Here is a 57,040-nt window from a genome sequence, read left to right on the forward strand (position 1 = left end):
CTCGTCGACAGCGACGTGCCGGTGTCCGGCGCCAGCGCCGTGCCCGTGCTCCAGCCGCTCATGCTCACGGCGCTCGCGCTGGGACTGGTGCTCACGCTCGTCGGACGCGTGCTGCGCTATGTCCTCGGTGCCCTCGCGATCGTGGTGGCGGCCGTTCTGGTGCTCCTGACGTGGCCGCTGCTCGCGACCCCGCCGGCGTCGGCGGTGGCTCCCACCGTCACCGAGCGGACGGGGCTGGCGGGCGCCGAGGCCGTGCGCGGCGTCGTGGTGGAGATCGCGGCGACGCCGTGGCCGCTCGTGTCGCTCGTCGCCGCCGTGGTGATCGGGCTGGCAGGGGTCGCGGTGCTCGGCACAGCCCATGCCTGGAGCCGCGGCGGACGCCGCTACAGCGCCGCCGCGAGCCATCCCGCGGCCTCGGGAGCTGCGGGCGCGGAGTCCGGCCCCGCGGATGCCGCTCCGCTCGACGCCGTCGACTCGTGGGACGATCTGTCCCGCGGCGACGATCCCACCCGCTGAGCGCCACCGCCGCGCCTCGGGCGAAGACGGCGCGACGCGACCGATAGACTTGCCGACGTTCCACGTACCGAAGGAGAACTGCACAGATGAGCAACCAGAACGGCGACCCCGGCCACGGACACTCGCCCGCTTCCTGGGCCGCCGTGATCATCATGCTGGTCGCGATCTCGCTCGGCACGGTCGCGCTCTTCATCGACTCCTGGCCGCTGTTCTGGGTCGCGGTCGGCATCCTCGTCCTCGGCCCGATCGTGGGCTGGGCGATGGCGAAGGCCGGCTACGGCGTGAACGGATCCAAGACGCAGTCGAAAGCGCACTGATGCTGCTCGCCGACCTCACGGCGGGCTCGGTGGAGGATGCGGAGAACCGCAGGCTCTCGCGTCCGCTCGCCGAGGTCGAGCGCATCGCCCTCGCGCAGCCGCCGGCGCGAGATGCACTGGCCGCGCTGGCGCCCGCCGAGCGCGTGCGCATCATCGCCGAGGTCAAGCGCGCGAGCCCGTCGCGAGGCGACCTCGCGGCCATCCCGGATCCTGCGCATCAGGCGAGCCTGTACGAGCAGGGGGGCGCGTCGGCGATCAGCGTGCTGACCGAGCAGCGCCGCTTCAAAGGCACCCTCGCCGATCTCACGGCGGTGCGCGAGGCCGTCTCGCTGCCGGTGCTTCGCAAGGACTTCATCGCCACGGCGTACCAGGTGCTCGAAGCCCGCGCCGCGGGCGCGGACCTCGTTCTGCTCATCGTCGCGGCGCTGGATCAGCCCGTGCTCGCCGAGCTGTACGGTCTGGTGCGCGAACTCGGGATGACGCCGCTGGTCGAGACGCACTCCGCCGACGAGGTCGCACGCGCGGCCGACATCGGCGCCGAGCTGATCGGGGTCAACGCCCGAGACCTGTCGACGTTCAAGCTCGACCGGGACCTTTTCGGCCGACTCGTGGAGCGCATCCCGACCGGCGCGATCAAGGTCGCGGAGTCCGCCGTGCTGCGGCCGGCCGACGTCGCGCATTACCGCGCGGCCGGCGCCGATGCCGTGCTGATCGGCGAAGCCCTCGTGACGGGCGACCCCGTCGCCACCCTGAACGCGTTTCTGGAGGCAGGATCATGAGCGAGGCTGTGAGCCTGCGCGAACAGCACGGCCCGTTCTTCGGCGACTTCGGCGGGCGGTTCATGCCGGAGTCGCTGGTCGCCGCGATCGACGAGCTCGCGCGCGCCCACTCCGATGCGATGGCCGACCCCGGATTCCGGCGGGAGCTGGCCGAGCTCCTGGCCGACTACGCCGGACGACCCTCGCCCCTCACCGAGGTGCCGCGGTTCGCCGAGCACGCCGGCGGGGCGCGGATCTTCCTCAAACGCGAGGATCTCAACCACACCGGATCGCACAAGATCAACAACGTGCTCGGGCAGGCGCTGCTCACCAAGCGGCTCGGCAAGACGCGGGTGATCGCAGAGACGGGTGCGGGGCAGCACGGCGTTGCGACCGCGACCGCGGCGGCCCTGTTCGGCATGGAGTGCACGATCTACATGGGCGAGGTCGACACCGAGCGCCAGGCCCTCAACGTCGCCCGGATGCGCCTGCTCGGCGCCGAGGTCGTCGCGGTGACCACCGGATCGCGCACGCTCAAGGACGCGATCAACGAGGCATACCGCGACTGGGTCGCGAGCGTCGAGACGACCAACTACATCTTCGGCACGGCGGCAGGTCCGCATCCGTTCCCGGCGATGGTCCGCGACTTCCAGAAGGTGATCAGCGAGGAGGCGCGCGCGCAGCTTCTCGAACGGGTCGGCCGACTCCCGGACGCCGTGCTGGCATGCGTGGGTGGCGGGTCGAACGCGATCGGCATGTTCGACGCGTTCCTCGATGACGAGGGCGTCCGGCTCTACGGCGTCGAGGCGGCGGGCGACGGCGTGGACACCCCGCGTCACGCGGCTTCGATCGAACGCGGCCGCCCCGGCGTGCTGCACGGATCGCGCACGTTCGTGCTGCAGGACGAGGACGGGCAGACCATCGAGTCGCACTCCATCTCGGCGGGTCTCGACTATCCCGGCGTCGGTCCTGAGCACGCGTGGCTCGCGTCGATCGGACGCGCCGAGTACATCCCGGCAACCGACGACGAGGCCATGCAGGCCCTGCGCCTGCTGAGCCGCACGGAAGGCATCATCCCGGCCATCGAGTCGGCACACGCGCTGGCCGGCGCGCTGCGGATCGGGCGCGAGCTCGGCCCCGACGCGATCCTGGCCGTGTGCCTGTCGGGCCGCGGCGACAAGGACATGGACACGGCTGCGCGCTACTTCGACCTGTACGACGACGCGGAGGCCGCCGAGACACACGGCACGCAGGGAGCGCAGGCATGAGCGCCGTCGAGAACGCCATCGCGAAAGCGCATTCCGAGGGTCACGGCGCGTTCGTCGGCTACCTGCCGGTGGGCTACCCCGACCTGCAGACCAGCATCGAGGCGGCCGTCACGCTCGCCGAGAACGGCGTCGACATCATCGAGCTCGGCCCGCCCTACAGCGACCCCGTGATGGACGGGCCGCTGATCCAGGAGGCGACCCAGGCGGCACTGGCGGCCGGCTTCCGCACCCGGGACCTCTTCACGGCGCTGCGCGAGATCACGAGGCGCACCGATGTGCCCGTCCTCGTGATGACGTACTGGAACCCGGTGGTGCAGTACGGCGTGGATCGTTACGCCGACGACCTCCTGGCGGCCGGGGGAGCGGGCCTGATCACGCCCGACATCACGCCGGAGGCGGCGCCCGAGTGGATCGCCGCCAGCGAGCGCACCGGGCTCGACCGGGTCTTCCTCGCGGCCCCGACCTCGAGCGACGAGCGTCTGGATCTGGTGATCCGCAACACGACCGGCTTCGTCTACACGGTCTCGACCATGGGCATCACGGGCGAGCGCGCGCAGCTCGACGCGGCCGCCCGCACCCTGGTCGAGCGCCTGCGCGAGCACGGTGCCACGCGCGCCTGCGTGGGCATCGGCATCTCGACCGCCGAGCAGATCGCCGGCGTCGTCGAGTACGCGGACGGCGCGATCGTCGGCACAGCGCTCGTCCGCGCCCTGCGCGACGGCGGCCTGGACCAGCTCGCCGCCACGGCCAGGGAGCTGGCATCGGGCACGCAGCGCTGATCGCGACGGGAAGCGTCCGGCGGGCGAACTAGACTCGGCATCATGCTGTCTTCCCTCCCCGCGGGTGTGCTGGCGAATGTCGTCACGAGCATCCCGAGCCCGCCCGTGAGCTACTTCGACCTCGGACCGCTGCGCATCCACGTGTATGCGCTGTGCATCATCGCGGGCATCGTGATCGCGACGCTCATGACGAACCACCGCCTGACCAAGCGCGGCGGTGAGCCGTGGGTCGTGATCGACATCGCGCTGCTGGCCGTGCCGCTCGCGATCATCGGCGCCCGCATCTTCCACGTCGCCACGCATCCCGGGTTCTACTTCGGCGAGGGCAGCAATCCCTGGAACATCACCCAGCCCGGCTCCGTGTGGGCGATCTGGGAGGGCGGCATCGCCATCTTCGGCGCGCTGCTCGGCGGCGCCGTGGGCGCTTGGCTGGGCTGCCGCTGGACCGGCATCCGCTTCTGGTCCTTCGCCGACGCGCTGGCGCCCGGCCTGCTGCTCGCGCAGGCCATCGGCCGCTTCGGCAACTGGTTCAACCAGGAGCTGTACGGCTGGCCGACCGACCTCCCGTGGGGTCTCGAGATCGACGCGGACAACGCCGCCTTCCCGGCGGGCCTCCCGGAGGGGACGCTGTTCCACCCCACCTTCCTCTACGAGGTCGTCTGGAACATCCTGGGCGTCGTCTTCCTGCTCTGGATCGGACGCCGTCTGCGGCTGCAGTGGGGCCGCCTGTTCGCGCTCTACCTGATCTGGTACGGGGCGGGCCGCGTCGTGTGGGAGTCGATCCGCATCGACCCCAGCGAGATCTACCTGGGCCTGCGCACGAACGTGTGGGCCGCGATCGCCGGCATCGTGCTCGGCATCGTCATCCTGATCGTGCAGCGGCGCCACTTCGGCTCCGAGCCGTCGCCGTACGTGCCCGGTCGGCAGCGGGCCCACGGCGAGGCGCTACAATCGGATGACCCCACCGACTTCGTCGACGTCAGCGAACCGCCTGCGTCGGAGGTCATCCACCCGGCCGCCGCCACAAGCACCGCAGCCGCGAAGTAGCCCCACCGCCCCACGGGCGGCCGCGCTTCGCTGGCAGCTTGCGGCGAGGCATTCTGCAGCAGTACAGGGCCGACGTCGTCCCGGCTGAGCACCAACCCCTAGGACGGTAGGCATGGCATCTGGCCCCCGTTATGACACCCCGGCGGCGCAGTCCGCCCGCAGCGGCTTCCCTGCGAAGCAGGGGATGTACAACCCCGCGTTCGAGAAGGACGCCTGTGGGCTTGCGATGGTCGCGACCCTGCGAGGCGAGGCCGGCCACGACATCGTGGACCTCGCGCTCACGGCGCTGCGCAACCTCGAGCACCGCGGGGCGATCGGCTCGGACGCCGGAACGGGCGATGGCGCGGGCATCCTCACGCAGATGCCCGACGGCTTCCTGCGGGCGGTCGTCGGCTTCGACCTGCCTCCGGTGGGCCAGTACGCGGCGGGCATGATCTTCCTGCCGCGCGACGCCGACGCGCGAAGCGCCATGAAGGCGTCGATCGAGAGCGTCGCCGCGAGCGAGGATCTCACGGTGCTCGGCTGGCGCGAGGTGCCGACCGAGGACGAGCACCTCGGCAAGCTCGCGTTCGACGCACGGCCCGCGTTCGAGCAGCTGTTCGTGGCGCGTCCCGCGCGGGGCGACGAGCCGGCGCTCTCGGGCATCGCGCTCGATCGCCGGGTGTACCGGCTGCGCAAGCGCGCCCAGCACGAGCTCGACGCCTACTTCGTGTCGCTGTCGAGCCGCACGCTCGGCTACAAGGGCATGGTCACGACCCTGCAGCTGGAGCCGTTCTACCCCGATCTGCAGGACGAGCGCTTCGCCACGGAGCTCGCGGTCGTGCACAGCCGCTACTCGACGAACACCTTCCCGTCGTGGCCCTTGGCGCAGCCCCTGCGCATGCTCGCGCACAACGGCGAGATCAACACCGTCGGCGGCAACCGCAACTGGATGCGCGCGCGCCAGTCTCAGCTCGCCTCCGACCTGCTGGGCGACATCCGGCCCCTGCTGCCGATCTGCCAGGACGGACAGAGCGACTCCGCGTCGTTCGACGAGGTCCTCGAGCTGCTGACGCTGACCGGTCGCAGCCTGCCGCATGCGATGCTCATGATGGTGCCGGAGGCCTATGAGAAGCAGGCCGACATCGACCCCGACCTGCGCGCGTTCTACGAGTACCACTCGCTGCAGATGGAGCCGTGGGACGGACCGGCCTCGCTCATCTTCACCGACGGCACCGTGGTGGGCGGCATGCTCGACCGCAACGGCCTGCGCCCCGGTCGCTGGACCGTCACGAAGGACGGCCTCGTCGTGATCGGCAGCGAGACCGGCGTGCTCGACTTCGAGCCCGAGCGGATCGAGCGCCGCGGACGCCTGCTCCCCGGCCGCATGTTCGTGGTGGACACGGCGCAGGGACGCATCCTGGGCGATGACGAGGTCAAGCGCGAGTTGGCAGCCCTGCACCCGTGGCAGGAATGGCTCGACCGCGGCACGGTGCGCCTGGCCGACCTTCCCGAGCGCGAGCACATCGTGCATCCGATCGCCTCGATCAACCGGCGCCTGCGCACCTTCGGCTACACCGAGGAAGAGGTGCGCATCCTGCTCGCGCCCATGGGGCGCACGGGAGCGGAGCCCATCGGCGCGATGGGATCGGACACCCCGATCGCCGTGCTGAGCGAGCGTCCGCGTCTGCTGTTCGACTACTTCACCCAGCAGTTCGCGCAGGTGACCAACCCGCCGCTCGACTCCATCCGCGAAGAGGTCGTGACGAGCCTGAAGCTGGGGCTGGGCCCCGAGGCGAACCTGCTCGACTGGGGGCCGGAGCACGCGCGAACCGTGGGGCTCGACTTCCCGGTCATCGACAACGACGAGCTCGCGAAGATCCAGCACATCCACACGGCGCTGCCGGGTCGGTCGTCTGTGACGATCCGCGGCCTGTACCGCGTCGCCGCCGGGCGGAAGGGCCTCGAGAAGCGCCTCGCCCAGATGTGCCGCGAGGTCGACAACGCGATCGAGGACGGCGTCGAGTTCGTCGTGCTGAGCGACCGCGACTCCAACCAGGATCTCGCCCCCATCCCGTCGCTGCTGATGCTGTCGGCGATCCACCACCACCTCATCCGCAACGAGACCCGGATGAAGGTCGGCCTGGTGGTCGAGGCCGGCGACGTGCGCGAGGTGCACCACGTCGCGACCCTCATCGGCTACGGCGCCTCGGCCGTGAACCCCTACCTCGCGATGGAGACGGTCGAGAACCTCGTGCGGACCGGCTCCATCCAGGGCGTCACGCCCGAAAAGGCGGTCAAGAACCTGATCTACGCGCTCGGGAAGGGCGTGCTGAAGATCATGTCGAAGATGGGCATCTCGACCGTGTCGTCGTACGCGGGCGCCCAGGTGTTCGAGGCCGTGGGCCTGTCGCAGGAGCTCGTGGACGCCTACTTCACCGGCACCGAGACGAAGCTGGGCGGCATCGGACTCGAGCAGATCGCCTCGGAGAACGCGGCGCGTCACGCGTTCGCCTACCCCGAGGACCGGGCGCCGCGCGCGCACGAGCGCCTCTGGACCGGCGGCGAGTACCAGTGGCGTCGCGACGGCGCACCCCACCTGTTCAACCCCGAGACGGTGTTCCGCCTGCAGCATTCGACGCGCACGCGGCGATACGACATCTTCCGCGAGTACACGAAGCTCGTCGACGACCAGGCCGCCGAGCTCAAGACCCTGCGCGGCATGTTCCAGCTGCGCACCGGCGTGCGGCCTCCCGTGCCGCTCGACGAGGTCGAGCCCGTCTCGGCCATCGTGAAGCGCTTCTCGACGGGCGCCATGAGCTACGGCTCGATCTCGCGCGAGGCGCACGAGACCCTCGCCATCGCGATGAACCGGCTGGGCGGCAAGTCGAACACCGGCGAGGGCGGAGAGGACGTCGACCGCCTGCTGGATCCCGAGCGTCGCAGCGCCATCAAGCAGGTCGCATCGGGCCGTTTCGGCGTCACGAGCCTCTACCTGACGGAGGCGGAGGACATTCAGATCAAGCTCGCGCAGGGCGCAAAGCCCGGCGAGGGCGGTCAGCTGCCCCCGGGCAAGGTGTATCCGTGGGTGGCGCGCACGCGTCACGCGACGGCGGGCGTCGGCCTCATCTCGCCCCCGCCGCACCACGACATCTACTCGATCGAAGACCTCAAGCAGCTGATCTTCGATCTCAAGCGCGCGAACCCTGAGGCGCGCATCCACACCAAGCTCGTGAGCCAGTCGGGCATCGGCGCGGTCGCCGCGGGTGTGGCCAAGGCACTGAGCGACGTGATCCTGGTGTCGGGCCACGACGGCGGCACCGGGGCGAGCCCCCTGAACTCGCTCAAGCACGCGGGAACGCCGTGGGAGCTCGGCCTGGCCGAGACCCAGCAGACGCTGATGCTCAACGGCATGCGCGACCGTGTCGTCGTGCAGGTGGACGGTCAGCTCAAGAGCGGCCGTGACGTCATCATCGGCGCGCTGCTCGGCGCCGAGGAGTTCGGCTTCGCAACCGCACCCCTCGTCGTGAGCGGCTGCATCATGATGCGCGTATGCCACCTCGACACCTGCCCGGTCGGCGTCGCGACCCAGAACCCGGTGCTGCGCTCGCGCTTCACGGGCAAAGCCGAGCACGTCGTGAACTTCATGGAGTTCATCGCCCAGGAGGTGCGCGAGTACCTCGCCGCTCTCGGCTTCCGCTCGCTGGACGAGGCGATCGGCCACGCGGAGCTGCTCGACGTCGACGGCGCGATCGAGCACTGGAAGGCGCAGGGCCTCGACCTCGCGCCGATCCTGGAGGGCCCGCGCTTCGCCGACGACGAGCCGCGTCGCCACCAGCGCGACCAGGCTCACGAGCTCCACGAGCACTTCGACGTGCCGCTCATCGAGCAGGCCCGCGACGTCATCGAGAACGGCGGCCGAATCGAGATCCAGCTGCCCGTGCGCAACACGGCGCGCGCGGTCGGGACGCTGCTGGGCCACCACGTCACCAAGGCGCGCGGCGAGCACGGCCTCCCGGCTGGATCGATCGACATCTCGCTGACCGGATCGGCCGGACAGTCGTTCGGCGCCTTCCTGCCCAACGGCATCACGCTGCGCCTCGAGGGCGACTCCAACGACTACGTCGGCAAGGGGCTCTCGGGCGGGCAGATCGTGATCCGGCCGCCGCGCGCAGCGACGTTCGACGCGAGCGAGAACGTCATCGCCGGCAACGTCATCGGGTACGGGGCGACGCAGGGCACGATGTTCCTGCGAGGCGTCGTGGGGGAGCGCTTCTTCGTGCGCAACTCCGGCGCGACCGCCGTCGTCGAGGGGGTGGGCGATCACGCGCTCGAGTACATGACCGGTGGTCTGGCCGTCATCCTGGGCCGCACCGGGCGCAACCTGGGTGCGGGCATGTCGGGCGGCACGGCGTACATCTACCGCCTGAACACCGACCTGGTGAACCGCGAGTCGCTGGCGTCGGGAGAGCTGACGCTCACCGACCTCGGCTCGGGGGACGCCGAGATCCTGCGCGACCTGCTGCAGCAGCACGTCGCCGAGACGGGATCCGAGCTGGCCCAGCGCCTGCTCGACGACTTCGACAACGAGGTGGCGAACTTCGTGCGCGTCCTGCCGCGCGACTACGCCGCCGTGCTGCAGACCCGCCAGGAGGCGGTCGCCGAGGGGCTGGACCCCGATGGCGACGTCGTCTGGAACCGCATCCTGGAGGTGACCGGTGGCTGATCCCAAGGGCTTTCTGAAGGTGACCGAGCGGGAGCTGCCCGCTCGGCGCCCCGTGCCCGTGCGCATCCTGGACTGGAAGGAGGTGTACGAGCCGGGCGACTCGGCCGTGCTCCGCCGCCAGGCGGGACGCTGCATGGACTGCGGCATCCCGTTCTGCCACCAGGGGTGCCCGCTGGGCAACCTGATCCCGGAGTGGAACGACCTGATGTGGCGCGGCGAGGGTCGCACCGCCATCGAGCGCCTGCACGCCACGAACAACTTCCCGGAGTTCACCGGCCGTCTGTGCCCGGCGCCGTGCGAGAGCGCGTGCGTGCTCGGCATCAACCAGCCGCCGGTCACCATCAAGCAGATCGAGGTCTCCACGATCGACGAGGCGTTCGCGAACGGCTGGGTCGACCCCAAGCCGCCGGCGCGCCTGACCGGCAAGACGGTCGCGGTGGTGGGCTCGGGCCCCGCGGGCCTCGCGGCCGCACAGCAGCTGACGCGTGCGGGCCACACGGTGGCCGTCTACGAGCGCGACGACCGCATCGGCGGCCTGCTGCGCTACGGCATTCCCGATTTCAAGATGGAGAAGCGCCACCTCGAGGCCCGCCTGCGTCAGATGCAGGACGAGGGCACACGCTTCCGCGCGGGGGTCGAGATCGGCAAGGACATCACCTGGAGCGACCTGCGGGCGCGGTATGACGCGGTCGTGGTCGCCACGGGGTCGACCGTGCCCCGCGATCTCCCGATCCCCGGTCGCGACCTCGCGGGCGTGCACTTCGCCATGGAGTACCTCGTCGAGTCGAACAAGGCCGTCGCGGGCGACGCGGTGCCGCACCAGATCACGGCCGAGGGCAAGCACGTCGTGGTCATCGGCGGCGGCGACACCGGCGCCGACTGCATCGGCACGGCGCACCGGCAGGGCGCGCTGAGCGTCACGAACCTCGCCATCGGCCGCCAGCCGAGCGAGGACCGCCCCGAGCACCAGCCGTGGCCCATGATGCCGACCGTGTTCGAGGTCTCCTCCGCCCACGAGGAGGGCGGCGAGCGGCAGTACCTGGCATCGACCGTCGAGTTCCTCGGCAACGACGCGGGCGAGGTGCGCTCGCTGGTCGTGGCAGAGACCGAGTTCGTGGACGGCCGCCGCGTCCCCAAGGCGGGCACCGAGCGGGAGATCCCGGCGGATCTCGTGCTGATCGCGATGGGTTTCACCGGTCCGGAGCGCGAGGCCCTCGAGGCGCAGCTGCAGACGCAGTTCACCGCGCGGGGGAACCTCGAGCGCGACTCGGCCTTCCAGGCCACGGCTCCCGGCGTCTTCGTGGCGGGGGACGCGGGTCGCGGCCAGTCGCTCATCGTGTGGGCGATCGCGGAGGGACGTTCGGTCGCGGCGGAGGTCGATTCGTACCTGATGGGCGGGACATCCCTGCCCTCGCCGGTGCGCCCGACCGATGTCGCGATCGGTCTGCAGCCCGCGTAGGCTGACGAGCGAAACCCGAAGGCGCCCCGCGAGGATCGGAAGTTCTGCGGCGACGCCGACTCATCGGACCATCCCGATGTCCGGTTGGTCATCTCCTGTCGATCAATTCCTGTTGATCCTTGTGCGGAAGGTATGCAATTGAGACGTGCCAAGATCGTCGCCACCCTGGGGCCCGCGACGTCGACACGCGAGAAGGTCCGTGAGCTGATCGAGGCGGGCGTCGATGTCGCCCGCCTCAACCTCAGCCACGGCGACTACTCGGTGCACGACGCCAACTACGAGAACGTGCGCGGCGCGGCCGAGGAGGTCGGAAAGCCCGTCGCCGTGCTCGTCGACCTCCAGGGTCCGAAGATCCGTCTCGGCAAGTTCGCCGACGGGCCGCACTACCTGGCCGAGGGCGACATCTTCACCATCACGATCGACGAGGTCGAGGGCACGAAGGAGCTCTGCGGCACGACCTACAAGGGGCTGCCGCAGGATGTGAAGCCCGGGGACTACCTGCTCATCGACGACGGCAAGGTGCGCCTGCAGGTCGTCGAGGCGGATGAGCGCACCGTCACGACGAAGACGATCGTCGCGGGCACCGTGTCGAACAACAAGGGCATCAACATCCCGAGCGCGGCCGTCAACGTGCCGGCGCTCAGCGAGAAGGACGAGCAGGATCTGCGGTGGGCGCTGCGCAAGGGCGCCGACATCATCGCGCTCTCGTTCGTGCGCAACGCCAAGGACGTCCAGCGCGCCCACGTCATCATGGCGGAGGAGGGGCGCCGCGTCCCGATCATCGCCAAGATCGAGAAGCCGCAGGCCGTCGAGGCCCTGGCCGACATCGTCGACGCGTTCGACGGCATCATGGTCGCGCGCGGCGACCTCGGCGTCGAGCTGCCCCTCGAGGCCGTGCCGATCGTGCAGAAGAAGGCCGTCGAGCTGGCGCGCCGCATGGCGAAGCCGGTCATCGTCGCCACCCAGATGCTCGAGTCGATGATCTCGAACCCCGTTCCGACCCGCGCCGAGACGAGCGATGTCGCCAACGCCGTGCTCGACGGCGCCGACGCCGTGATGCTGTCGGGCGAGACCAGCGTGGGCGAGTACCCGGTGGTCACGGTCGCGACCATGGCGCGCATCATCGAGTCGACCGAGGACCACGGTCTCGAGCGCATCCCGCCGCTGACCACGAAGCCGCGTACGCAGGGCGGCGCGATCACGCTCGCCGCGGTCGAGGTCGCCGACTTCGTGGAGGCGAAGTTCCTCTGCGTGTTCACGCAGTCGGGCGACTCGGCGCGACGCATGTCCCGCCTGCGCTCGCATCGACCGATGCTCGCGTTCACCCCCGAGCCTGCGATCCAGCGCCGCATGGCGCTCACGTGGGGTGTGCACTCCACGCTCGTCGAGATGGTCGAGCACACCGATGCCATGTTCCACCAGGTCGACGAATACCTGCTCGAGAACGGTCTGGCGCAGATCGGCGACAAGGTGGTCGTGATCTCCGGCTCGCCCCCCGGGATCGTCGGGTCGACCAACGACCTGCGCGTCCACAAGGTCGGCGACGCCGTGCAGGGCGCCGCGCCGATCTACCAGGAGAAGTAGCAGCGGTCCTTCGGTGCCGCCTCGCACGGGTCCGCCCGTGCGAGGCGGTATCGTCGTTCCGGGCCGGTGTGGCGGAATGGCAGACGCGGCGCACTCAAAATGCGCTGTCCGCAAGGGCGTGTGGGTTCGAGTCCCACCACCGGCACGATCGAGAGCAGCAGCGGAGCGCGCCGCCGTGGCGCGGAGCATCCGCAGGATGACGAACTAGGATGGACTGGTGAGCGAAGAGCAGACCGGGCAGGCGCCCGCGGCCCCCCGTCGAGTGGTGGTGGCCGAGGACGAGTCCCTCATCCGCCTCGACATCGTCGAGATCCTCCGTGACAACGGCTTCGATGTGGTCGGAGAGGCCGGCGACGGCGAGACCGCCGTTCAGCTGGCCACCGAGCTGCGTCCGGATCTGGTGATCATGGACGTCAAGATGCCGCAGCTCGACGGCATCAGCGCCGCCGAGCGGCTCAGCAAGAACCACATCGCCCCCGTGGTGCTCCTCACGGCGTTCAGCCAGAAGGAGCTCGTGGAGCGCGCGAGCGAGGCCGGCGCACTGGCGTACGTGGTCAAGCCGTTCACGCCGAACGACCTGCTTCCGGCGATCGAGATCGCCCTGGCCCGCTACGAGCAGATCATCACGCTCGAGGCCGAGGTGGCCGACATGGTCGAGCGCTTCGAGACACGCAAGCTCGTCGACCGCGCCAAGGGGCTGCTGAACGAGAAGATGGGCCTGTCGGAGCCCGAGGCGTTCCGCTGGATCCAGAAGGCGTCGATGGACCGCCGCCTGACGATGCAGGACGTCGCCAAGGCGATCATCGAGCAGCTCTCGCCCAAGAAGGCGTAAGCACCGCAGACGCCGACAGGGGGCGGGCCGGATCATCCGGCCCGCCCCCTGTCGCTCGTCAGGACCAGGTCGCGCCCGGGGCGTCCTTGATGAGGTTGGTGATGCGGACGGTCGAGCACCGACGCCCGCTCTCGTCGACGATCGCGATCTCGTGGACGGTGGTCGAGCGCCCCAGGTGGATCGCGGTGCACGTGGCCGTGACGTGGCCCGCACGTGCCGACGACGTGTGAGTCGCGTTGATGTCCAGGCCCACCGCGAGCCGGCCAGGACCGGCGTGGTAGTTCGCGGCCATCGACCCCATGGACTCGCCGAGCACGACGTACGCACCGCCATGCATGAGCCCGACGGGCTGAGTGTTGCCCTCCACGGGCATGGTGGCGACGGAGTGCGCGGCGCTGAACTCGGTGAACTGCACGCCCATGCGCTCGGCGAGCACGCCGATGCCGCGTCGCTGCAGCCACTCGAGCCCGGGGGAGAGGTCGGACATCGGGCTCCTGAACGGGAAGCCTGCCCGCCGTTCGGCGTCGGTGGCGCTCGTTAGGCTGGCAGGGTGACGGACTCCCAAAAGCCTACCCTCCTGGTCGTCGACGGCCATTCGCTCGCGTACCGCGCGTTCTACGCGCTCCCGGTCGAGAACTTCACGACCAAGGACGGGCAGCACACGAATGGCATCTACGGATTCCTGTCGATGTTCGTCAACCTGCTGAAGGCCGAGAAGCCCACGCACCTGGCGGTGGCCTTCGACACGTCCCGCGAGTCCTTCCGCACGCGGGAGTACACCGAGTACAAGGCGAACCGCTCCGAGACGCCGAGCGAGTTCAAGGGCCAGATCCCGCTGCTGCAGGAGTGTCTGGCCGCGATGGGCGTGACCGTGCTCTCCAAGCCCGACTTCGAGGCAGACGACATCCTGGCCACGCTCGCCACGCGCGGCGCGGCGGAGGGCTACCAGGTGCTGGTGTGCTCGGGCGACCGCGACACCATCCAGCTCGTGAACGACGACATCACGCTGCTGTACCCCTCCGTGCAGGGCGTCTCGCAGCTCAAACGCTACGACCCGGCCGCGGTGGTCGAGAAGTACGGGCTCGCCCCAGAGATGTACCCCGACATCGCGGCGCTGGTCGGTGAGACCAGCGACAACCTGCCCGGCGTGCCGAAGGTCGGCGAGAAGACCGCGGTCAAGTGGCTGAACCAGTTCGGCTCGCTCGACGCCCTGCTCGAGGGAGCCGACACGATCAAGGGCGTCGTGGGCGGCAACCTCCGCGAGCACATCGAGGACGTGCGCCGCAACCGGCGCCTCAACCGGCTTCTGCGCGACGTCGAGCTGCCCGTGACCCCGGCCGATCTCGCGGTGAAGCCGCTCGACGCGCAGGCGGTTCGCGACGTCTTCGCGCGACTCGAGTTCCGCACGCTGCTGCCGCGCGTCTTCGAGGCCGCGGGGGCCGTCGATGACGAGCCGCAGGCGGCCTCCGAGCCCGCGCCGGTGCCGCGCGATCTGCCCGCGGATGAGCTCGCCGCCTGGGTCGCCGCCGCCGAGGGCGAGGTCGGCCTGACGGTGACCGTGCAGGGCGGCCTGCCCGACCGCATCGGCCTGTCGGCCGGCGGTCAGGCCGTGGAAGCCACCTGGTCCGAGGAACTCGCCGCCGCTCTCGCTCCGTGGCTCGGCTCCGAGGCGCCCAAGGTGCTGGCGGACGCCAAACCCCAGGTGAAGGCGCTCGGCCGGGCGGGTCTCGTCGTGCGCGGAGTCGTGTTCGACGCTCTGCTGGCCGGATGGCTGCTGCGCCCCAGCCTCCCGGACCGCACACTCGCCCACCTCGTCGAGCGCTACCTGGGCGAGAAGCTGCCGGAGGCCGATCCATCGCAGCTGGTCCCGGAGACCGAGGGCGCGACCCCCGGGCAGCTCTCCTGGTTCACGCAGCGCGTCGCTGCCGGCCTGCGCGACGAGATGCCGCACGCCGTGCAGTCCGTGTTGACCGACATCGAGCTGCCCACCCTCGTGGCCCTCGCCGACATGGAGCTCGCGGGTGTCGCGGTGTCCCACGAGAAGCTGTCGGGATTCTCCGGCGAGCTCGGCGCCCGCGCCGAGACGCTGGCGCAGGAGGCCTATGCGGCGATCGGGCACGAGGTGAACCTCGGCTCGCCCAAGCAGCTGCAGGAAGTGCTGTTCGAGGAGCTGCAGCTCCCCAAGACCCGCAAGACGAAGACGGGCTACACGACCGACGCGGCCGCCCTCGCCGATCTGCAGGAGAAGGCGCACCACCCGTTCCTCGACGTGCTGCTGCAGCATCGCGAGGCGACCAAGCTGAAGCAGATCATCGACGGGCTCGACGCGGCCATCGGGTCCGATGGCCGCGTGCACACCACCTACGTGCAGACGGGCAGCCAGACCGGCCGCCTCTCCAGTACCGACCCGAACCTGCAGAACATCCCTGTTCGCACCGCGGAGTCTCGCCGCATCCGAGCGGCGTTCGAGGTCGGAGACGGGTACGAGGCTCTGCTCACCGCCGACTACTCCCAGATCGAGATGCGCATCATGGCCCATCTGTCGGGAGACCCCGGCCTCATCGAGGCGTTCAACACAGGCGAGGATCTGCACCGGTTCGTCGGCGCACGGGTCTTCGGGGTGGCACCCGAGGACGTCACGCCCGCGATGCGCACCAAGGTCAAGGCGATGTCGTACGGCCTGGTCTACGGCCTCTCAGCCTTCGGCCTGTCGAAGCAGCTGCGTATCGAGCAGTCGGAGGCCAAGACGCTCATGCTCGAGTACTTCGCGCGATTCGGCGCGGTTCGCGATTATCTGCGGTCGTCCGTCGAGCAGGCCCGGGTCGATGGCTACACCGAGACCATCTTCGGTCGACGTCGTCCGTTCCCCGACCTCACGAGCCCCAACCGGGTCCTGCGCGAGAACGCGGAGCGCGCGGCGCTCAACGCGCCCATCCAGGGCAGCGCGGCAGACATCATGAAGATCGCCCTGTTCCGCATCCATGAGGATCTGCGTGGCATGGGCTCGCGGGTGCTCCTGCAGATCCACGACGAGCTCGTGGTCGAGGTGGCGCCGGGCGAGTGGGATGACGTGGAGCGCATCGTGCGCGACCGCATGGGCGGTGCCGCCGAGCTCACCGTGCCGCTCGACGTGCAGGTCGGCCGAGGCGCGGACTGGAACGAGGCCGCGCACTGAGCGCGGCGCCACACGAGAGGGAACCCACCCGATGACCGAGCAGCACAGCACCGAGCAGCAGAGCACCGAGCAGCAGAGCACCGAGCAGCAGAGCACGGGGCGCACGCCCACCGCTGTCGACGAGATCGCGGAGGCGTGGGTCGACGAGCTCGTCGAGCTGTCGCCGATCGCCGCGACGTACATCGGCCGCAGCGAGGCGAACGACCGCTATGACGATTTCAGCCTCGAGGGGCACGACCGCGCCGTCGAAGCGGCACGCCGCACGCTCGCCGCGCTGCGACAGGCGACCCCCGAGGACGATGTCGACCGTGTGACGCAGGCCGACCTGAGCGCCGAGCTGGAGCTCGCCGGCGAGCTGCACGACGCGGAGTGGCACCTGCGCGATCTCAACGTCATCGCGAGCGCAGCGCAGGACGTGCGCCAGGTGTTCGACCTCATGCCGACCGACTCAGCCGACGACTGGGCGATGATCGCCCGTCGTCTCGCGGCCGTTCCCGCCGCGCTCGACGGCTATGTCGAGACTCTGGGGGAGGGTATCCGACGGGGCGTCGTGCCGAGCCTGCGCCAGGTGCGCGAGGTGGCGGCCCAAATTCCGCGCTACACCGCCGAGGGCGGCTTCTTCACGGCGCTGATCGCGGGCGCTGTGGAAGAGGGGCGGCCGGTGCCCGAGTCGCTGCACTCGGACCTGGAGCACTCCGCCACCGCGGCGCGCGAGGCCTACGACGCCCTCGCGCGCTTCCTCACCGAGACCCTCGCTCCCGCGGCTCGGGCCGAGGACGGCGTGGGCCGCGAGCTGTACGCGCTGCACTCCCGCCGATTCCTGGGCGCGGCGATCGACCTCGACGAGACATACGAGTGGGGCATCGAAGAGCTCGCGAGAATGACGGCGGAGCAGGAGGCGATCGCGCGCGAGATCCTTCCCGGCGCCACGGTCGAAGAGGCGGTGGCGTATCTGGAGTCCGATCCGGCCCGCAAGCTGGTGGGCACCGACGCTCTGCGCGAATGGATGCAGGCGACGAGCGACCGGGCCGTCGCCGAGCTGGGACGCACCCACTTCGACATCCCGGAGCCGGTGCGACGGCTGGAGTGCATGATCGCCCCGACACAGGAAGGCGGCATCTATTACACCGGGCCGACGGACGACTTCTCACGCCCCGGTCGGATGTGGTGGTCGGTTCCGGAGGGCGTCACGGAGTTCGACACCTGGCGTGAGCTGACCACGGTGTACCACGAGGGCGTGCCGGGCCATCACCTGCAGATCGGCCAGGCCGTCTACAACCGCGCGCAGCTGAACTCCTGGCGTCGCCTTCTCGCCGGCACTTCGGGCCACGCCGAGGGCTGGGCCCTGTACGCCGAGCGGCTGATGGAGCAGCTCGGCTATCTGGACGACCCCGCCGATCGCCTGGGCATGCTCGACGGCCAGCGGATGCGCGCGGCCCGCGTGGTGCTCGACATCGGTGTGCACCTGGGCAAGCCACGCCCCGACGGCACGGGCGTGTGGGACGCCGACTACGCGCTCGACTTCATGCGGGCCAACGTCAACATGTCGGACGAGTTCGTGCGCTTCGAGGTCAACCGGTACCTCGGGTGGCCGGGGCAGGCACCGTCGTACAAGGTCGGCCAGCGTCTGTGGGAGCAGGTGCGGGACGCGTACCGCGCGGCGCAGGGCGGAGCCTTCTCGATGAAGGAGTTCCACAAGCGGGCGCTCGACCTCGGCGGCATCGGTCTCGAAACGCTGCGGACGGCGCTCGTCGGCTGAGCCCCGGGAATAGCCGGATCCGGACGCGAGTTCCATGCGAGTGAATACGAAAGGACCACCCCATGGAGATCGAGCTCGGCCTGGACACGTTCGGTGACGTCACCCGCGGTCCCGACGGACACAAGCTCAGCGACGCACAGAGCATCCGCAACATCATCGAACAGGCCAGGCTGGCCGACGAGGTCGGCCTGCAGTTCTTCGGGGTGGGAGAACATCACCGGCACGAGTTCGCCGTGTCGAGCCCCGAGATCGTGCTCGCGGCGATCGCCTCGGTGACGCGCGACATCCGGCTGGGCACCGCGGTCACGGTGCTGTCCAGCGACGATCCCGTGCGGGTCTACGAACGGTTCGCGACGCTCGACGCGGTCTCGCACGGCCGCGCCGAGGTCATCCTGGGACGCGGCTCGTTCATCGAGTCGTTCCCCCTGTTCGGCTACGACCTTCGCGACTACGAGGCGCTGTTCGAGGAGAAGCTCGACCTCTTCGTGAAGCTGATGGCCGAGCGGCCGGTCAGCTGGCAGGGCACGATGCGACCCGCGCTGGAGAATGCCGACGTGTTCCCGAAGACCGAGAACGGCTTGCGCGCCTGGGTCGGCGTGGGCGGGTCGCCCGAGTCGGTCGTGCGCACGGCGCGCCACGGTCTGGGGCTGATGCTCGCGATCATCGGGGGCTCGCCGGCGCGGTTCCGGCCGTACGTCGACCTGTTCCACCGCTCGCTCGCGTCGTTCGAGAGGCCGGAGGCTCCGGTCGGCGTGCACTCGCCGGGCCACATCGCCGAGAGCGATGAGCAGGCATGGGATGAGCTCTACCCTGAGATGGCCGCGATGCACGAGAAGATCGGCCGCGAGCGTGGATGGCACGGCGGCTACAACCGCCTCCAGTTCCAGAACGAGGTGGGCCCCGAGGGCGCCGTGTTCGCCGGATCGCCGGAGCGGGTGGCGAGGAAGATCGCGGACACTGTCCGCACCCTCGGCCTCAGCCGATTCGACCTGAAGTTCGCCAACGGCGGTCTCGAGCACGACAAGCTCCTGAAGAGCATCGAGCTCTACGGCACGAAGGTCGCACCCCGCGTGCGGGAGCTGCTCGCAGACGACGACATGCGGCATTAAAAGGTCGCTTCGACCATTAGGCTGGCGGGATGACCGCGCCGTCCGCTCGCCTCGACTCCCTGCCGTTCACGCGCAAGCACCTGCGCCTGCTCACGGGCTCCGGGGTGGGGTGGGCTCTCGACGCCATGGACGTCGGTCTGATCTCCTTCATCATCGCGGCGCTGGGCGCCCAGTGGGGACTCTCCGCCGGCGAGAAGGGCTGGATCACGTCGGTCGGCTTCATCGGGATGGCGGTCGGCGCGAGCGTGGGCGGCCTGCTGGCCGACCGACTCGGCCGGCGCCAGGTGTTCGCACTGACGCTGCTCGTCTACGGCGTCGCGACCGGTGCCAGTGCACTCGTCGGGGGAGTGGCGGCTCTGCTGATCCTGCGCTTCTTCGTCGGCCTGGGCCTCGGGTCCGAGCTTCCGGTCGCCTCGACGTACGTCAGCGAGTTCGCGCCGGCGCGCATCCGCGGCCGCCTGGTCGTCGTGCTCGAGGCGTTCTGGGCGGTCGGCTGGACCGCGTCGGCCGTGATCGGGTATCTCGTCGTTCCGCTCGAGGACGGCTGGCGCTGGGCGTTCGCACTCGGGGCGATTCCGGCGGTCTACGCGCTGGTGGTGCGGTGGGGCCTGCCCGAGTCGCCGCGCTTCCTCGAGAGCCGCGGCCGCATCGCGGAGTCGGATGCGATCGTGCGTCAGTTCGAGGCGTCCGCAGGCCGAGTCGCGCCCCGTCCCGCGGAGACCGCGGCGGCGCCACAGCCCTCCGAGGCGGAGATCGCGCCGCGCGGCATCGACGCCGTGGCGGCGCTGTGGCGCCGCCCGTTGCGCGCGCGCACCGGTGCCCTGTGGCTCGTGTGGTTCTGCGTGAACTTCTCCTACTACGGCGCGTTCATCTGGATCCCGTCGATCCTCGTCGAGCAGGGCTTCGATCTCGTGCGGTCGTTCGGTTTCACGCTCATCATCACGCTGGCGCAGCTGCCGGGCTATGCCGTCGCCGCGTGGCTGATCGAGGTGTGGGGTCGTCGTGCGACGCTTGCGACGTTCCTCGTGGGTTCGGCCGCGGCCGCGCTGCTCTTCGGCGGGTCGACCGAGGTGTGGCAGATCATCGCCTCCGGGATGGCACTGTCGTTCTTCAACCTCGGCGCCTGGGGCGCGCTCTACGCCGTCAGCCCCGAGCTGTATCCCACGTCGATGCGTGCGACGGGCGCCGGCTGGGCCGCCGCGGTGGGCCGGCTCGCGTCCATCGTCGCGCCGCTGTTCGTGCCGTGGGCGATGGGCGTCGGTGGCGCGCCTGTGCTGTTCGTGGTCTTCTCGGTCTTCTTCGCCATCGCGGCGGTCGGTGTCATTCCACTGGCCGATCGCAGGGGCGCCTCGCTCGAGGAACGCCTGCCCCTGGCGTGATCGGGCGCGAGCCCCGGTGGCGGCGCGAGACATAGACTGACGCGGTGTCTGACGTGCGATACGTGGCCATCGGCGACTCCTTCAGCGAGGGCGTCGGTGACGAGCTGCCGGATGCGTCGGGCGCCCCGACCGCGGTGCGAGGCTGGGCCGACCTCGTCGCGCAGGGGTGGGCTGATGCCCTCGGCCGGCCGATCGAGTACGCCAATCTGGCGATCCGCGGCAAGCTGGCATGGCCGATCGTGCGGGAGCAACTCGAGCCCGCGCTCGCGCTGAAGCCGACCCACCTGTCGTTCAACGGCGGCGGCAACGACCTCCTGCGACCCCGCACGACGATCGAGCACATCGCGGATGCCTTTTCGCACGTGCTGCGCCGTTGCGACGAGGAGGGCGTCCAGCTGCTGCTGCTCTCGGGCGCCGACCCGACACGCGGGCTGCCGCTCGGCGGTCTGGTGCGCCGCCGGGGCGACGCGCTCTCGGCTGCCGTGGAGGCCCGTCTGCGCGATCGCGACGACGTGATCCGCGCTCTCAACTGGCCTGACCGGGAGCTGGCCACGGGCCCGTTCTGGTCGCAGGATCGCCTGCACATGAACACGCGCGGTCACCACCGGGTCGCGGCGCGGGTGCTCACCGCTCTCGGTTTCGAGCCGGATCCGTCGTGGTGGCGGCTCCCGGAGGACGAGCTCGAGGCGCAGCTGCGCGGCATGGCGTACTACCGCACGCACGTCGGCCCGTGGCTGCGCCGCCGGCTCACCCGCCCCTCGTCGGGCGACGGTCGGGCCGCGAAGTTCGCCTCCTGGCAGACGGTGCCGCCTGCCGATGCGGGAATCGCACGAGCCGGCGAGGGGTTGGACACGGCGTGAAGAAGATCGGATTCCTCTCGTTCGGCCACTGGACGCCGCACCCCGAATCGGGCACGCGCAGCGCGGCGGACATGCTGCTGCAGGCCATCGACCTCGCCCAGGCCGTGGAGGACATCGGCGGCGACGGCGCGTACTTCCGGGTGCATCATTTCGCGCGTCAGATGAGCTCGCCATTCCCGCTGCTCGCCGCGATCGGGGCGAGAACCTCGCGCATCGAGCTCGGCACCGGCGTGATCGACATGCGGTACGAGAATCCCATGTACATGGTCGAGGACGCCGCGTCCGCCGACCTGATCTCAGGCGGGCGCCTCCAGCTGGGCATCTCGCGCGGCTCACCCGAACAGGTCATCGACGGGTGGAAGTACTTCGGCTACCAGGCCGCAGAAGACGACGCCGACGGCGCCGCCATGGCGAGAGCCAAGACGGAGCTGTTCCTGCAGCTGCTGGAGGGACGGGGATTCGCCGAGCCCAACCCGCGCCCGATGTTCCCGAACCCACCCGGCCTGCTGCGCCTCGAGCCGCACTCCGACGGCCTCCGGGAGCGCATCTGGTGGGGAGCCGGGTCGAACGCGACCGCCGTGTGGGCCGCACAGCAGGGCATGAACCTGATGAGCTCCACCCTCAAGTGGGACGAGACGGGGGAGCCCTTCCACGTGCAGCAGGCGCAGCAGATCCGACTCTTCCGCGACGAGTGGGCCCGGCACGACTGGGGCTTCGAGCCCCGCGTGTCGATCTCGCGATCGATCGTCGCCATCACCGATCAGCGTGACCGGCGATACTTCCTCGGCGGCGATCGCGAGGATCAGATCGGCTACATCGACGAGAGCACCAGGGCGATCTTCGGCCGCTCCTACACCGCTGAACCGGACGAGCTGATCGAGGAGCTGCGGCGGGATGAGGCGATCGCCGAGTCGGACACTCTACTCATCACGATCCCGAGCCAGCTCGGCGTGGACTACAACACTCACCTGATCGAGTCGATCCTGACCGAGGTGGCGCCCGCCCTCGGCTGGCGCTGAGGACGCATCGCTGAGAGGACCAGCGTGGTCCGACCACGCCCGCGCGCGGTGCCATACTGATCCGCGATGAAGTCGCACGATGTGGTGATGGCCTGGTTCACCGACGAGCTCGCGAGCGGCCGCCTGCAGGTCGGCGACCAGCTCCCGTCCGAGCGTGCGCTCGCCGAGCGCCTGGGACTCTCGCGCAACACGCTGCGCGAAGCCCTCCGCGTGCTCGAAGTCCTCGGCGCGATCGAATCGAGCACCGGCTCCGGGCCACGCGCGGGGACGTTTGTCACCGCCTCGCATGGCCCTGCCATCAGCACGGTCTTCCGCCTGCAGATGGCCACGCGGCAGGTGACACCCGAGGACGTGTTCCGGGTGCGCCTCGCGCTCGAGACACAGGCCGCGGCACAGGCGTCACCGGAGCGCGGTGACTGGGAAGGGGCGGCTGCGCTCCTGACCCGGATGGATGACCCCTCCCTGCCCGTGGCCGAGTTCCTGCGACTCGATGCCGAGTTCCACGTACTCTGCTCCCGCGCGGCGGGCAACACGCTGCTCAGTGTGCTGATGGACGCTCTGCGTCTGGTGATCGCCGACCACACGCTGGAGCGCGCGGCCGCGCTGACCGACTGGAAGGCGGTCGTCGCAGGTCTGCAGCGCGAGCACCGCGCGCTGCTGGACGCGCTGCGGGAGGGGCGGGGGGCGGACGCCGCCGCGCACCTCGAACGGCACATCCGGGGGTACTACGGCATCACGGCGGAGGCGGGGGCAGTCTGACCGTCCGGCGCAAGCCGCGTTGACGCCACCGCGCGATGCAGATATCTTTCTGTGGTTCAACCACATCGATTCGTGGTTCATCACGCCCTCCTGGATCGGAAGCCGAGGGCGGATCTCGAAGAGGAGTCCACACTTGACCACCACGACCACTGCGGCGCCGCCCACCGAGAAGCTGAACTGGAAGGTGCTGATCGGCAGCCTCTCCGGCAGCGTGATCGAGTGGTTCGATTTCCTCGTCTACGGCACGGTCGCCTCGCTCGTGTTCAACCACACGTTCTTCGTGACGGACGACGAGTTCCTCTCGATGATGTTCTCGATGGCGTCGTTCGCGCTGACGTTCTTCTTCCGCCCCGTGGGCGGCATCATCTTCGCCCACATCGGCGACCGCATCGGACGCAAGAAGACGCTCTTCATCACGCTCATGCTCATGGGCGGCGGCACCGTGCTGATCGGACTCACGCCCGACTACGCGACCATCGGCCTGTGGGCTCCCATCCTGCTGATCGTCTTCCGCATCATGCAGGGCATCGGCATCGGCGGCGAGTGGGGTGGCGCGCTGCTGCTGTCGTACGAATACGCGCCGAAGAACCGCCGCGGCTTGTACGGCGCCGTGCCGCAGATGGGCATCTCGATCGGCCTCGCACTGGCGTCGGGCGTGGTCGCGCTCCTGTCGCTCATGCCCGACGACCAGTTCATGGCCTGGGGATGGCGCATCCCCTTCGTCGCGAGCCTCGTGCTGCTGATCATCGGCGTGTGGATCCGTTCGAGTCTCGACGAGACCCCGGACTTCAAGAAGGTGCAGCAGTCGGGTGCGGTCGTCCGCCTGCCCATCGCCGAGGTGTTCACCAAGCACTGGCGCGCTGTGCTCGTCTCGATCGGCGCCAAGGCCACCGAGACCGGGCCGTTCTACATCTTCGGCACCTATGTGATCGCCTACGCGACCGGCCTCGGCGTCGAGAACAACATCGTGCTGACCGCCGTCGCGGTGGCCGCCGTCATCGCGACGATCTGGATGCCGATCTTCGGACGCATCTCCGACTCGGTGCCGCGCGCGCTGCTCTACCGCGCCGTCGCGATCATCACCATCGTCTATGCCTTCCCGTACTACCTGATCCTCAACGTGGGCGAGGCGTGGGCCGTCTTCGTGGCGACCGCGATCGGCTTCGGTCTGCTGTGGGGAAGCGTGAACGCGATCCTCGGCACGCTCATCGCCGAGAGCTTCAGCCCCGAGATCCGCTACTCGGGCGCGACGCTCGGCTACCAGCTCGGCGCGGCCGTGTTCGGTGGCACCGCGCCGCTGATCGCCACGGCGCTCAAGGAGTCCAGCGGCGGCGAGTGGTGGCCGATCTCGGTCTATGTCGTCGTCTGCGCAGTGCTGGGCCTGGTCGCCTCGTTCTTCGTGACGCGCGTGGCGCACCGCGAGGGCTGAGCCTCGCGGTCTCCCGTGGCCCCGGCGTCTTCAGAGACGCCGGGGCCACGGTGTCCGCGGCGACATCAGTCACCGCCGCCGCCGCCGCGGTAGGCGACCATCCAGCTCGGCTCGATGCGATACATCCGGATGTCGTCGCCCCATGTGATCGGGTCGGATCCGTAGTGCGCCGCCCAGTGCGCGATCGTCGCGGGCCAGGACGCGTCGTCCGGGGTGAGACGCTCGGCCCGGCCGTGGCAGAACACGCCGAGCCGCTCTCCGTCGACGTGCGCCGCGCTGACGGACGGCCGCGCCGCGAGGTGCCTGGCCTTCGCCGATCGTCCGTCCGTGCCGAAGGTCCAGCGTCCATGCAGGAAGTGCCCGTCGACGGCACTCACGCGCGGCTCGCCTCTCGCGGTGACCGTCGCGAGGCTCAGGACCTTCATGCCCTCGAGCGCCGCGGTCATCCGCTCCGCGTCCATCCGATGGTCCCCGCTCACGATCTGCCGCAGGTGCGCGGTTCCGCGCGCGTGCGACCTCTCCAGCAGCCCCTGCAGTGCCTCGAGCTCATCGCGACTCTCGTACATGCCCGCGAACGTACCCCGAGCCTCGGACATCGGCTCCGGCGCACCCCGAAGCGGCGATGACCGCGCCGACTCCGGGCCGGAACGGGCAGGATGGAGAGATGCCGGACATCGAGCTCGCACGGATCCCGGCCGGATCGCTGATGCTGCAGGCGGCACGCGGTCAGGGGCGCCGCACGGTCGCGCTCGACTCGTTCGAGATCGCCGTCTTCCCGATCACGCAGGAGCAGATGGCCGAGCTGCTGGGTGAGGGGGAGGAGCATCCGCACCCCCGGCGCCCCGCCACGCACGTGAGCTGGCAGCGGGCCATCCGGTTCTGCAACGCGGCCTCGGAATGGGAGGGATTCGAGCCGGTGTACTCGTTCGACGGCGAGGACATCACCTGGCACCTCGACGCGGACGGATACCGTCTGCCGACCGAGGCGGAATGGGAGTACGCCTGCCGGGCGGGCTCGAAGGGGCCGCACTACGGGCTCCTCAGGGACGTCGCTTGGACGGCCGCCGACGGTCTGCGCGCACCTCGCGACGTGGGCGGCAAGATGCCCAATCTGTACGGACTGTTCGACACCCTCGGCAATGTATGGGAGTGGTGCTGGGATCTGCTGGATCCGGCCGTCTACGGCGACGCGCGCGTGATCCGTGGGGGCTCGTTCGCCGACGGCCCCTCTGCGGTGAACGCGACGACGCGACGCGGCGAGCGGCCCCGCGCGGCTCACGGCGACCTGGGCTTCCGGGTCGCGCGCGGTGCGTTCGATGCGAACGACGTCGCCCAGGGCTGGTCCGCCGCAGCCGACGAAGAGCGCTCGCTCGAAGCCTGAGTGGACATGTCGGCGGTGCGGCGTACGGTGTCTGCATGCTGACCGTGGGCTCCATCGTCATCCGGGTGCATGACATCGCCGCCCAGGTGCGGTTCTGGACCCAGGCCCTCGACTACGCGGTGAGGGAGCCCATGGAGGAGGACTTCGTCGTCCTGCGACCGCGCGAAGGCATCGGGCCCAGCGTCTCGCTCGACACGATGCGGTCGCAACGAGCGCTGCCGCCGCGCATCCACCTGGATCTCTACGCCGACGATCAGGCCGCAGAGGTGGAACGCCTGATCCGGCTCGGCGCCACCGAGGTGCACTGGGGTGGCAGGCCCGCGGATGCCGACTACGTGATCCTCGAGGATCCCGAGGGCAATCGCTTCTGCGTGATCGACGCGCCGGCGTGGGAGGGGTGGTCCCAGCCCGCGCGCGCGAGGTCGGACTCCGGCGCGCCTGCATCCCGGCAGCCGGATCCCGGCGTCTGATGCACGATGCCTGGCTCAGCCTTCGCGGCGCTCGGCCATCGCGGCGACCTCGGCGATGACGCGTGGGTGGGCGAGCACGCGGAAGTGCCCGCCCGTGTCGAGCATCACGTTATGCGCCCCCTCAAGCGCGCTCCCGCCCGGGATATGGGGGTCGAAGCGCCCGTAGATCGAGACGATGCGTGCGTTGATGGCGGTCTCGCGGGCGAGCGCCATGATCGTCGCATTGCGCGGCGAGAAGACGCGCAGCGTCGGCGACAGCATCAGCGAGGCGTAGCGCGACCCGCCGAACGGCGCGGCCACCGCGACCATGCCTCGAACGCGACTCATGCCCTCTCCGAACGCCATGACGTGTTTGCCGATCAGCCCTCCCTTGCTGTGCGCGACCAGGATGACGTCGCGCAGACCGTGGCGCACGAGATGCGCTGTCACCAGGGCAGCGGCGCGTTCGACCGGGATGCGGTTGTCGCGCAGCGGGTCGACCACGTGCACCGGGTGGCCGCGATCGTGCAGCGCGACGGCGAGCGGCTGCAGGAACCGCCAGGTCTCGTAGACGCCGGGGACGATCACGATGGGCACGCCCTCGCCGCTGCGCAGCCCCGCGGGATCGGTGCGATCGACGAAGGCACGAGCCTGCCACGCCGCGGCATAGGCGTAGTCGCGGATCCACCAACCCGCCGTGCGGAAGAGGCCCATCACGCCGCCCCGTCCCGCACGAAGCGCACGATCTCCTCGGCCACGCGGTGCGGCGCGGTGTGCTGCACGAGATGCGGGTGTCCCGCTACCTCGACGAGGCGCGAGCCGGGGGCGCGAGCGACCAGCCGCTCGCACCAGTCACGGCCGGCGATCGGGTCTCGCCCACCCCGGAGGATCATCAGGCGCTCGCTCACCGCCCCCACGCGCTTCTCGATGGGGTACGCGAGCATGTGCCGAAGCTGGCTGCTGTACCAGGCCGGCCCGCACCGCAGATACTCCGTGAGCACGCGCGCATTCGCCGACGGCGGCTCTCGCACGGTGTCCGCCGCCAGGGCCATCGCCTGCGCGCCCGATGATCGGCGCTCGTCGTCGACGACGGGACCGATCGCGACGACGTGCGAGACGACGTCGGCCCGAAGGGCACCCAGCTCCACCACCCACTGCGTGCCCATCGAGTCCCCGACAGCAACGACGTCACGGGCGCCGATCCGGTCGAGCACGTCAGCGATCAGACGCGCCATGGCGGGCACATCGGGAGAGTGCCGCGGGCGGGGGAGACCGCCGAATCCCGGCAGGTCCAGCGTGTGCACGGTGTGCCGCTTCGCCAGAACGCCGTGCAGGCGCGAGAAGAGGCGGTGCGAGATGCCGAGACCGTGAACCAACACGTACTGATGAGAACTCGCGGCCCGTTCGGAGGAGAAGACCCGGATCATCTGACCATCGAGATCGAACAGGCGCTCCGTGGGCATGCCTACATTCTGGGGGAGCGGAGCAGAAGTCGTTCCGGGCTTGACGCGGCTCTCAGTGGATGGGCTCCGGTTGGCGCAGAGAGCGCCCGTGCGGCGTACGGTGGCCGCGTGGCCTTCTCCATCCGCCCCCTCTCGGAAGACGATTGGGAGCCCTTCCGCGATCTGCGCCTGCGGATGCTGCAGGACACCCCGATCGCTTTCAACGAGCGGTACGAGGACGTCGTCGATCTCGATGAGCTCGCGTGGCGCGATCGCCTGGCCCGGGCCTTGCCGCCGCGCACCGCCGCGTTCATCGCGATCGCAGACGACGGCACCTGGATCGGCATCATGCGCGGCGTGCTCTCACGGACGCGCGGCCCGATGCTCGCCGGGGTGTTCGTAGATCCGCGCTGGCGGGGACCGCAGGCGGGCGTCGCCGACGCGCTGCTGGAGGCGGTCATCCACTGGGCGCGGCAGCAGGGACCCGCGCTACGGCTCAATGTGCACGCGGACAACCCGCGCGCCGTCGCTTTCTATCGTCGGCATGGATTCGTCGAGACCGGACGCTCGCACCCATACGAGCTGCCGCCCTACGGCCGTGAGATCGAGATGCTGCGCGCGCTGTGAAGCGCCGCCGGCTCAGCCCTCGTCGCCCCGCACCGTGACCGGGCTCTGCACGATCACGCTGAGGCGGTGGGCGTCGTTCCACGCCACCTGGACGATCCAGTCGCCGGCGCCCTCGCTCGCGTCCCTGCGATAGGTGTCGACAGAGGGGAGCACGCCACCCTGGTCGACCGTGGGTTCGACCCTCCATCGCTCCTCGGTCAGTCGGGCGCGCAGTGCGCCCGCTACCGCGGATGCCTCCACATCGACGAACTCGAGAGTCGATGTGGTGGTCCAGTGGGCGGCCTGCCGTTCGCGTGGCACGAGCCACTGCGAGTCATCGATCGATGCTCTCGACACCGTGCGGAGAACGGGAGCGCGCCCACCGGCGAGCTCACCGAGCAGGGCGTCGGTGAGCTCCTCAGCACGGGCCTCGTACGCGTCGAGGCGGCTGACGGCCGGTGCGGCGCCGCACGACGTCAACACGGCCGTGAGCGCGAGCATCGGAAGCACGGCTGCGGTGGGACGTGTGCGCATGGGCTCACGTTATGCCTTCGCCGTGTCGATCCGGCGACCGGGGGATGACCAACCGCCGACGCCTGATGCCCAAGCCACCCGTTCGCCGAGACCTGATAGCTTCCTGAGCATTTTCGTTACCGTTTCGTGATTATCGCGTATCGTGGCACGGCGAACCGCGAGGGACCGCCGTCGGATCCGCCCCCAGAGTCCCTCGTTCCCCTCAACCGAAGACCATTCCGGTCGGGCGGACGAACGCGTGATCCACTCGCGTGCGGAGACGGGACCGTGGAGTTCACCGTGATTCGTGACACCAACACACGCAGCATCACCGCCACTCGCGACACGGCCGGCCCGCGCCTCGCGCGCCGCGGCCTCGTGGCGGCGGGCGTGCTCGCCGCCGCCGCCGGCATGCTCATCCCGTCCGCCGCGAACGCGGCGGACGACTCGACGTGGGACGCCCTGGCGCAGTGCGAGTCGGGCGGCAACTGGGCCATCGACACCGGCAACGGCTACTACGGAGGCTTGCAGTTCTCGCAGTCGACCTGGGAGGCGAACGGCGGCTCGGGCAACCCGGCAGCCGCCTCGCGCGAGGAGCAGATCCGCGTCGCCGAGAACGTCCTCGCCACTCAGGGATGGGGCGCCTGGCCGAGCTGCTCGGCGCAGATCGGCGCCAGCGGCGCCGCTGAGCCGCGCGCTGCCGCGCCGGCCGAGGCGCAGGCTCCCGTCGCATCGGCGCCGTCCGGCGGGGGAGCGGCCGCCCAGGCTCCTGCCGCCGCGCCCACCGAGGAGACGTACGCGCTGCCGGATGTCGAGCCCTCCGATGAGACGTACACCGTCGCCGCCGGTGACACGCTGTTCGAGATCGCCGAAGCCGAGGGCCTCGAGACGGGCTGGCTCGGGATCTTCGCCGTGAACCAGGACACCATCTCGGACCCCGACCTCATCGAGGTCGGCCAGGAGCTCGTGCTTCCTGCCGAGTGATCCGGCACGTGTGGGCGCGCCGCCGACAGGCCAGCGCGCCCACACGTCCGGTTTGCGGGTTGCGCAACCGGATCCGCTCGATAATGGGCGGGTGGAGCCCTGGGAGATGCGCGACTGGTTCGAGGACTACCTCGACGCATCCAATCGGCACGACCTGGACCGCATCAGGGAGTTCGTGGCTGCGGATGTGCGGAGAGCGCATCGCCCCGGCGGCGTGGAGGCGTGGATCGCCGACCTCGCCGAGCTGTTCCGCGCTTTTCCGAACTGGCGATGGCGCCGCATCCAGCTGGTCAACGCGAAGCAGATCGCCCGGCGGCGCGAGCGGCGCGAGCGCGACACGGAGTACCGCGAGCGCGAACGACAGCGGCAGATCCGGGAACGGGAGACGAAACGCGCGCACGCGAAGCGGCGCCGGAACGCCCCGGACAAGTACGCCGCGCAGCTCACATCGAACCGTGAGAGCGAGCGGATCAACCGGCTACTGGCGGAGCTCGGGCTGTCGGCAGACCGGCGACGCCGGCGTATCGGAGCTGACATAATGTGCATTATCGGCTACTGGCCGCCGCACGTAGAGTGGCCGGGATGGACGAGCGCCAGAACCTGATCGACCGTGCCCGGATCGTGCGCGCGATGCTGATGGCCGTGGAGAACGCACCGCGCCTTCTGGAGGTCTGCGCGACGGCCGACGCCGACGATCACGCGGAACTCGTCGCAGCGGTCGCAGACGAGTTCGACATCGACTCACTCGAGGCCGACGTCATCCTGAACATGCGGGTACGACGATTCACTCCCCGTGACGTCGCCCAGCTCCGGAGCGAGCTGGATCTGTTCGAACAGCGCATCCGAGAGCTCGGCCGAGCCTGAGCATCCGCCTTCCCCGCGCCGGTCGCGTGCGGCCATTTCTGACATAACGTCCGACCGCCTCGAAGCCGGCCATCCCCCTCGGCGACGCGTACGGTCCGCTCATCACGCGGCTCGGCGAGAATGCGCCTCCACATGTCCATCCGGATGGACATGTGCTGCGGACAGCGAAACTCACTCTGACAGCCCGATCCAGTACCGCTCGCTGCCGCCGCGGATGTCCTCGAGCTCTCCCCCGGCGGCGAGGATGATGCGGCGCGAGGCCTCGTTCGTGCTGTCGCAGATCAGCAGCACGCGGTCGATGCCGTGGGAGCGCGCCTGTTCGAGGCCGAGCTGCAGGGCTGCTGTCGCCACACCGCGTCCGCGCGCCGTGGGTCGCACGCCGTAGCCGATGTGGCCACCGTCGTCGAGCAGCGCGGCGTTGAGCTCGTGCCGCAGGTGGAGCGACCCGAGCACCACGTCGGGCGAGCGATCGTCGACGATCCACCACACGGTCGCGGGAACGAACCCTCCGATCGCTTCGGTGCGTTGCCGTCGCTCCTTGGCGAGCCACCGCTCGAACACCTGGGGGTCGCTCAGGTCATCGCCCTCGAAGCCGAAGGTCGAGAACCCATGGAGCGTCGCGCCGTCGAACTCGCGGATCGCCTCAGTCCACGACTCATGACGTTCGCGGCTGGGCAGGACGAGGGCGATCACGGAGTCAGCCTAGGACGACGACCGGCCTCATCCCGCCTTCACAGCCCGACGTACTGCGCCAGGTGCTGACCCGTCAGCGTGGACTTCGCGGCCACCAGGTCCGCCGGAGTTCCCTCGAAGACCACACGCCCGCCGTCGTGTCCGGCACCGGGGCCGAGGTCGATGATCCAGTCGGCGTGGGCCATGACGGCCTGGTGGTGCTCGATCACGATGACGGTCTTTCCCGAGTCGACCAGGCGGTCAAGCAGCCCCAGGAGATTCTCGACATCAGCGAGGTGCAGGCCGGTGGTCGGCTCGTCGAGCACGTACACGTCGGCCTTCTCCCCCATCTGGTTCGCCAGCTTGATGCGCTGCCGCTCGCCGCCCGACAGCGTCGACAGCGGCTGACCGAGGGTCAGGTAGCCGAGCCCGACGTCCTCCATTCGCCCCAGGATGGCGGCGGCCGCCGGGATCTTGGCCTCGCCGTCCGAGAAGAACGCGCGCGCCTCCGCGACGGGCAGCTCATACACCTCGGTGATGTCCTTGCCGCCGAGCGTGTACTCGAGAACGGCCGACTGGAACCGCTTGCCGCCGCAGTCCTCGCACGGCGTCTCGACCGTGTCCATGAACCCCAGCTCCGTCACGATCACGCCCGCGCCCTTGCACGTCGGGCACGCGCCCTCCGAGTTCGCGCTGAACAGCGCCGGCTTGACGCCGTTCGCCTTGGCGAACGCCTTGCGGATGGGCTCCAGGAGCCCGGTGTACGTGGCGGGGTTGCTGCGGCGCGACCCCTTGATCGCGGTCTGGTCGATCGAGACCACCCCGTCGCGGGACGACACCGAGCCGTGGATCAACGAGCTCTTGCCCGAGCCCGCCACACCGGTCACGACCGTGAGCACACCCATCGGGATGTCGACCGAGACATCCTGCAGGTTGTGCGCATTCGCGCCGCGGACCTCGATCGCTCCGGTCGCGCTACGCATGCTCGACTTGAGCCGCGCCCGGTAGCCGAGGTGCTGGCCGGTGAGCGTGCCGCTCTGCGCGAGCCCCTCCACCGTGCCCTCGTAGCAGATCGTGCCGCCCTCGCTCCCCGCGCGCGGGCCCAGGTCCACCACATGATCGGCGACCTGGATGGCCTCCGGCTTGTGCTCGACCACCAGCACGGTGTTGCCCTTGTCGCGCAGCTGGATGATCAGCTCGTTCATGCGCTGGATATCGTGCGGGTGCAGGCCGATGGTGGGCTCGTCGAACACGTATGTCACGTCCGTCAGCGACGACCCGAGATGCCGCAGCATCTTGATCCGCTGCGCCTCTCCCCCGCTGAGCGTGCCCGACGGACGGTCCAGGCTGAGGTATCCCAGACCGAGCGTGACGAACGCGTCGAGGTTCGCGCCGAGCGCCTTGAGCAGGGGCCCGGCACCGGGCTTGTCCAGGCCGCGCACCCATTCGGCGAGGTCGGTCACCTGCATGCGGCACGCGTCGGCGATGCTCAGACCGTCGATCTTGGACGAGCGGGCACCCTCGGTGAGCCTGGTGCCGTCGCACTCCGGGCAGGTCGCGAAGGTCGCCACCCGCTCGACGAACGCCCGGATGTGCGGCTGCAGCGCGTCGAGATCCTTCGACAGCATCGACTTGGTGATCTTCGGGATCAGACCCTCATAGGTCATGTTGATCCCTGCGATCTTCACCTTCGTGACCTCGCCGTAGAGGAAGATCTGACGCTGCTTCTCGCTGAACTGCGAGATGGGCTTGTCGGCCGGGTAGAAGCCCGACTCGGAGAACCCCTTCACCATCCATCCGTCGGGCGTGTAGCCGGGCACCATGATGGCGCCCTCGTTCAGCGACTTCGACTCGTCGACGACCTGCGACAGATCGATGTCCGACACCTGCCCGCGTCCCTCGCACCGCGGGCACATGCCGCCGAGGTAGATCGCGTCCTTCACGATCTTCTTCTCCCCCTTCGGCCCCGTCATGACGCCGCTGGCCTTCTGGGTCGGGATGTTGAAGGAGAATGCGGTCGGGCCGCCGATGTAGGGCTCCCCCAGCCTGCTGAACAGGATGCGCAGCATCGCGTTGGCGTCGGTGACCGTCCCCACCGTCGAGCGCGGATTCGCGCCGAGCCGCTCCTGGTCGACGATGATCGCGGTCGTCAGCCCCTCGAGGACGTCGACGTCGGGGCGCGGCACTGAGGGCATGAAGCCCTGCACGAACGCACTGTACGTCTCGTCGATCATGCGGCGAGACTCGGCCGCGATCGTATCGAACACGAGCGAGCTCTTCCCCGACCCGGACACACCGGTGAACACCGTGAGGCGTCGCTTGGGGATCTCGACGCTGACGTCCTTGAGGTTGTTCTCACGCGCGCCCTGCACGCGGATGAGGTCGTGGGTGTCGGCGGGATGCACGGCGCTCCTTCAGATGGGGATCGGACGGGTGGGACGGGACGGGACGGGGCGGATCAGGAGCGCATCACGCGCGCTGCTGCACGCGAATGAGGTTGCCCGCGGGGTCGCGCACGGCGAAATCGCGCAGGCCGTAGTCCTGGTCGATCGGCTCCTGCACGATGTCGACGCCGGCCGCCTGGAGCCGTTCGAAGGCGGCATCGACATCCGGTGTGGCGAGCACGATCGCGGCGAACGTGCCCTTGGCCATCATCTCGGCGATCACGCGACGCTCCTCGTCACTGATCCCCGGATCGACCGCGGGCGGGGTGAGCACGATCGCGGTGTCGGGCTGATCGGCCGGGCCCACCGTGATCCATCGCATGTTCTCGTAGCCGACATCTAGCCGCACCTCGAAGCCGAGTGCGTCGCGGTAGAAGGCCAGAGAGGCGTCGGGGTCGGTGTGCGGAAGGAAGCTGGAGGAGATCTTGAGGTCCATGGACGTCACGCTATCCGCGGGCCGGAAGGCCGCGCTTCTCGATTCCTGATCGCTTTCTGATGGGCCGTGTCGCGTGCTTGACGACGACCGACGGCAGTCCCTCGAGGCCGCGCGCGGACGTGCGCCGGTACACGCTCGGCGGCATCCCGACCAGCTCCGTGAACCGTGCGCTGAAGGTGCCGAGCGACTGGCATCCGACAGCCAGACACACCTCTGTGACAGAGAGATCACCGCGGCGCAGGAGCGTCATGGCCCGCTCGACGCGGCGCGTCATCAGGTACGCGTAGGGCGACTCGCCGTACGCGGCCTTGAACTGACGGCTCAGGTGCCCGGCCGACATGTGCACGCCCCGCGCGAGCGCCTCCACGTCGAGCGGCGCGGCGTAATCGCGGTCCATCCGGTCGCGCACGCGCCGCAGCAGCTCTAGCTCGCGCAGCCTGGCGTCGTCGACGGGCGGAGTCACGAGACGATCGTGCCACGAGCCGCCGACATCCGCGCGCCGCTCCCGTGCGATGTCGCTAGGCCGACGGGACCTCGGCCTCACTGAACTTCGGCACCGGCGGCTGCCACGACTCGAGCGCGTGCATGAGATCCCGCGGAGTCGAGACGACGAGCAGCGAATCGCGGAACGCCTCCGCCACGAACCCCTCCTCGACCATCCGGTCCACCATGGTCAGCATCGGCCGCCAGAACCCGCGCACGTCGTACACAGCGACCGGCTTGCGATGGATGCCGAGCTGCAGCCAGGTCCACACCTCGAAGAACTCCTCGAGCGTGCCGATGCCGCCGGGCAGTGCCACGAACGCATCGCCGAGCTCGGCCATCCGCATCTTGCGCGCGTGCATGTCGGGCACGATCTCGAAACTCGTCAGGTTGGGGTGCGCTCGCTCCTTGTCGACGAGAGCCTCGGGCATGACGCCATGCACGTCGGCGCCCGCCTGCCGTGCCGCCGTGGACACCGCACCCATGAGCCCCACGTTGCCGCCGCCGTAGACCACCCCGATCCCCCGTGCGGCGAATGCCTGCCCGACGTCGACGGCCGCCCGGGCATACGCGGGGTCGACGCCGCTCGAGGATCCGGTGAAGACGGTCACACGCCGCAGAGTGGTGCTCATGCCCCCACCCTATGTACGCCGATAGGTTGAAGGGCGTGACCCGCGACCCCGCCGCCCATCGCCGGATGCTGTCGTGATCGGGGTCCTCACGGGCTTCGCGGTGGTGGGCCTTGCGATCGTCACCGGATACATCGTCGCCCGCATAGACCTGCTCGGCGAGCACGCGCGCTACGTCCTCAGCCGGCTCACGTTCTTCGTGCTGAACCCGTTCCTGCTGTTCGCGGTGCTGGCCGACGCTGATCTCACGCTGCTCTTCTCCGCCCTGCTTCCCGTGTCCATGCTCGCGGCCGCCGCGATGTTCACCGCGTATGCCCTCATCGCGCGTCTGGTGTGGCGCCGCTCGCTCGGCGAGATCGTGATGGGCGCCCTCGGCGCGGGATACGTCAACGCCAACAACATCGGCATCCCGATCGCGACCTATCTGCTCGGCAACGGCGCGTACTCGGCGCCGGTCATCCTGGTGCAGCTGCTCGTGATCACGCCGATCGTGCTCGCGGTGCTCGATTCGGTCTCGTCCGGGGAGCGCGCAGGGGTGCGCGAGCTCGGCCGCGCTCTGCGCCGCTCGCTGCGCAACCCCATGATCATCGGCGCGGCGTTCGGCGTGCTGGTCGCGGTCACGGGCATCGAACTGCCGCCGATCGTGACCGAGCCGGTGGGCCTGCTGGCCGGCGCCGCCGTGCCCGTGCTGCTGCTGAGCTTCGGCATGTCGCTGCACGGGCAGCGGGTGCTCACCACGCGGCGGTCGCGCCCCGACGTGCTGCTCGCGACCGCCATGAAGCTCGTCGCGATGCCGCTCGCGGCGTGGGCCATCGGCCTCGCCTTCCAGCTCGACGCGCACGCGATGCTCGTGGTGGTGGTCCTCGCGAGCCTCCCGAGCGCGCAGAACGTCTTCAACTACGCGCAGCGGTACGGCGTCGGCGAGGTGATCGCGCGCGACGTCGTCTTCCTCACCACCTTCGGGTGCATCCCGGTCGTGTTCGCGGCGGCCGTGATCTTCGGATCCTGATCCCACGTCCATCGGGCACGCCCGGCGGAAGGTCAGTCCGCGACCGCCCGCAGCAGCCGCTCGGCTTTCCAGCGCGACTCGGCATACTCCTCGGCGACATCGGACTGCACCGTGATGCCGCCGCCCGTGCCGAGCGTGTACCCGCCGCGGCCGTCCGTGAGCAGCGTCCGGATGATCACACCCAGGTCGGCCCGGCCGTCCGCAGCGATCCATCCCGCGGCACCCGCGTACGCGCCGCGGGGCGTGTCCTCGACAGCCTCGATGATCTCCATCGTGCGCAGCTTCGGCGCCCCGGTCATCGAGCCGGCCGGGAACAGGGCCCGCAGAGCCGCGATCGTGTCGACGTCGGGACGCAGCACCCCGCGCACCGTGGACACGAGCTGGTGCACCGACGCGTACGACTCCACCGCCATGAGGCTCGGGACCTCGACCGTGCCGACCTCGCACACCTGCGAGAGGTCGTGGCGCAGCAGGTCGACGATCATGAGGTTCTCGGATCGGAACCTGCTGTCCGTCGCCAGCAGACGCGCCGCCGCCTGGTCCTCGCCCGGCGTCGCGCCGCGGGGCGTGGTTCCCTTGATGGGCTTGGCCTCGATCGTGCGCGCTCCCCCGGCCGCCCCGTCGATGCGCGCGTAGCGCTCGGGTGAGGAGCCGACGACGAAGGCCCGCGCCCCCGCGACGTCGTAATGCACGTATGCCGCGTACGGCGCTGGATTGAGCGCGCACAGGCGCTGGAACACCTCGTAGGGCGCAAGCGCCGACGCGGCCCGAGCGCGGTACGTCAGATTGACCTCATACGAGTTTCCGGCGTGCAGGTGCTCCTGCACGACCGCGAACGCGTCGGCGTACCAGCCCGGCACCGGATCGGACGCAGACGATCCGCTCGCAGGGGGCACGTCCCTGCGAGGTGGCGTGGTCGTCACGACGTGCGACGGCCGCATCCACACCGCGTCGGGCAGCACGCCGTCCGGGCGCGCCGGCAGATCCGCGCGGGCGGCATAGCCGAAGTACCCGTACCAGCGGTCGTCAGGATGGCCGGCGGCCAGTTCGCTGCCCAGCACCGCGAAGATGTCGTCGCCGACCACCTCCGCGCGTCCGTCGGCATAGCGCACGACCTCCCGCGCGGCGGCGTGGTACGCGAGCGAGACATCCGAGGGGTCGAGCCAGCAGAGCTGCGGGCCGCCGTCGCCCGCCTGCAGCCACACGAACCGACCGCTCGCGAGGGCCGCGTCGAAGGCGTCGCTCATGCCGCGCCGAGGAAGTTGCGCACGAGCTCCTCGCCGTGCTCGGTGAGGATCGATTCCGGATGGAACTGCACGCCCGCCACCGGCAGCGAGCGGTGCGCGACCCCCATGACGAGGCCCGTGCGCTCATCCCTCGCGGTCACGCGCACGTCTTCCGGCAGCTCGAGCGCAGCGAGCGAGTGGTAGCGCACCGCCCGGAACCCGTCGGGCACACCGGCGAACAGCCCGGTGCCGTCGTGACGCACCGTGGCGTCAATGCCATGGCCGGGGTCCACCCGCTCGACGACGCCGCCGAACGCGGTGACGATCCCCTGCATGCCCAGGCAGACGCCGAGCACCGGCCGCTCCCCTGCACGCAGCACCTCGCGCCCGACGGCGAAGTCGTGCGGATCGGCCGGATGCCCCGGCCCCGGCGACAGCACGACGAAGTCATGCGACAGCACGTCGGCGGCCGTGCACTCGTCGTGCTCGACCACACGGGGCAGCCCTCCGGTGACCCTGGCGATGAGGTGCACCAGATTGCCGGTGTAGCTGTCGTGGTGGTCGACGACGACGACGTCGTGCGTGGTCATGGCTTCATTCTGGTGGTCGCGGCCGCTTCGCGCGGCCGCGGCTCACTCGGCGGCGAAGCTCGAGACGTCGCCCACCAGGCGGGTGTTGTCGGCCGGCACCGGGTCGACCGCCGCGCGAGCCACCTCGGCGGCGAACTCCGCCACGTTGTAGAGCTTGCCCGCCGACTCCCTGCGCGACGCGATCGCGCCGGGGTTGGCCCGCTCGAGCAGGGTCGCGGTGATCGTGCCCTCGATCATGTCTCCCGACACGACGGTGAATCCGATGCCCTTGTCCGCCAGCGACGGGATCAGCTCGCGCAGCGCGTCCTCTCCCGCGCGCTTGGACAGCGCGACCGGCTCGTACTCGGGCATCGTCGGCGTCGTGCGGATGAAGTGCGCCTGGTGGCTGGTCACGAACACCACGCGCGCGCCGCCCCGCTCGGCGGCGGCCTCCAGAAGGGGCAGCGCCGCCCGCAGCGCGCCCACCTGCGCGTCGCGGTTGAGCTGCAGCGCGTAGTCCTCCGCCATCCCGCTCTCCATGCCGCCAGACGCGTTCAGCACCAGGATGTCGAGCCCGCCCAGCTCTTCGGCCACCGAGGCGAGCATCGACTCGACCGACGCCGGGTCGGTCAGGTCGGCGCCCACCACAAGAGCGCGCACGCCCAGCGCGCGCACCTCGGCGGCGAGCTTCTCGGCCCGGGGCGCCTTGTTCCGGTAGTTGATGACGACGTCGGCCCCGGCCTGCGCGAGGTAGCGCACGGTATCAGCGCCGACTCCACGCGACGAGCCCGTCACGAGCGCGACCTTGCCGGTCAGCGTGCCGGGTGCGATGGGCTGCGAGAGGGCGTCGGTCACGAGGTGCTCCTGAGGTCGAGCGGGCGGGTGGCGGCGGCGAGCGGAGGCTTCTCCGGAAGTCCGCGGGGCCTGATCGACACTACCAACGCGGCCCCACGCGGCTCTGTCGCAAGCCTCCAATGTCGTGACGATCGACTTGTCCGCTCGTGGTCGCCGCTGCGCGTCGATGGCCGCTGCTAGGGTGCGAGAGAAGCGACTCGGGAGGCGCGAGGGGGTCCCATGGAGTTCATCGAGCAGTGGGCTTGGGTCGGCTGGCTGGTGCTCATCGCGATCTTCCTCGCGATCGAGATGGCCTCAGGAGAGCTGACCTTCCTGATGATGGGCCTCGGATCCACCGCGGGCATCCTGTCGGCGTTCGCCGGTGCGCCGCTGTGGCTGCAGGTGATCATCGCCGCGGTCGCCGCGATGGCGTTCCTCGCCGCGCTCCGTCCGCCGCTCCTGCGCAGGCTGCGGCGCGGCGCCGATCCCCAGAGGTTCAACGTGGACGGGCTCATCGGGCTCGACGGCGTGGTGACGGAGACCGTCACGTCGATCGCCGGTCGGGTGAAGCTCGTCAACGGAGACTCATGGTCGGCGCGGGTGAGCGCCGGCGCGGACCTGCCGCCGCAGACGCGCATCGTCGTGCAATCGATCCAGGGAGCCACCGCCGTGGTCGCCGCGCGCACCCCCGGCGTCACCCCCAATACCTACCGGGAGAGCTGAGTCATGGAGATCGTCGGAACGGTCCTGCTGTGGGTCCTAGCGGCTGCCGTCGTGGCCCTCGTGATCACGGCGCTCATCCAGGCCATCCGCATCGTGCCGCAGAGCGAGGCGTTCATCATCGAGCGTCTGGGCCGCTACCACCGCACGCTGTACGGCGGGCCCCACCTGCTGTTCCCGATCATCGACCGCCCGCGCTCTCGCGTGGATCTGCGCGAGCAGGTCGTCTCGTTTCCCCCGCAGCAGGTGATTACCGAGGACAACCTGTCGGTGGCGGTCGACGTGGTCGTGTATTTCCGCGTCACCGACCCGAGAGCCGCGACGTACGAGATCGCGAACTACCTGGGCGCCGTCGAGCAGCTGTCGATCACCACGCTGCGCAACGTGGTCGGCGGACTCAACCTCGAGGAGGCGCTGGTCAGCCGGGATGTCATCAACGGCAAGCTCAGCGCGACGCTCGACGAGGCGACCGGCGCATGGGGCATCAAAGTGAGCCGCGTCGAGCTCAAGGCCATCGACCCGCCCGTGACGCTCCAGGACGCCATGGAGAAGCAGATGCGCGCCGAGCGTGACCGCCGGGCCGCGATCCTGACAGCGGAGGGGCACAAGCAGTCCCAGATCCTCGTCGCCGAGGGTGCGCGCCAGGCCGAGATCCTCAAGGCCGAGGGCGACAAGCAGGCTCAGGTGCTGCGCGCACAGGGCGAGTCCGAGGCCATCCAGACGGTGTTCAATGCGATCCACGCGGGCGCTCCCGACGAGAAGCTGCTCGCGTACCAGTACCTGCAGACGCTGCCGAAGCTCGCCGAGGGCGAGGCGAGCAAGCTCTGGATCATTCCCAGCGAGCTGACCGAGGCGCTCAAGGGCATCGCGGGCGGGTTCGGACGAGGGTCTGCGCCGGGCGAGCGCCTGTGACGCATCCCTATCTGACCGGCACCGCCCATCCGCGCGTCCTCGCGCACCGGGGCCTCGCCCGCCCGGACGAGCACATCTCCGAGAACTCCTTCGCGGCGATCGCCACGGCGCACGCGGCCGGAGCGGTTTATGTGGAGTCCGACTGTCACGTCACGGCTGACGGCGAGGTCGTCCTGTTCCATGACGACACCCTCGAGCGCATCACGGGTGACCGGCGACCCATCGCCGAGGTTCCGCTGCGCGAGCTCGAGCAGCTGATGGCCGACCGCGGCGGCCTCGCGACCCTCGCCCAGTCGCTCGAGGCGTTCCCCACAACGCGCTTCAACCTCGATGTAAAGGCCGCCGCGGCGGCAGAGGGCGTGGGGCGTCTGGTCGCCGAGCATGCCGCGCGTGTGCTCGTGACGAGCTTCTCCGACGAACGGCGGCTCGCGGCGCTGGCTGCCGTCGGCGGTGACCGGCCGGCGACGTCTCCGGGGTCCCGGACGATCGCGCGCCTGGTCGGGGCCGTGCGTCTGCTCATGCGCGGCACCGCCATGCGCCTGCTGCGGGACGTCGACGCGCTGCAGATCCCCGAGCGCCAGAGCGTGCTGCGCGTGCTCACGCCCCGGCTGATCGACTGGGCGCACGACGCCGGCGTGGAGGTGCACGTCTGGACCGTCAACGACCCCGAGCGGATGCGTCTCCTGGTCGCCCAGGGCGTAGACGGCATCGTGACGGACCACGCCGACATCGCGCTCGAGGTCCTCACCCGCTGAGTCACCCGCGCCGCCACGACGCTGGGATTCCCCTGGGAAAGGCCCGCGCCGAGCCGCCCTTCGGATGATGTCCACAGGCGCGAGCGTTATACCTGGGGACCGACGAGAGGACCACACATGGCAGATCGCAGCCTTCGCGGAATCCGACTCGGCGCCCAGAGCCTCCAGAGCGAAGAGGGCGTCGTGTTCATGGAGCGCACCCAGCACACCTATCACTGTGCGACTTGCGGCCGCGACACCACCCTGACCTTTGCGGCCGACGCCGAGGCTCCCGAGACGTGGGAGTGCCGCAGCTGCGGCGCCGAGGCTCTGCTCAAGGTCGAGGGCGGCACGGTCGAGGTCGACCACAGCGGCGACAAGGCCCCTCGCACGCACTGGGACATGCTGCTCGAGCGCCGCACCATCCCCGAGCTCGAGGAGATCCTGGCCGAGCGACTCGAGTTCATCCGAGCTCGTCGCGGTGCGGGCGAGGATCCCACGCGCGCGAAGTCGGCCTGACCCGACAGATCACGAAAGACGCCGGCCTGCGTGGTCGGCGTCTTTTCGTGCCCCCGGGGCGCGCGGATGAGCCGGTCGGCCGGCTCGCGTCGGCGAGGCATGGACGCCTGGCTCGCATAGGCTGAGGGCATGGCGAACAGCGTGGATCGAGCGGTCGGAATCGATATCGGCGGCACCGGCATGAAGGCGGGAATCGTCGACCTCGTGAAGGGCGAGCTGGTCAGCGATCGCGTGCGCATCCCCACCCCCGACGGCGCCAAGCCGAAGGACGTGCTGGCCACCGTCCGGGAGCTGCTCGACCTGCTCGGCCCGGATGCCGACGCACTGCCCCTGGGGGTGTGCTTCCCCACCATCGTGAAGAACGGGCGCACCCTGTCCGCCGCGAACGTGTCGAAGAAGTGGCTCGACTTCGAGGCGGAGAAGTTCTTCGAGGACGGCCTCGAGCGCGACATCCACTTCGTGAACGACGCCGATGCGGCGGGCCTCGCCGAGCTGCGGTTCGGCGCCGCCAAGGATCAGCCGGGCCTGACCATCCTGACGACGCTGGGCACGGGCATCGGCTCGGCGTTCCTGTTCGACGGCGCGCTCGTGCCCAACACCGAGCTGGGTCATCTGCAGTGGAACGGCGACTCGATCGAGAGATACGCCGCCGCGACCGCGCGCGAGCGCGACAAGCTCTCCTGGGAGGACTGGGCAGCGCGCCTGCAGGAGTTCTACGACCACGTCGAGTTCCTCTTCTCCCCCGACCTGATCCTGGTGGGCGGCGGCGTCTCGAAGAACCCCGAGAAGTTCATGCCCCTGATCAAGACCCGGGCAGACATGCGCACGGCCGTGCACCGCAACAACGCCGGGATCATCGGCGCCGCCTCTCTCGCCCTCTGATACGTCGAAGCGCCCTCGGATCCGTGGATCCGAGGGCGCTTTCGCGGAGCGAGGAAAGCGAATGGGCCGGCCTGTACGCCCGGTTCTGCGATCCGGGTGGTTGCGGGTGATCGGCGACTATTGCACGTGAGAGATTATGCGGCGCCATCGGCCGTTCTCCGGTTGCCATTGATGGTGGTCGGAATGGCAACCACGGCCACTTCTGCGGACTGCGAGCGGCCGTCCGGGGCGGTCTCAATCCGTGTTCGAACGACGTCCCTCCCAGGCTGCTCCCACGGGTCGATGGGCGGTGTCTCCGCCACGAAAGTGGAAGGAGCTTCTGACGCCGTCTTGTTCCCGAGATTCGCCGACTCGAAGGGATCACAATGCCAGCGACCACCGACATTCAGGGGGTGTCGAGTGCCTCGCGCCTGGCTGCCTGGTGTTCTTCCTCGGTGATCCGCCCGGCGGCGCGTTGAGAAGCGCCGACACGGATCTGCAGCCAACGGACTCCCTTCACGGGGTTGCCGTCACGACCGTGTAACGTCGGCCTTCACTGAGGAGGCCCGCATGGGACAACTGTTTTACGACCACATCGGTCCCGCGGTCGACATTGACGACCGGACGCTCGCGCACCTGAGGGTGGTCATCACCAAGAAGCTCCGGCGTCAGGAGAGCTTCACGCTGTCCTGGAAGAACCCCGACGCACACGGGCGAAACACCATCTGGATCCACCCCGCGATCCCAGTGAAGTTCGACTTCGACGGGCCTGAGCCGACCGACCTGAACCAGGAGTGGATCCGACGAATGGCGGACTCCGCGATGACCGGAGGCGGCATCGTTCTCACCGGAGAGCACGCTGACAGCGGAGTGCCCGCCGGTTCCTGAGCGCGCATTCGGGTTCTGCCCCGGTAGCCACCATCCTTCGAGATCCGCAAGTCCCTGATGCAGTGAGGTGGTGCTCGCCTACGCTCACCGGGATGGGGGACATGAAAACGATGGTGCGCGCGGAGATCAGCATCGATGGCCGCGCCTTTCCCTTGGGCGACGGTCCCGACATCGAGGCTCTGAAGCAGCGAATCGAGAATGCCGTCCACACAGGCGGGGCCTTTGTCGACTTCCCGGTGGCGGGAGACCACGCGGTCAGCGCGCTGATCACCGCCTTCACTCGAGTCGCTTTTACGGTCGAAGCCGTGGAATTCGACCCTTCGGACCCGGGTGACGTGGAGCTGGCCTACGCCGATCCGCGCGAGATCATCTGACCTCCTGCACCTGAGCACCGTTGACGCATCTCGTCGACGCGACTCACTCGGAATGAAGACGGTCGCCTCGGCGGACTCCATCGGTGATTGCATGTTCGACGCCGCCGACATGAGATCCCCGTCGATGATCCGCTGCTCGCTGAAGACGTGGCCCTGAACGTTCACCGCGCGGCCGAGCCACGGCTCGTCGCTGTCAAGCCACGCATTCACGTCAGGACGTAGAGTCACGCGCCGAGTACCGGCAGATCCGAGCGATGGGGGCAGTAACCCAGGAACGTTGAACACGCCGCTTGCGGGGCCTCACCGACGAGACGGCACGAGGATGCGCGCACTCCGGCACTACTACGCGAGCCTTCGTTCTCGGTGCCCCACGCGCGGATTCCGCCGACTCCCCGCGGAGCAACGCACCGGGCGCCGACCAGTAGATCCCACGTCAGAACGAGGAAAGCGAATGGGCCGGCCTGTACGCCGGGTTCTGTTCGGGGGCTTGCGCCCCGTCGACGACCATCTCTCTCGGCGGCACGTTGCCGTGACGCTCTAGCGACCTACCCGAGGACTCGGCGGGCCGCGTCGACATCCTCTGTCTGGTCTTGCTCCGGGCGAGGTTTACCGAGCGGGTCGCGTCACCGCGACCCCTGGTGGTCTCTTACACCACCGTTTCACCCTTACCGGGCCCCCTCAGGGCGCCCGGCGGTCTGCTTTCTGTGGCACTGTCTCGCGGATCGCTCCGGGTGGGTGTTACCCACCGCCCTGCCCTGTGGAGCCCGGACGTTCCTCGGCGCGCGACGGCGAACCGCCCGCGACGCGGTCGTCCGGCCGACCCATTCGCGTCATCCAGTCTACGGCGCGAACCGGTGGGGGCCGCGCGCCCGAGCGAGGCTCACGCCTTCTCGGCGCTGTCGCCGATGCGCAGGTCGAGCGGGAAGTCGATCGGGAAGGACCCGAACAGCAGCCGCCCCGCGGCCGCCGCGGATGCGCGCATCGCCTCGGCCGCCGCCTCTGCGTGTTCTGCGGGTGCGTGCACGAGCACCTCGTCGTGCAGGAAGAAGGCCAGGTGCGCCCGCCGCGCGAAGGCCACGCCGGATGCCGGTGCCCCCGTCTCCGGAGCCACGGCCGGCAGCTGCGCGAGACGGAGGCGCAGGTCGGCGAGCCACGCCAGCGCCCACTCGGCGGCCGTGCCCTGCACCACGAAGTTGCGGGTGAACCGACCACGGTCGCGCGCCAGCCGCCGCGCGCGCGTCTCGTCGGCAGCGGATGCGCCGGGCCGTGAGGCGCGCGCCTGCGCCGTGCGCCATGCGTCGTCGGGGCCCGGCGACGTGCGCCCCAGCCACGTCGAGACGACACCGCCCTCCTCCCCCGTGCGGGCCGCGGCGTCCACGAGCCCCATCGCACCGGGGTAGACCTTGCGCAGGCGCGGCACGAGCCGGCCGGAGTCGCCGGTCGTCGCGCCGTACATCGCGCCCAGCACGGTGACCTTCGCCTCCGCCCGTGTCGCCACGGCGCCCGTGGCCAGGATGCCCTCGTACAGGTCACGCCCGCGGGCAGCCTCAGCCATCCGTCCGTCGCGTGCCATCCCCGCGAGCACACGCGGCTCGAGCTGCGCCACGTCCGCCCCCACGATGCGCCAGCCCGGATCGGCGCGCAGAGCGCCGCGGAGCTGCCGCGGCAGCTGAAGCGCTCCGCCGCCGGATGACGCCCAGCGACCGGTGACAACCCCGCCGGGCACGTAGACGGGCCGGAACCGCCCCTCGTGCACCCACTCGTCGAGCCAGGCCCAGCCGTTGGCGGTGAGCAGGCGCGAGAGCTTCTTGTACTCGAGCAGCGGCCCGATCGCCGGGTGCTCGATCTCGGCGAGCTCCCACCTCGCCGTGGATTCCACCCGGATGCCGGCGTTCTGCAGGCCGCGCAGCAGCTTGGGCGGCGAGTCGAGCGACAACGCCGGGTCGTCCAGTGCCGCACGCACCTGCGCGGCGAGGCGTGCCATATTCTCCGGCACGCCGCCCACTCCCCGCGGGCCGAGCGTCTGGGTCAGGATGCTCCGGTGCACGTCGGCACTCCAGGGCACCCCGGCGGCCCGCAACTCAGCCGCGACGAGCGCGCCGGCCGACTCGGCCGCGAGCAGCAGCCGCATCCGACTCGGGTCGGCGGCGAGCCCCACGGCGGCGTCCTGACGGACGAGCTCCGCCGAGATCTCGCGCAGATCGTCGCGCTTGCGAACGGCGGCAGGCACCTCGAGATCGAACAGCGCGTCGCCGCCGGTGGGATCATCCGTCGCCGCGGGTCCGTCCCACCCGCGTGCGGCACGCAGCTCGGGCGTGCCCGGCACCGCGGCGCGCAGAATGGCGTGGCAGAGCCGCAGATCGTGACACCGTGCCACGCGGACTCCCGCCGCCAGCAGGCGCGGATACCACTCCGCGGTGCTCGACCACACCCACCGCACTGCGCGGCCCGTCGCCTGCGCCTCCTGCTCGCGCGCGGCGACCCATGCGGGCAGCTCCGCGGCGCTCAACGGCCGCCGGCCGCGCTCGTGCTCGCGGTCGAGCGCCAGGGCCAGGATGCCGCCGTCGCCCGAGCGACCGAGCGCGATGCGATCGGCATCGAGCCACGGCGACGACCTCGTCGGCTCGCGCGGCTCATCCGCCATAGGAGGCCCGGATCAGAACAGCGACTCGCCGCCCACGGCGTCCGGAGCCGCCGCGGACGTGTGGCCGTCGAGATCGCGGCGGAAGCTGGCGCGCGCATCCATCGACTCGTTGGCTGCCGCATCGGCGAGCTTGTTGTCGTTGCGGGGAACCCATTCGAACGTCACCGTGCGCCCGCCGATCACGTCGTGCGCCGTGCGCGCCAGCGCCTGCATGTCGGGGTGCTTGATCTTCCAGCGGCCCGTCATCTGCTCGACCACCAGCTTGGAGTCCATGCGCACGTGGATGGCCGACGGGTTGCGTTCGAGGGCGGCTCGGATGCCGGCGATCATGCCGTTGTACTCCGCCACGTTGTTGCTCGCGATGCCGACATACACGCCCAGCTCGCTCAGCACCGACCCGCTCGCCGGATCGATCACGACCGCGCCGCCCGCTGCGGTGCCGGGATTGCCGCGCGATCCCCCGTCGGCTTCGACGATGAGCGGTCCGGTCATCGAACGGGTCCGTCGGGTGCGTCGCTCGGCGAGAAGTACAGCGTGCGCGTGCCAGAGGCGGACAGACCCGACTCCGCGGTGCGGACCATGATCGCGCCGCATTCGGGGCACAGCGCCACGTCGTCCGCGGGTGTCGCGCGCAGCACGGACAGATCGCTGGGCGAGAGGGTCATGTTGCAGGCGCCGCACATGCCGCGCGTGAACAGCGCGGCCCCGGTCCCCCGCGCCGCCAGCCGCTCGTAGAGACCGAGCAGGTCCGCGGGGATGCGGCCCGCCATGGCGGCGCGATCGCGCGTGAGCGTCTCGACATCGGACACGGCCTTGGCGACCAGCTCCTTCGCCTCGGCGCTGAGCCGCTGACCCTCCGAGGTCGTCTCGTCCATCAGGGCCTGCTGCTCGGCGAGTGCCGCATCGGCAGCCTCGAGCTTCTCCATGATCTCGAGCTCGGCGTCCTCGAGATCGCCGCGTCGCTTCTCGAGGCTCGCGATCTCGCGTTCGAGACTCTGCGCGTCCTTGGCGCTCGTCGACGCGGCAAGGCGCTCGACGTCGCGCGCGCGCCGCGCCGTGACGACCTCGACATCGGCCTCGATCCGCTTCAGCTCGGCCCGCAGGTCGTCGCGCACGCCTGCCCGTGCGGCGAGCTCACGACCGAGCGCCGTGCGCTGCGCGATCAGCTCCTGCACCCGGCCGGCCTGCGGCGGGTTGCGACGCACAGCCTCCGCTCGCGACAGGCGTCGATCGATGTCGGCGACGTCGAGCAGGAGCAGCTGGTCGGCAGGGCTGGCTTTCACTCCTCCAACGTACCGCTCCGGTGCCGCCGCCACCCGTTCCCGACCGCCGCGCGTGCCCCATCGTCGTGGACCGCGCAAGCCCCGTGCGTGGACGCCGAAGGCGCCGTAGCGTCGCCGCGTACGCGCAGACGACAGGAGGATCCGGATGACGCGCTTCGGCTACACCCTCATGACCGAGCAGAGCGGCCCCCGCGAGCTGGTCCGCTACGCCCAGCAGGCTGAGGACATCGGCTTCGACTTCGAGGTCTCGAGCGACCACTACTCGCCCTGGCTCGTCAGCCAGGGCCACGCGCCGTACGCGTGGAGCGTGCTCGGCGCGGTGGCGCACGCCACCTCCCGCGTCGACCTCATGACCTACGTGACGTGCCCGACCATGCGCTATCACCCGGCGGTCGTGGCGCAGAAGTCCGCCACGATCCAGGAGCTGTCGGAGGGCCGGTTCACCCTCGGGCTCGGCGCGGGCGAGAGCCTGAACGAGCACGTCGTCGGCGAGGGCTGGCCCGGGGTCGACCAGCGGCAGGACATGCTCGTCGAGGCCATCGAGATCATCCGCGCGCTGCACACGGGCGACCTCGTCACCTACGACGGCGCCTACTTCCGGGTCGACTCCGCCCGCGTGTGGGATGCCCCTGAGGGAGGCGTCCCGCTCGGGGTCGCCGTGTCGGGGGGAAGCTCGCTGTCGAAGTTCGCTCCGCTGGGCGACCACATGATCGCCGTGCAGCCCGAGGCCGATCTGGTGACGGGCTGGGACCAGGAGCGGCAGGATGCCACCGCCCCCCAGGGGGGCTCGCGCAAGATCGGTCAGGTGCCGATCTCCTGGGATCCGGACAAGGACGCCGCGATCGCTCGGGCGCATGACCAGTTCCGCTGGTTCGGCGGCGGCTGGGCCGTCAACGCCGATCTCCCCACCCCCGCCGGCTTCGAGGCGGCGAGCCAGTTCGTCCGGCCCGAGGACGTCGCGTCCTCCATCCCGTGCGGTCCCGACTTGGACGAGCTCGCGGAGGGCGTTCGCCCCTTCCTCGACGCCGGCTTCACCGACGTCGCGATCGTGCAGATCGGCGACGAGAAGCAGCAGCAGTTCCTCGACGAGGTCGCGGGCCCGCTGCTGGAGAAGCTCCGCGCACTCTGAGAGCGACTCCCGCCCAGCGGGCGGCATGCTCAAGCCCCGATCAGGATCCGCTCAAGCACGGCGACTTCAGCGGCGGGTCGGCGGCGGCGGGCAATAGCGTTGAACGCTATGCTTCCCCGCCGCCGGCTCCGTCGCTCGCCGCTCATCACGGCTCTCGTCGTGGTGCTCACGCTCGTGGGCGGGGGCGGCGCGGCAGCCTTTTGGTCGGCTCAGGCGAGGCTCGACGGAACCGCGAATGCGGCGACCGTCGGCGTCACGCAGAAGCTCCTGCCCGAGGGACAGAAGTCTCCGCTCGCGATGACGTACAGCGGCACGGCCCTGCAGGCAGCCGGCGCGGTGAGCATCGTCAACCGAGGCAGCCGCGCCGCCAGCTACACCGCAACGGTCGCCGCAGACGCCACGAAGACGTCCGCGGCCCTTCGCAGCGGCATCAGGGTCTGGGTCGAACCGGTGTCGCACGTGAGCGCCTGCACGCCACAGTCGCCGCCCGCGGATGCCGTGACGCTCGACAACCGCGTCACGGCCGTCGGGCAGATCGGCGCGAGCTCGACCACGCAGACTGAGAGCCAGGTGATCCTGTGCGTGCGCACGGCGATCAGCCCGGGCACGCTCATCAGCGAAGGCGGGCAGCGAGCGGAGCTGACGGTGCAGTCCCAGTTGACGTACGCGCCTGGCGAGGACTGGACCGTCACGACCGAGGCTGCGGCCCTCACGCAGGACGTGGCGGCGCTGTCGCACATGAGGTGCGAGGAGCCGCTGCTGTCGGCCTCCGCGCGCCTGACGTTCTCGCAGGCGTCCGGCGCCACCTATCGGGTGTTCGTGGCGCCTGCAGGGGCGCCCGATGCCCGCGAGCAGGTGCAGAACCCATCCATCCAATCGGGCAGGCTCACCCTGCGGCACGCCAATTTCCCGAGCCCGAACGGCAACTTCTGGGTCACGGTCGAACGTGTCGACGCGGGTGGCACCAGCATCGTCGGTGTCGCCGAGGTGCGAACCGGATGGTTCCTGGTGAGTTACGTCAGCTGCGGTTGGGACTGACAGTGGGCCCTGCCGGGATCGAACCGACGACATCCACGGTGTAAACGTGGCGCTCTACCAGCTGAGCTAAAGGCCCCTGGGTCGAGTCTATGGGGTGGGCGTCATCCGGCCCGCACTTCGTCGCCGACGCGGATCACTCCCCCGCCGCGGACCGGGAGCAGCAGGATGCCGAGCGTCGGCTCCGCCTGGCCGACATCGCGCGTGAGCACCTGCAGCAGGCGCGCATCGCGCTCGCCCGTGTCGGGGTTGGCCTGCACCGCCAGACAGCGACCGATCGGCTGCCGCGCCTCGAACTGCACGTTGCCGATGGTGACGCGCCCGGCCCAGGACAGCTCCTCCCACGCGTCCACTCCGTCGATCACCACGTTGGAGCGGAAGCGACGGTCGTCCACGGGCGCCTCGACGAGGGCATTCAGGGCCGCCACCGAGGCGGCCGCATGCAGCGAGACGAAGCCGCGCGCCCGATCCTGAAAGCGAGAGGTCCCTCCATCGCCCACCAGCGCGAGCGGCAGTCGGCCGGCCGCTCGCAGGCGGCGCGCATCCGGTGTCGCGAGCACGTAGTCGGTCACGGCCTCGCACAGCCTCCGACGGCCCTCCGGATCGAGCCGCTCCTCAGCCAGCAGCTCGCCCGCGAGCGCGACACGCACCAGCCGGCGTCGATCGTCGTACGACAGCGTCAGCCGCGCCAGCGACGGGAAATCCATCAGCGCGAGACCACGGGTCTTGGGCCAGTGGTCGAGTCCGTCGCGATCCTCCGGCTGCGCGGCATCGGCGAAGCGGAATGCGAGCACGCGGTCTCCCGCGACCCGGCCGTCGTCCTGCACCGTCAGCGCGTCGCGACTCTCGGGGGTGAAGCCCTTCACGGGATAGCGGAACAGGGAGGTCACGAACGGCACCCGTCCATCCTGCCCGGTCGAGGGCTCCGGCGCCCTCGGAGGGCGATAGGCTGATGGGCGATCACGCGTGCGCACACGACCCCGTCGGCGCACGCGCACGCACGTTCGCGAGGCACGACCTGCCCCGCTCGACGAAAGGGCATCCGGTGGCTGTTCACGACCAGGATCCGTACTCGCAGGGACCGCAGGACAGCGATCCCGAGGAGACCAGCGAGTGGCAGCAGTCGCTGGATGAGCTCGTCGAGGCGAAGGGCCACCAGCGCGGTCGCGAGATCATGCTGAGCCTGCTCAAGCGCTCGAAGGATCTGCACCTCGGCGTGCCGATGGTTCCCACGACCGACTACGTCAACACGATCGCCCCCGAGGACGAGCCCGACTTCCCCGGCGACGAGGAGCTGGAGCGTCGCTACCGCTCCTGGATCCGCTGGAACGCGGCGCTCACGGTGCACCGCGCCCAGCGCCCTGGCATCGGCGTGGGCGGCCACATCTCGACATACGCGTCGTCGGCGTCGCTGTACGAGGTCGGCTTCAACCACTTCTTCCGCGGCCAGGATCACCCGTCCGGCGGCGACCAGATCTTCATCCAGGGCCACGCGTCGCCCGGCACCTACGCCCGCGCGTTCCTGGAGGGCCGCCTCAGCGAGACCCAGCTCGACGGCTTCCGCCAGGAGAAGTCGGCCGGCGCAAACGGCCTGTCGTCGTACCCGCACCCCCGCCTGATGCCGGAGTTCTGGCAGTTCCCGACCGTGTCGATGGGCCTCGGGCCGATCAACGCCGTCTACCAGGCGATGACCAACAAGTACCTCACCAACCGCGGCATCAAGGACGTCGGCGACAGCCACGTCTGGGCGTTCCTCGGCGACGGCGAGATGGACGAGGTCGAGAGCCGCGGCCAGCTGCAGGTCGCGGCCAACGAAGGCCTCGACAACCTGACGTTCGTCGTGAACTGCAACCTGCAGCGTCTCGACGGCCCGGTGCGCGGCAACGGCAAGATCGTGCAGGAGCTCGAGAGCTTCTTCCGCGGCGCCGGCTGGAACGTCATCAAGGTCATCTGGGGCCGCGAGTGGGACGACCTGCTCGCCCGCGACACCGACGGCGCACTGCTCAACCTCATGAACAGCACGCCGGACGGCGACTTCCAGACCTACAAGGCCGAATCGGGCGCCTATGTGCGCGAGAACTTCTTCGGACGCGACCCCCGCGCGCTCGAGCTGGTCAAGGACTACTCCGACGAGCAGATCTGGGGCCTGCGCCGCGGCGGTCACGACTACCGCAAGGTCTACGCGGCCTTCAAGGCGGCCATGGAGCACAAGGGCCAGCCGACGGTCATCCTCGCCCACACGATCAAGGGCTACGGTCTCGGACCGCACTTCGAGGGCCGCAACGCGACCCACCAGATGAAGAAGATGACGCTGGCCGACCTCAAGCTGTTCCGCGACACGATGCACATCCCGGTCACGGACAAGCAGCTCGAGGACGACCCGTACCGCCCGCCGTACTACCACCCGGGCGAGAACGACGAGACCATCCAGTACATGCTGGAGCGCCGCCGGGGCCTGGGCGGCTTCCTGCCCGAGCGTCGCAGCAAGTACACGCAGATCCCCCTCCCCCAGGACAAGGACTACGCGCTGCTCAAGAAGGGCTCGGGCACGCAGGAGGTCGCCACCACGATGGCCTTCGTGCGCCTCGTGAAGGACCTTCTGAAGGTCGACGGCTTCGGCAACCGCATCGTCCCGGTCATCCCGGATGAGGCGCGCACGTTCGGCATGGACTCGTACTTCCCGACCGCGAAGATCTACAACCCGAACGGCCAGAACTACACGTCGGTCGATCGCGAGCTGCTCCTTGCCTACAAGGAGAGCCCGCAGGGCCAGATCATGCACGTCGGCATCAACGAGGCCGGCGCGCTCGCGGCCTTCACCGGCACCGGCACCGCGTACTCGACGCACGGCGAGCCGCTGATCCCGATCTACATCTTCTACTCGATGTTCGGCTTCCAGCGCACGGGCGACGCGCAGTGGGCAGCCGGCGACCAGATGGCGCGCGGCTTCATCATCGGCGCCACGGCGGGTCGCACGACCCTCACGGGTGAGGGCCTGCAGCACGCCGACGGCCACTCGCATCTGCTGGCCTCGACGAACCCGGCGACGGTGTCGTACGACCCCGCCTACGGCTACGAGATCGCCCACATCGTGCGCTCCGGCATCGAGCGGATGTACGGCGGCCAGCACGAGGACCCGAACGTGATGTACTACATCACCGTCTACAACGAGCCCATCGTGATGCCGGCCGAGCCGGAGGGCGTGGACGTCGACGGCATCGTGCGCGGCATCCACCGCATCTCCCAGGGCCAGGGCGAGGGCCCCCGCACGCAGCTGCTCGCATCGGGCGTGGGCGTGCCGTGGGCGCTCGAAGCGCAGGAGCTGCTCAAGAACGACTGGGGCGTCGTCGCCGACGTGTGGTCGGTCACCAGCTGGACCGAGCTGCGCCGCGACGGCCTCGCGGTCGACGAGCACAACTTCCTCCACCCCGAGGCTGAGCCGAAGACGGCGTACATCACCGACAAGCTCAAGGACGCCGAGGGTCCCGTCATCGCGGTGAGCGACTTCATGCACGCTGTGCAGGACCAGATCCGCCCGTGGGTGCCGCAGCGCTACCTCACGCTGGGTGCCGACGGCTTCGGCTTCTCGGACACGCGTGCGGCCGCCCGTCGCTTCTTCAAGATCGACGGGCCGTCCATGGCGGTGCGCGCCCTGCAGGCGCTCGCCGACGAGGGCAAGGTCGACCGCGGCGTCATCGCGCAGGCCATCGAGAAGTATCGGCTGCACGACGTGAACGCCGGCACGTCGGGCAACGCCGGCGGGGAGAGCTGAGCCCTCACGTGGCTCGGCAGGCCTCTTCCGCCGAGGGCTCGGCGCCCGACGCGGATCGGATGGACAAGGCCGCCACGCTCGCGTGGCTGCGGAGGATCTCCGGCGACCTCGCGACGGCGACCACGACGCGGCTCGAGCAGTCGCTGCCCTGGTACGCCGGCATGCCGCCTGCGCGACGCTCGGCCGTCGGCCTCGTCGCGCAGGCCGGCATCACCTCGTTCATCCAGTGGTTCGACGACCCGACTTCGACACCGTGGATCGCCGCGGACATCTTCGCCGCGGCGCCTCGCGAGCTGCTGCGCAGCGTGAGCCTGCAGCAGACGCTGCAGCTCATCCGGATCACCGTGGAGATCGTCGAGGAGCGCGTCGCTGAGAAGAGCGAGGAGCTGCGCGAGGCCATCCTGCTCTACTCGCGCGAGGTCGCGTTCACGGCTGCCGATGTGTACGCCCGCGCCGCCGAATCTCGCGGACTGTGGGACGCGCGACTGGAGGCGCTGGTCGTCGACTCGATCCTGACGGGCGAGGCCGACGAGGAGCTTCCGAGCCGTATCGCCGCCCTCGGCTGGCACGGCCATGGCGAGGCGTGCGTGCTGGTCGGCACTGCTCCCCCGCAGTTCGACGTCGATCAGGTGCGCCGCACCGCCCGCAAGCTCGGGGTCGACGTGCTGGTAGGCGTGCAGGGATCCCGTCTCGTCGTCGTCATCGGCCGCGCCCAGCGGGCCGAAGACGACGAGCCGGACGCCGACGCGCTGCCGTTCATCGACATCGCGCGCCAGCTCGAGCCCGCGTTCGGCGAGGGCTACCTCGTGCTGGGCCCGACGGTGCCGGCGCTGGTGGATGCCAGCCAGAGCGCCCGCGCCGCGCTGGCCGGCTTCGCCGTGGCGCGTGGCTGGCGGCACGCTCCGCGCCCCGTGGAGGCCGACGATCTGCTGCCCGAGCGCGCGCTCGCGGGCGATCCCGTCGCGAAGCACACGCTCGTCGAGCGGATCTACCGCCCGCTCGCGGCGCACTCGACCGATCTGGTGACGACGCTGTGGAGCTATCTCGACAACGGCCGCTCGCTCGAGGCCACGGCGCGCGAGCTGTTCGTGCACCCGAACACGGTTCGCTACCGCCTCAAGCGCGTCAGCGACGTGATCGGGTGGGATGCCACGGGACCGCGGGAGGCGCTGATCCTGCAGACCGCGCTCATCCTCGGATCGATCGGATCGGCGGATGTCGCCCGTCGACGGGCTGCGGTGCGTCGCCCTCGCGACGGATCGACTCGCTGACGCGTCTGTCTGCCACGCACAAGCGTTCTGTGTTTTCTTGTGAGGCCCTCGCCAGGCTGCGTCTGCGTAACGTTGGCAGACTGGACAGGTGATCGTCGTCGTCTGCCCTGGACAGGGCTCGCAGACCCCTGGCTTCCTCGCCCCCTGGCTCGAGCTGGACGGCGCCGCCGAGCGCCTTGCCGCGTTCTCGGAAGCGGCACAGGTCGACCTCGTGGCGCACGGCACCGAATCCGACGCGGACACCATCCGCGACACCCGCATCGCTCAGCCACTCATTGTGGCGGCCAGCGTGCTGGCGTGGGAGCACCTCACCTCCGGCGGCGCCCGCCCTGCGGGCGTGGCCGGCCACTCGGTGGGTGAGATCGCCGCGCTCGTCGCCGCGGGCGTCATCGACGCCGCCACCGGCATGCGCCTGGTGGGCGTGCGGGGGCGCGCGATGGCCGATGCCGCCGCCCTTGCCGAGACGGGCATGAGCGCGGTCGTGGGCGGCGTCGAGGAGCAGGTGCTCGAGGCGCTCGCCGCGAACGACCTGACGCCCGCCAACTACAACGGAGCGGGCCAGATCGTCGCGGCCGGCGAGCTCGCGGGCCTGGGGGCCCTCGCCGCGCAGGCGCCGCGCGGCAGCCGGGTGATCCCGCTGCAGGTCGCCGGCGCCTTCCACACACGGTTCATGGCTCCGGCGCAGGAGCAGCTGCAGTCGGCGGTGGACTCCATCGACGCGGTGGCCGACCCTCAGCTCGCCCTCTGGACCAACAGCGACGGCGGCAGGCTCGACTCGGGCGCTCGCGCGCTCGAGCTCATCGTGCGTCAGGTGTCGTCGCCCGTGCGGTGGGATCTCTGCATGGCGTCGTTCGCCGAGCAGGGCGTCACGGGCATCATCGAGCTGGCTCCCGCCGGCGCGCTGACCGGCCTCGCCAAGCGCGCGCTCCGCGGCGTGCCGAGCGTCGCGGTCAAGACCCCCGACGACCTCGCGGCAGCGCTCGAGCTGCTCGCCGCCTGAACCCGGCAGCCTGAACCCGCCGCCTGAAGCAAGGAAGACTCATGACCGTCACTCTCAAAGAGGCCGTCGGAGCCGCGCACTCCCGCATCTACGCCTACGGCGCCGCACGCGGCGAGAACGCCGTGCCGAACGACGACCTGATCGGGCCCATCGACTCCAGCGACGAGTGGATCCGCCAGCGCACCGGCATCGTGACGCGCGTGCGCGCCGTCGCCGAGACCGACGCCATCGACCTCGCCACCGCCGCGGGCCGCGAGGCCATCGAGCGTGCCGGTGTCGATCCGGCCGAGGTCGATCTCGTGATCGTCGCGACCATCAGCAACCCCAAGCAGACGCCCTCGGTGTCGGCCATCGTCGCCGACCGGGTGGGCGCGAACCCCGCGGCCGCGTACGACGTGAACGCCGCCTGCGCCGGGTACTGCTACAGCATCGCCCAGGCCGACGCGCTCATCCGGGCGGGAGCCGCGCGCTACGCCCTCGTGATCGGCACCGAGAAGCTCAGCGACATCGTCGACCCGGCCGACCGCAGCATCTCGTTCCTGCTCGGTGACGGCGCCGGAGCGGCGCTGCTCGGCCCGAGCGACACCCCGGGCGTCTCGGCGT

At 70.1% G+C, this 57,040-nt stretch carries 55 protein-coding genes, 2 tRNA genes and 1 other RNA gene (2 of these 58 only partly in view); 39 read left to right on the forward strand and 19 right to left on the reverse strand.

All coding sequences use genetic code 11. From position 1 onward, the window contains the following. The 11 genes from ABTW64_RS00545 to ABTW64_RS00595 form a co-directional block, all read left to right on the forward strand. Window positions 1-516 carry the 3' portion of a Trp biosynthesis-associated membrane protein gene (locus tag ABTW64_RS00545; protein WP_350618099.1) on the forward strand. Its footprint begins 102 nt before the window's first position, so the window shows 516 of its 618 coding nt (coding positions 103-618); its start codon lies off the left edge, out of view; its stop codon occupies window positions 514-516. A gap of 86 nt (window positions 517-602) precedes the next feature. Continuing rightward, window positions 603-833, forward strand: coding sequence for an HGxxPAAW family protein (locus ABTW64_RS00550; protein ID WP_350618101.1), 231 nt, complete (start codon window positions 603-605; stop codon window positions 831-833). 2 nt (window positions 834-835) lie between these two features. Then, a complete protein-coding gene (gene trpC / locus ABTW64_RS00555) occupies window positions 836-1,612 on the forward strand; it encodes an indole-3-glycerol phosphate synthase TrpC (RefSeq protein ID WP_350618810.1) in 777 nt (258 codons plus the stop codon). Window positions 1,613-1,620: 8 nt separating this feature from the next. Next, window positions 1,621-2,859, forward strand: a complete 1,239-nt coding sequence (gene trpB / locus ABTW64_RS00560) for a tryptophan synthase subunit beta (protein WP_502892287.1) — start codon at window positions 1,621-1,623, stop codon at window positions 2,857-2,859. Continuing rightward, the gene (trpA, locus tag ABTW64_RS00565; RefSeq protein WP_350618105.1) at window positions 2,856-3,638 is read left to right on the forward strand and encodes a tryptophan synthase subunit alpha; all 783 of its coding nucleotides are present in this window, start codon (window positions 2,856-2,858) and stop codon (window positions 3,636-3,638) included. Before trpB ends, trpA begins: the two co-directional genes overlap by 4 nt. 42 nt (window positions 3,639-3,680) lie before the next feature. Continuing rightward, a complete protein-coding gene (gene lgt, locus ABTW64_RS00570) occupies window positions 3,681-4,685 on the forward strand; it encodes a prolipoprotein diacylglyceryl transferase (RefSeq protein WP_350618107.1) in 1,005 nt (334 codons plus the stop codon). Between the two features lie 112 nt (window positions 4,686-4,797). Continuing rightward, window positions 4,798-9,390, forward strand: coding sequence for a glutamate synthase large subunit (gltB, locus tag ABTW64_RS00575; protein ID WP_350618109.1), 4,593 nt, complete (start codon window positions 4,798-4,800; stop codon window positions 9,388-9,390). Next, a complete protein-coding gene (locus tag ABTW64_RS00580) occupies window positions 9,383-10,849 on the forward strand; it encodes a glutamate synthase subunit beta (RefSeq protein ID WP_350618111.1) in 1,467 nt (488 codons plus the stop codon). The genes gltB and ABTW64_RS00580 overlap by 8 nt, the downstream gene beginning before the upstream one ends. A 138-nt stretch (window positions 10,850-10,987) precedes the next feature. Then, window positions 10,988-12,433 (forward strand): pyruvate kinase, encoded by a 1,446-nt coding sequence (gene pyk, locus ABTW64_RS00585; protein WP_350618113.1) that lies wholly within the window; start codon window positions 10,988-10,990, stop codon window positions 12,431-12,433. A 62-nt stretch (window positions 12,434-12,495) separates the two neighbouring features. Beyond that, window positions 12,496-12,578 (forward strand) — tRNA-Leu (locus tag ABTW64_RS00590). Between the two features lie 69 nt (window positions 12,579-12,647). Further along, window positions 12,648-13,265 (forward strand): ANTAR domain-containing response regulator, encoded by a 618-nt coding sequence (locus tag ABTW64_RS00595; protein WP_502892288.1) that lies wholly within the window; start codon window positions 12,648-12,650, stop codon window positions 13,263-13,265. Window positions 13,266-13,323: 58 nt separating this feature from the next. On the opposite strand, the gene ABTW64_RS00600 is transcribed toward ABTW64_RS00595, so the two are convergent. Continuing rightward, on the reverse strand, window positions 13,324-13,752 hold the full coding sequence (locus ABTW64_RS00600) for a PaaI family thioesterase (protein WP_350618117.1): 429 nt from the start codon (window positions 13,750-13,752) through the stop codon (window positions 13,324-13,326). Between the two features lie 63 nt (window positions 13,753-13,815). Here ABTW64_RS00600 and polA point away from each other — a divergent pair, with 63 nt between their 5' ends. The 8 genes from polA to ABTW64_RS00640 all read left to right on the forward strand — a co-directional run bounded on the left by polA (window position 13,816) and on the right by ABTW64_RS00640 (window position 24,754). Continuing rightward, window positions 13,816-16,440: a DNA polymerase I gene (polA, locus tag ABTW64_RS00605; protein WP_350618119.1), complete on the forward strand. Its 2,625-nt coding sequence runs from the start codon at window positions 13,816-13,818 to the stop codon at window positions 16,438-16,440. A 31-nt stretch (window positions 16,441-16,471) separates the two neighbouring features. Continuing rightward, window positions 16,472-18,199 carry a DUF885 domain-containing protein gene (locus ABTW64_RS00610; RefSeq protein WP_350618121.1) on the forward strand — a complete coding sequence of 576 codons (1,728 nt, stop codon included), beginning with the start codon at window positions 16,472-16,474 and terminating at the stop codon, window positions 18,197-18,199. 62 nt (window positions 18,200-18,261) lie between these two features. Beyond that, window positions 18,262-19,308, forward strand: a complete 1,047-nt coding sequence (locus tag ABTW64_RS00615) for an LLM class flavin-dependent oxidoreductase (RefSeq protein ID WP_350618123.1) — start codon at window positions 18,262-18,264, stop codon at window positions 19,306-19,308. 29 nt (window positions 19,309-19,337) lie between these two features. Beyond that, complete coding sequence (locus tag ABTW64_RS00620) at window positions 19,338-20,687, forward strand: MFS transporter (protein WP_350618125.1); 1,350 nt, start codon at window positions 19,338-19,340, stop codon at window positions 20,685-20,687. A 44-nt stretch (window positions 20,688-20,731) separates the two neighbouring features. Beyond that, complete coding sequence (locus ABTW64_RS00625) at window positions 20,732-21,547, forward strand: SGNH/GDSL hydrolase family protein (RefSeq protein ID WP_350618127.1); 816 nt, start codon at window positions 20,732-20,734, stop codon at window positions 21,545-21,547. Continuing rightward, a complete protein-coding gene (locus tag ABTW64_RS00630) occupies window positions 21,544-22,566 on the forward strand; it encodes an LLM class flavin-dependent oxidoreductase (protein WP_350618129.1) in 1,023 nt (340 codons plus the stop codon). The genes ABTW64_RS00625 and ABTW64_RS00630 overlap by 4 nt, the downstream gene beginning before the upstream one ends. 66 nt (window positions 22,567-22,632) lie before the next feature. Next, window positions 22,633-23,325 (forward strand): FadR/GntR family transcriptional regulator, encoded by a 693-nt coding sequence (locus ABTW64_RS00635; RefSeq protein ID WP_350618131.1) that lies wholly within the window; start codon window positions 22,633-22,635, stop codon window positions 23,323-23,325. Window positions 23,326-23,458: 133 nt separating this feature from the next. After that, window positions 23,459-24,754: an MFS transporter gene (locus ABTW64_RS00640; protein WP_350618133.1), complete on the forward strand. Its 1,296-nt coding sequence runs from the start codon at window positions 23,459-23,461 to the stop codon at window positions 24,752-24,754. A 65-nt stretch (window positions 24,755-24,819) separates the two neighbouring features. On the opposite strand, the gene ABTW64_RS00645 is transcribed toward ABTW64_RS00640, so the two are convergent. After that, window positions 24,820-25,320 carry a pyridoxamine 5'-phosphate oxidase family protein gene (locus ABTW64_RS00645; RefSeq protein ID WP_350618135.1) on the reverse strand — a complete coding sequence of 167 codons (501 nt, stop codon included), beginning with the start codon at window positions 25,318-25,320 and terminating at the stop codon, window positions 24,820-24,822. A gap of 98 nt (window positions 25,321-25,418) precedes the next feature. On the opposite strand from ABTW64_RS00645, the gene ABTW64_RS00650 reads away from it, so the two are divergent. Both ABTW64_RS00650 and ABTW64_RS00655 read left to right on the forward strand, forming a co-directional pair. Beyond that, complete coding sequence (locus ABTW64_RS00650; protein WP_350618137.1) at window positions 25,419-26,135, forward strand: formylglycine-generating enzyme family protein; 717 nt, start codon at window positions 25,419-25,421, stop codon at window positions 26,133-26,135. 35 nt (window positions 26,136-26,170) lie between these two features. Beyond that, on the forward strand, window positions 26,171-26,605 hold the full coding sequence (locus tag ABTW64_RS00655) for a VOC family protein (RefSeq protein WP_350618139.1): 435 nt from the start codon (window positions 26,171-26,173) through the stop codon (window positions 26,603-26,605). 15 nt (window positions 26,606-26,620) lie between these two features. On the opposite strand, the gene ABTW64_RS00660 is transcribed toward ABTW64_RS00655, so the two are convergent. Continuing rightward, the gene (locus ABTW64_RS00660; protein WP_350618812.1) at window positions 26,621-27,298 is read right to left on the reverse strand and encodes an esterase/lipase family protein; all 678 of its coding nucleotides are present in this window, start codon (window positions 27,296-27,298) and stop codon (window positions 26,621-26,623) included. Beyond that, on the reverse strand, window positions 27,298-28,047 hold the full coding sequence (locus ABTW64_RS00665; protein WP_350618141.1) for an alpha/beta fold hydrolase: 750 nt from the start codon (window positions 28,045-28,047) through the stop codon (window positions 27,298-27,300). Before ABTW64_RS00665 ends, ABTW64_RS00660 begins: the two co-directional genes overlap by 1 nt. 108 nt (window positions 28,048-28,155) lie before the next feature. On the opposite strand from ABTW64_RS00665, the gene ABTW64_RS00670 reads away from it, so the two are divergent. Further along, window positions 28,156-28,653 (forward strand): GNAT family N-acetyltransferase, encoded by a 498-nt coding sequence (locus ABTW64_RS00670; protein ID WP_350618143.1) that lies wholly within the window; start codon window positions 28,156-28,158, stop codon window positions 28,651-28,653. Between the two features lie 12 nt (window positions 28,654-28,665). Here the strand turns inward: ABTW64_RS00670 and ABTW64_RS00675 are convergent, their stop codons facing one another. Next, complete coding sequence (locus ABTW64_RS00675; protein ID WP_350618145.1) at window positions 28,666-29,166, reverse strand: hypothetical protein; 501 nt, start codon at window positions 29,164-29,166, stop codon at window positions 28,666-28,668. A 267-nt stretch (window positions 29,167-29,433) separates the two neighbouring features. On the opposite strand from ABTW64_RS00675, the gene ABTW64_RS00680 reads away from it, so the two are divergent. From ABTW64_RS00680 to ABTW64_RS00690, 3 genes are all read left to right on the forward strand, one after another. Beyond that, a complete protein-coding gene (locus ABTW64_RS00680; RefSeq protein ID WP_350618147.1) occupies window positions 29,434-30,129 on the forward strand; it encodes a transglycosylase family protein in 696 nt (231 codons plus the stop codon). A 91-nt stretch (window positions 30,130-30,220) separates the two neighbouring features. Further along, on the forward strand, window positions 30,221-30,733 hold the full coding sequence (locus tag ABTW64_RS00685; RefSeq protein WP_350618149.1) for a hypothetical protein: 513 nt from the start codon (window positions 30,221-30,223) through the stop codon (window positions 30,731-30,733). Continuing rightward, on the forward strand, window positions 30,712-30,993 hold the full coding sequence (locus tag ABTW64_RS00690; protein WP_350618151.1) for a hypothetical protein: 282 nt from the start codon (window positions 30,712-30,714) through the stop codon (window positions 30,991-30,993). Before ABTW64_RS00685 ends, ABTW64_RS00690 begins: the two co-directional genes overlap by 22 nt. 171 nt (window positions 30,994-31,164) lie before the next feature. Here ABTW64_RS00690 and ABTW64_RS00695 read toward each other — a convergent pair whose 3' ends face one another. The 5 genes from ABTW64_RS00695 to ABTW64_RS00715 form a co-directional block, all read right to left on the reverse strand. Further along, entirely contained in the window at window positions 31,165-31,686 is a 522-nt protein-coding gene (locus ABTW64_RS00695) for a GNAT family N-acetyltransferase (protein WP_350618153.1), read from the reverse strand. A gap of 38 nt (window positions 31,687-31,724) precedes the next feature. After that, window positions 31,725-34,070, reverse strand: a complete 2,346-nt coding sequence (locus tag ABTW64_RS00700; RefSeq protein WP_350618155.1) for an ATP-binding cassette domain-containing protein — start codon at window positions 34,068-34,070, stop codon at window positions 31,725-31,727. 64 nt (window positions 34,071-34,134) lie between these two features. Beyond that, window positions 34,135-34,545 carry a VOC family protein gene (locus ABTW64_RS00705; protein WP_502892279.1) on the reverse strand — a complete coding sequence of 137 codons (411 nt, stop codon included), beginning with the start codon at window positions 34,543-34,545 and terminating at the stop codon, window positions 34,135-34,137. A 10-nt stretch (window positions 34,546-34,555) separates the two neighbouring features. Further along, window positions 34,556-34,942 carry a helix-turn-helix transcriptional regulator gene (locus tag ABTW64_RS00710; protein WP_350618814.1) on the reverse strand — a complete coding sequence of 129 codons (387 nt, stop codon included), beginning with the start codon at window positions 34,940-34,942 and terminating at the stop codon, window positions 34,556-34,558. A gap of 121 nt (window positions 34,943-35,063) precedes the next feature. Continuing rightward, window positions 35,064-35,660: an LOG family protein gene (locus ABTW64_RS00715; RefSeq protein WP_350618159.1), complete on the reverse strand. Its 597-nt coding sequence runs from the start codon at window positions 35,658-35,660 to the stop codon at window positions 35,064-35,066. A 73-nt stretch (window positions 35,661-35,733) separates the two neighbouring features. Here ABTW64_RS00715 and ABTW64_RS00720 point away from each other — a divergent pair, with 73 nt between their 5' ends. After that, window positions 35,734-36,666 (forward strand): AEC family transporter, encoded by a 933-nt coding sequence (locus ABTW64_RS00720; RefSeq protein ID WP_350618161.1) that lies wholly within the window; start codon window positions 35,734-35,736, stop codon window positions 36,664-36,666. 32 nt (window positions 36,667-36,698) lie between these two features. Here the strand turns inward: ABTW64_RS00720 and ABTW64_RS00725 are convergent, their stop codons facing one another. Genes ABTW64_RS00725 through ABTW64_RS00735 form a run of 3 tightly spaced genes read right to left on the reverse strand, consistent with a single transcriptional unit; the run spans window position 36,699 to window position 39,316 of the window. Then, window positions 36,699-37,913, reverse strand: a complete 1,215-nt coding sequence (locus ABTW64_RS00725; protein ID WP_350618163.1) for an anthranilate synthase component I family protein — start codon at window positions 37,911-37,913, stop codon at window positions 36,699-36,701. Further along, on the reverse strand, window positions 37,910-38,482 hold the full coding sequence (locus tag ABTW64_RS00730) for an anthranilate synthase component II (RefSeq protein ID WP_350618165.1): 573 nt from the start codon (window positions 38,480-38,482) through the stop codon (window positions 37,910-37,912). Before ABTW64_RS00730 ends, ABTW64_RS00725 begins: the two co-directional genes overlap by 4 nt. Window positions 38,483-38,524: 42 nt before the next feature. Then, window positions 38,525-39,316, reverse strand: coding sequence for an SDR family oxidoreductase (locus tag ABTW64_RS00735; protein ID WP_350618167.1), 792 nt, complete (start codon window positions 39,314-39,316; stop codon window positions 38,525-38,527). A 219-nt stretch (window positions 39,317-39,535) separates the two neighbouring features. On the opposite strand from ABTW64_RS00735, the gene ABTW64_RS00740 reads away from it, so the two are divergent. From ABTW64_RS00740 to ABTW64_RS00770, 7 genes are all read left to right on the forward strand, one after another. Beyond that, window positions 39,536-40,018 carry an NfeD family protein gene (locus ABTW64_RS00740; RefSeq protein ID WP_350618169.1) on the forward strand — a complete coding sequence of 161 codons (483 nt, stop codon included), beginning with the start codon at window positions 39,536-39,538 and terminating at the stop codon, window positions 40,016-40,018. A gap of 3 nt (window positions 40,019-40,021) precedes the next feature. Further along, window positions 40,022-40,927, forward strand: a complete 906-nt coding sequence (locus ABTW64_RS00745; protein ID WP_350618171.1) for an SPFH domain-containing protein — start codon at window positions 40,022-40,024, stop codon at window positions 40,925-40,927. Beyond that, window positions 40,924-41,682 (forward strand): glycerophosphodiester phosphodiesterase family protein, encoded by a 759-nt coding sequence (locus tag ABTW64_RS00750; RefSeq protein ID WP_350618173.1) that lies wholly within the window; start codon window positions 40,924-40,926, stop codon window positions 41,680-41,682. Before ABTW64_RS00745 ends, ABTW64_RS00750 begins: the two co-directional genes overlap by 4 nt. 117 nt (window positions 41,683-41,799) lie before the next feature. Next, on the forward strand, window positions 41,800-42,180 hold the full coding sequence (locus tag ABTW64_RS00755; protein ID WP_350618175.1) for an RNA polymerase-binding protein RbpA: 381 nt from the start codon (window positions 41,800-41,802) through the stop codon (window positions 42,178-42,180). 129 nt (window positions 42,181-42,309) lie between these two features. Next, on the forward strand, window positions 42,310-43,062 hold the full coding sequence (gene ppgK, locus ABTW64_RS00760; RefSeq protein ID WP_350618177.1) for a polyphosphate--glucose phosphotransferase: 753 nt from the start codon (window positions 42,310-42,312) through the stop codon (window positions 43,060-43,062). A gap of 549 nt (window positions 43,063-43,611) precedes the next feature. After that, on the forward strand, window positions 43,612-43,929 hold the full coding sequence (locus ABTW64_RS00765; protein WP_350618179.1) for a DUF7882 family protein: 318 nt from the start codon (window positions 43,612-43,614) through the stop codon (window positions 43,927-43,929). Window positions 43,930-44,021: 92 nt separating this feature from the next. After that, on the forward strand, window positions 44,022-44,303 hold the full coding sequence (locus tag ABTW64_RS00770; RefSeq protein WP_350618181.1) for a hypothetical protein: 282 nt from the start codon (window positions 44,022-44,024) through the stop codon (window positions 44,301-44,303). 448 nt (window positions 44,304-44,751) lie between these two features. Here ABTW64_RS00770 and rnpB read toward each other — a convergent pair. The 4 genes from rnpB to ABTW64_RS00790 all read right to left on the reverse strand — a co-directional run bounded on the left by rnpB (window position 44,752) and on the right by ABTW64_RS00790 (window position 48,230). Next, an RNA gene (rnpB, locus tag ABTW64_RS00775) (RNase P RNA component class A) lies at window positions 44,752-45,127 on the reverse strand. Window positions 45,128-45,183: 56 nt separating this feature from the next. Then, window positions 45,184-46,947 (reverse strand): bifunctional 3'-5' exonuclease/DNA polymerase, encoded by a 1,764-nt coding sequence (locus ABTW64_RS00780; protein ID WP_350618183.1) that lies wholly within the window; start codon window positions 46,945-46,947, stop codon window positions 45,184-45,186. A 12-nt stretch (window positions 46,948-46,959) separates the two neighbouring features. After that, entirely contained in the window at window positions 46,960-47,439 is a 480-nt protein-coding gene (locus tag ABTW64_RS00785) for a reverse transcriptase-like protein (RefSeq protein WP_350618185.1), read from the reverse strand. Then, window positions 47,436-48,230 carry a zinc ribbon domain-containing protein gene (locus ABTW64_RS00790; RefSeq protein WP_350618187.1) on the reverse strand — a complete coding sequence of 265 codons (795 nt, stop codon included), beginning with the start codon at window positions 48,228-48,230 and terminating at the stop codon, window positions 47,436-47,438. Before ABTW64_RS00790 ends, ABTW64_RS00785 begins: the two co-directional genes overlap by 4 nt. 145 nt (window positions 48,231-48,375) lie before the next feature. On the opposite strand from ABTW64_RS00790, the gene ABTW64_RS00795 reads away from it, so the two are divergent. Next, complete coding sequence (locus ABTW64_RS00795; protein ID WP_350618189.1) at window positions 48,376-49,359, forward strand: TIGR03557 family F420-dependent LLM class oxidoreductase; 984 nt, start codon at window positions 48,376-48,378, stop codon at window positions 49,357-49,359. Between the two features lie 108 nt (window positions 49,360-49,467). Then, on the forward strand, window positions 49,468-50,397 hold the full coding sequence (locus ABTW64_RS00800; protein WP_350618191.1) for a hypothetical protein: 930 nt from the start codon (window positions 49,468-49,470) through the stop codon (window positions 50,395-50,397). Between the two features lie 3 nt (window positions 50,398-50,400). On the opposite strand, the gene ABTW64_RS00805 is transcribed toward ABTW64_RS00800, so the two are convergent. Together ABTW64_RS00805 and ABTW64_RS00810 are read right to left on the reverse strand one after the other, a co-directional pair. Then, window positions 50,401-50,473, reverse strand: a tRNA-Val gene (locus ABTW64_RS00805). 25 nt (window positions 50,474-50,498) lie between these two features. Further along, complete coding sequence (locus ABTW64_RS00810) at window positions 50,499-51,293, reverse strand: MOSC domain-containing protein (RefSeq protein WP_350618193.1); 795 nt, start codon at window positions 51,291-51,293, stop codon at window positions 50,499-50,501. Between the two features lie 146 nt (window positions 51,294-51,439). Here ABTW64_RS00810 and aceE point away from each other — a divergent pair, with 146 nt between their 5' ends. The 4 genes from aceE to ABTW64_RS00830 all read left to right on the forward strand — a co-directional run. Further along, complete coding sequence (gene aceE / locus ABTW64_RS00815; protein ID WP_350618195.1) at window positions 51,440-54,166, forward strand: pyruvate dehydrogenase (acetyl-transferring), homodimeric type; 2,727 nt, start codon at window positions 51,440-51,442, stop codon at window positions 54,164-54,166. Window positions 54,167-54,225: 59 nt separating this feature from the next. Next, a complete protein-coding gene (locus ABTW64_RS00820) occupies window positions 54,226-55,437 on the forward strand; it encodes a PucR family transcriptional regulator (RefSeq protein WP_350618197.1) in 1,212 nt (403 codons plus the stop codon). 88 nt (window positions 55,438-55,525) lie between these two features. Continuing rightward, on the forward strand, window positions 55,526-56,437 hold the full coding sequence (locus ABTW64_RS00825) for an ACP S-malonyltransferase (RefSeq protein WP_350618199.1): 912 nt from the start codon (window positions 55,526-55,528) through the stop codon (window positions 56,435-56,437). A gap of 41 nt (window positions 56,438-56,478) precedes the next feature. Next, window positions 56,479-57,040 carry the 5' portion of a beta-ketoacyl-ACP synthase III gene (locus ABTW64_RS00830; protein WP_350618201.1) on the forward strand. It continues 440 nt past the right edge of the window, so the window shows 562 of its 1,002 coding nt (coding positions 1-562); its start codon is at window positions 56,479-56,481; the stop codon falls past the right edge of the window.

It is taken from the genome of Microbacterium sp. NPDC096154 (assembly GCF_040302945.1).
Taxonomy (GTDB): domain Bacteria; phylum Actinomycetota; class Actinomycetes; order Actinomycetales; family Microbacteriaceae; genus Microbacterium.

Bases quoted from the DNA above. Each gene is read 5' to 3' on its own strand.
- ABTW64_RS00740 (WP_350618169.1), top strand. From the start codon at position 39,536: ATGGAGTTCATCGAGCAGTGGGCTTGGGTCGGCTGGCTGGTGCTCATC.
- ABTW64_RS00795 (WP_350618189.1), top strand. From the start codon at position 48,376: ATGACGCGCTTCGGCTACACCCTCATGACCGAGCAGAGCGGCCCCCGC.
- ABTW64_RS00550 (WP_350618101.1), top strand. From the start codon at position 603: ATGAGCAACCAGAACGGCGACCCCGGCCACGGACACTCGCCCGCTTCC.
- ABTW64_RS00820 (WP_350618197.1), top strand. From the start codon at position 54,226: ATGGACAAGGCCGCCACGCTCGCGTGGCTGCGGAGGATCTCCGGCGAC.
- gltB (WP_350618109.1), top strand. From the start codon at position 4,798: ATGGCATCTGGCCCCCGTTATGACACCCCGGCGGCGCAGTCCGCCCGC.
- ABTW64_RS00675 (WP_350618145.1), bottom strand. From the start codon at position 29,166: ATGCGCACACGTCCCACCGCAGCCGTGCTTCCGATGCTCGCGCTCACG.
- ABTW64_RS00650 (WP_350618137.1), top strand. From the start codon at position 25,419: ATGCCGGACATCGAGCTCGCACGGATCCCGGCCGGATCGCTGATGCTG.
- ABTW64_RS00615 (WP_350618123.1), top strand. From the start codon at position 18,262: ATGGAGATCGAGCTCGGCCTGGACACGTTCGGTGACGTCACCCGCGGT.
- ABTW64_RS00690 (WP_350618151.1), top strand. From the start codon at position 30,712: ATGGACGAGCGCCAGAACCTGATCGACCGTGCCCGGATCGTGCGCGCG.
- ABTW64_RS00635 (WP_350618131.1), top strand. From the start codon at position 22,633: ATGAAGTCGCACGATGTGGTGATGGCCTGGTTCACCGACGAGCTCGCG.
- ppgK (WP_350618177.1), top strand. From the start codon at position 42,310: ATGGCGAACAGCGTGGATCGAGCGGTCGGAATCGATATCGGCGGCACC.
- ABTW64_RS00715 (WP_350618159.1), bottom strand. From the start codon at position 35,660: ATGAGCACCACTCTGCGGCGTGTGACCGTCTTCACCGGATCCTCGAGC.
- ABTW64_RS00610 (WP_350618121.1), top strand. From the start codon at position 16,472: ATGACCGAGCAGCACAGCACCGAGCAGCAGAGCACCGAGCAGCAGAGC.
- ABTW64_RS00665 (WP_350618141.1), bottom strand. From the start codon at position 28,047: ATGCCCACGGAGCGCCTGTTCGATCTCGATGGTCAGATGATCCGGGTC.
- ABTW64_RS00785 (WP_350618185.1), bottom strand. From the start codon at position 47,439: ATGACCGGACCGCTCATCGTCGAAGCCGACGGGGGATCGCGCGGCAAT.
- ABTW64_RS00745 (WP_350618171.1), top strand. From the start codon at position 40,022: ATGGAGATCGTCGGAACGGTCCTGCTGTGGGTCCTAGCGGCTGCCGTC.
- ABTW64_RS00765 (WP_350618179.1), top strand. From the start codon at position 43,612: ATGGGACAACTGTTTTACGACCACATCGGTCCCGCGGTCGACATTGAC.
- ABTW64_RS00705 (WP_502892279.1), bottom strand. From the start codon at position 34,545: ATGGACCTCAAGATCTCCTCCAGCTTCCTTCCGCACACCGACCCCGAC.
- ABTW64_RS00800 (WP_350618191.1), top strand. From the start codon at position 49,468: ATGCTTCCCCGCCGCCGGCTCCGTCGCTCGCCGCTCATCACGGCTCTC.
- ABTW64_RS00770 (WP_350618181.1), top strand. From the start codon at position 44,022: ATGGGGGACATGAAAACGATGGTGCGCGCGGAGATCAGCATCGATGGC.
- lgt (WP_350618107.1), top strand. From the start codon at position 3,681: ATGCTGTCTTCCCTCCCCGCGGGTGTGCTGGCGAATGTCGTCACGAGC.
- ABTW64_RS00620 (WP_350618125.1), top strand. From the start codon at position 19,338: ATGACCGCGCCGTCCGCTCGCCTCGACTCCCTGCCGTTCACGCGCAAG.
- ABTW64_RS00780 (WP_350618183.1), bottom strand. From the start codon at position 46,947: ATGGCGGATGAGCCGCGCGAGCCGACGAGGTCGTCGCCGTGGCTCGAT.
- ABTW64_RS00655 (WP_350618139.1), top strand. From the start codon at position 26,171: ATGCTGACCGTGGGCTCCATCGTCATCCGGGTGCATGACATCGCCGCC.
- ABTW64_RS00645 (WP_350618135.1), bottom strand. From the start codon at position 25,320: ATGTACGAGAGTCGCGATGAGCTCGAGGCACTGCAGGGGCTGCTGGAG.
- ABTW64_RS00730 (WP_350618165.1), bottom strand. From the start codon at position 38,482: ATGACCACGCACGACGTCGTCGTCGTCGACCACCACGACAGCTACACC.
- ABTW64_RS00660 (WP_350618812.1), bottom strand. From the start codon at position 27,298: ATGGGCCTCTTCCGCACGGCGGGTTGGTGGATCCGCGACTACGCCTAT.
- ABTW64_RS00725 (WP_350618163.1), bottom strand. From the start codon at position 37,913: ATGAGCGACGCCTTCGACGCGGCCCTCGCGAGCGGTCGGTTCGTGTGG.
- ABTW64_RS00600 (WP_350618117.1), bottom strand. From the start codon at position 13,752: ATGTCCGACCTCTCCCCCGGGCTCGAGTGGCTGCAGCGACGCGGCATC.
- ABTW64_RS00755 (WP_350618175.1), top strand. From the start codon at position 41,800: ATGGCAGATCGCAGCCTTCGCGGAATCCGACTCGGCGCCCAGAGCCTC.
- trpA (WP_350618105.1), top strand. From the start codon at position 2,856: ATGAGCGCCGTCGAGAACGCCATCGCGAAAGCGCATTCCGAGGGTCAC.
- ABTW64_RS00710 (WP_350618814.1), bottom strand. From the start codon at position 34,942: ATGGACCGCGATTACGCCGCGCCGCTCGACGTGGAGGCGCTCGCGCGG.